This window comes from Promicromonospora panici (genome assembly GCF_900608595.1).
Classification (GTDB): domain Bacteria; phylum Actinomycetota; class Actinomycetes; order Actinomycetales; family Cellulomonadaceae; genus Promicromonospora; species Promicromonospora panici.
On the sequence record NZ_UWYY01000006.1, the window covers coordinates 171,278 to 227,167 of the forward strand.

Annotated in this window: 54 protein-coding genes (2 of these 54 only partly in view); 18 read left to right on the forward strand and 36 right to left on the reverse strand. The window is 72.0% G+C overall.

From position 1 onward, the window contains the following. Window positions 1–269, forward strand: partial view of a Gfo/Idh/MocA family protein gene (locus tag EW117_RS08655; protein ID WP_129785698.1) — the 3' portion only. Its footprint begins 769 nt before the window's first position; only the last 269 of its 1,038 coding nucleotides appear in the window; its start codon lies beyond the left edge, outside the window; the stop codon is at window positions 267–269. Window positions 270–324: 55 nt separating this feature from the next. Beyond that, on the forward strand, window positions 325–876 hold the full coding sequence (locus EW117_RS08660; RefSeq protein WP_129785700.1) for a DUF6912 family protein: 552 nt from the start codon (window positions 325–327) through the stop codon (window positions 874–876). 93 nt (window positions 877–969) lie between these two features. Here EW117_RS08660 and hisN read toward each other — a convergent pair whose 3' ends face one another. From hisN to EW117_RS08675, 3 genes are all read right to left on the reverse strand, one after another. After that, window positions 970–1,755: a histidinol-phosphatase gene (gene hisN / locus EW117_RS08665; protein ID WP_129785907.1), complete on the reverse strand. Its 786-nt coding sequence runs from the start codon at window positions 1,753–1,755 to the stop codon at window positions 970–972. 100 nt (window positions 1,756–1,855) lie between these two features. After that, entirely contained in the window at window positions 1,856–3,136 is a 1,281-nt protein-coding gene (locus EW117_RS08670) for a CpaE/TadZ family protein (protein WP_129785702.1), read from the reverse strand. After that, window positions 3,133–3,822: a CpaB family protein gene (locus tag EW117_RS08675; RefSeq protein ID WP_129785704.1), complete on the reverse strand. Its 690-nt coding sequence runs from the start codon at window positions 3,820–3,822 to the stop codon at window positions 3,133–3,135. The genes EW117_RS08670 and EW117_RS08675 overlap by 4 nt, the downstream gene beginning before the upstream one ends. A gap of 195 nt (window positions 3,823–4,017) precedes the next feature. On the opposite strand from EW117_RS08675, the gene EW117_RS08680 reads away from it, so the two are divergent. Beyond that, window positions 4,018–4,236 (forward strand): helix-turn-helix transcriptional regulator, encoded by a 219-nt coding sequence (locus EW117_RS08680; RefSeq protein ID WP_129785706.1) that lies wholly within the window; start codon window positions 4,018–4,020, stop codon window positions 4,234–4,236. 89 nt (window positions 4,237–4,325) lie between these two features. Here the strand turns inward: EW117_RS08680 and EW117_RS08685 are convergent, their stop codons facing one another. Further along, window positions 4,326–4,880, reverse strand: a complete 555-nt coding sequence (locus tag EW117_RS08685; RefSeq protein WP_242504168.1) for a hypothetical protein — start codon at window positions 4,878–4,880, stop codon at window positions 4,326–4,328. A 153-nt stretch (window positions 4,881–5,033) separates the two neighbouring features. Here EW117_RS08685 and EW117_RS08690 point away from each other — a divergent pair, with 153 nt between their 5' ends. Next, window positions 5,034–5,807, forward strand: a complete 774-nt coding sequence (locus EW117_RS08690) for a LysM peptidoglycan-binding domain-containing protein (protein ID WP_129785708.1) — start codon at window positions 5,034–5,036, stop codon at window positions 5,805–5,807. 57 nt (window positions 5,808–5,864) lie between these two features. After that, a complete protein-coding gene (locus EW117_RS08695; protein WP_242504169.1) occupies window positions 5,865–6,482 on the forward strand; it encodes an Rv3235 family protein in 618 nt (205 codons plus the stop codon). A gap of 90 nt (window positions 6,483–6,572) precedes the next feature. Here EW117_RS08695 and EW117_RS08700 read toward each other — a convergent pair whose 3' ends face one another. Both EW117_RS08700 and EW117_RS08705 read right to left on the reverse strand, forming a co-directional pair. Further along, window positions 6,573–7,205, reverse strand: a complete 633-nt coding sequence (locus EW117_RS08700) for a nucleoside/nucleotide kinase family protein (protein ID WP_479725110.1) — start codon at window positions 7,203–7,205, stop codon at window positions 6,573–6,575. Beyond that, window positions 7,202–8,086 (reverse strand): PfkB family carbohydrate kinase, encoded by an 885-nt coding sequence (locus EW117_RS08705; RefSeq protein ID WP_129785712.1) that lies wholly within the window; start codon window positions 8,084–8,086, stop codon window positions 7,202–7,204. Before EW117_RS08705 ends, EW117_RS08700 begins: the two co-directional genes overlap by 4 nt. Window positions 8,087–8,140: 54 nt before the next feature. On the opposite strand from EW117_RS08705, the gene EW117_RS08710 reads away from it, so the two are divergent. Next, window positions 8,141–8,743 carry a DinB family protein gene (locus tag EW117_RS08710; RefSeq protein ID WP_242504170.1) on the forward strand — a complete coding sequence of 201 codons (603 nt, stop codon included), beginning with the start codon at window positions 8,141–8,143 and terminating at the stop codon, window positions 8,741–8,743. Here the strand turns inward: EW117_RS08710 and EW117_RS08715 are convergent. Further along, a complete protein-coding gene (locus tag EW117_RS08715; RefSeq protein WP_129785714.1) occupies window positions 8,722–9,507 on the reverse strand; it encodes a MerR family transcriptional regulator in 786 nt (261 codons plus the stop codon). The two genes, EW117_RS08710 and EW117_RS08715, sit on opposite strands and share 22 nt — an antisense overlap. A gap of 162 nt (window positions 9,508–9,669) precedes the next feature. On the opposite strand from EW117_RS08715, the gene EW117_RS08720 reads away from it, so the two are divergent. Then, window positions 9,670–10,047, forward strand: coding sequence for a hypothetical protein (locus EW117_RS08720; RefSeq protein ID WP_129785716.1), 378 nt, complete (start codon window positions 9,670–9,672; stop codon window positions 10,045–10,047). A 19-nt stretch (window positions 10,048–10,066) separates the two neighbouring features. Here the strand turns inward: EW117_RS08720 and EW117_RS08725 are convergent, their stop codons facing one another. Together EW117_RS08725 and exaC are read right to left on the reverse strand one after the other, a co-directional pair. After that, window positions 10,067–10,498: a DUF779 domain-containing protein gene (locus EW117_RS08725; RefSeq protein ID WP_129785718.1), complete on the reverse strand. Its 432-nt coding sequence runs from the start codon at window positions 10,496–10,498 to the stop codon at window positions 10,067–10,069. A gap of 94 nt (window positions 10,499–10,592) precedes the next feature. After that, a complete protein-coding gene (exaC, locus tag EW117_RS08730) occupies window positions 10,593–12,116 on the reverse strand; it encodes an acetaldehyde dehydrogenase ExaC (protein ID WP_129785720.1) in 1,524 nt (507 codons plus the stop codon). Between the two features lie 255 nt (window positions 12,117–12,371). Here exaC and EW117_RS08735 point away from each other — a divergent pair, with 255 nt between their 5' ends. Continuing rightward, on the forward strand, window positions 12,372–14,060 hold the full coding sequence (locus EW117_RS08735; protein ID WP_129785722.1) for a vWA domain-containing protein: 1,689 nt from the start codon (window positions 12,372–12,374) through the stop codon (window positions 14,058–14,060). A gap of 88 nt (window positions 14,061–14,148) precedes the next feature. On the opposite strand, the gene EW117_RS08740 is transcribed toward EW117_RS08735, so the two are convergent. Continuing rightward, window positions 14,149–14,574: a hypothetical protein gene (locus tag EW117_RS08740; RefSeq protein ID WP_129785724.1), complete on the reverse strand. Its 426-nt coding sequence runs from the start codon at window positions 14,572–14,574 to the stop codon at window positions 14,149–14,151. A gap of 492 nt (window positions 14,575–15,066) precedes the next feature. Between EW117_RS08740 and EW117_RS08745 the strand changes: the two genes are divergently transcribed. Together EW117_RS08745 and EW117_RS08750 are read left to right on the forward strand one after the other, a co-directional pair. Continuing rightward, entirely contained in the window at window positions 15,067–16,368 is a 1,302-nt protein-coding gene (locus EW117_RS08745; RefSeq protein ID WP_129785726.1) for a sigma-54-dependent transcriptional regulator family protein, read from the forward strand. A gap of 69 nt (window positions 16,369–16,437) precedes the next feature. Next, window positions 16,438–17,331 (forward strand): sulfurtransferase, encoded by an 894-nt coding sequence (locus tag EW117_RS08750; RefSeq protein ID WP_129785728.1) that lies wholly within the window; start codon window positions 16,438–16,440, stop codon window positions 17,329–17,331. An 86-nt stretch (window positions 17,332–17,417) separates the two neighbouring features. Here EW117_RS08750 and EW117_RS08755 read toward each other — a convergent pair whose 3' ends face one another. Beyond that, window positions 17,418–17,717, reverse strand: coding sequence for a DUF3175 domain-containing protein (locus EW117_RS08755; protein ID WP_129785730.1), 300 nt, complete (start codon window positions 17,715–17,717; stop codon window positions 17,418–17,420). 65 nt (window positions 17,718–17,782) lie between these two features. Here EW117_RS08755 and EW117_RS08760 point away from each other — a divergent pair, with 65 nt between their 5' ends. Next, complete coding sequence (locus EW117_RS08760) at window positions 17,783–18,238, forward strand: SufE family protein (protein ID WP_129785732.1); 456 nt, start codon at window positions 17,783–17,785, stop codon at window positions 18,236–18,238. Window positions 18,239–18,252: 14 nt separating this feature from the next. Here the strand turns inward: EW117_RS08760 and EW117_RS08765 are convergent, their stop codons facing one another. Continuing rightward, on the reverse strand, window positions 18,253–19,218 hold the full coding sequence (locus tag EW117_RS08765) for a phosphotransferase family protein (RefSeq protein WP_129785734.1): 966 nt from the start codon (window positions 19,216–19,218) through the stop codon (window positions 18,253–18,255). Window positions 19,219–19,608: 390 nt separating this feature from the next. Here EW117_RS08765 and EW117_RS08770 point away from each other — a divergent pair, with 390 nt between their 5' ends. Further along, complete coding sequence (locus EW117_RS08770) at window positions 19,609–19,872, forward strand: hypothetical protein (protein WP_129785736.1); 264 nt, start codon at window positions 19,609–19,611, stop codon at window positions 19,870–19,872. A 207-nt stretch (window positions 19,873–20,079) separates the two neighbouring features. Here EW117_RS08770 and pdxR read toward each other — a convergent pair whose 3' ends face one another. Further along, on the reverse strand, window positions 20,080–21,582 hold the full coding sequence (pdxR, locus tag EW117_RS08775; protein ID WP_129785738.1) for a MocR-like pyridoxine biosynthesis transcription factor PdxR: 1,503 nt from the start codon (window positions 21,580–21,582) through the stop codon (window positions 20,080–20,082). 68 nt (window positions 21,583–21,650) lie between these two features. Between pdxR and EW117_RS08780 the strand changes: the two genes are divergently transcribed. Then, complete coding sequence (locus tag EW117_RS08780) at window positions 21,651–22,601, forward strand: DMT family transporter (protein WP_129785741.1); 951 nt, start codon at window positions 21,651–21,653, stop codon at window positions 22,599–22,601. 84 nt (window positions 22,602–22,685) lie between these two features. On the opposite strand, the gene EW117_RS08785 is transcribed toward EW117_RS08780, so the two are convergent. From EW117_RS08785 to EW117_RS08825, 10 genes are all read right to left on the reverse strand, one after another. Continuing rightward, window positions 22,686–23,408: a response regulator gene (locus EW117_RS08785; protein ID WP_242504171.1), complete on the reverse strand. Its 723-nt coding sequence runs from the start codon at window positions 23,406–23,408 to the stop codon at window positions 22,686–22,688. Next, window positions 23,405–25,954, reverse strand: a complete 2,550-nt coding sequence (locus EW117_RS08790; protein WP_129785743.1) for a DUF4118 domain-containing protein — start codon at window positions 25,952–25,954, stop codon at window positions 23,405–23,407. The genes EW117_RS08785 and EW117_RS08790 overlap by 4 nt, the downstream gene beginning before the upstream one ends. A gap of 4 nt (window positions 25,955–25,958) precedes the next feature. Next, entirely contained in the window at window positions 25,959–26,585 is a 627-nt protein-coding gene (kdpC, locus tag EW117_RS08795) for a K(+)-transporting ATPase subunit C (RefSeq protein ID WP_277986454.1), read from the reverse strand. Window positions 26,586–26,620: 35 nt separating this feature from the next. Next, window positions 26,621–28,816: a potassium-transporting ATPase subunit KdpB gene (gene kdpB / locus EW117_RS08800; protein ID WP_129785745.1), complete on the reverse strand. Its 2,196-nt coding sequence runs from the start codon at window positions 28,814–28,816 to the stop codon at window positions 26,621–26,623. Beyond that, complete coding sequence (gene kdpA, locus EW117_RS08805; protein ID WP_129785919.1) at window positions 28,813–30,462, reverse strand: potassium-transporting ATPase subunit KdpA; 1,650 nt, start codon at window positions 30,460–30,462, stop codon at window positions 28,813–28,815. The genes kdpB and kdpA overlap by 4 nt, the downstream gene beginning before the upstream one ends. A gap of 23 nt (window positions 30,463–30,485) precedes the next feature. Then, a complete protein-coding gene (locus EW117_RS08810; protein ID WP_129785747.1) occupies window positions 30,486–30,578 on the reverse strand; it encodes a potassium-transporting ATPase subunit F in 93 nt (30 codons plus the stop codon). Continuing rightward, window positions 30,575–30,706 carry a hypothetical protein gene (locus EW117_RS30490; RefSeq protein ID WP_277986455.1) on the reverse strand — a complete coding sequence of 44 codons (132 nt, stop codon included), beginning with the start codon at window positions 30,704–30,706 and terminating at the stop codon, window positions 30,575–30,577. The genes EW117_RS08810 and EW117_RS30490 overlap by 4 nt, the downstream gene beginning before the upstream one ends. 214 nt (window positions 30,707–30,920) lie before the next feature. Then, window positions 30,921–31,346, reverse strand: a complete 426-nt coding sequence (locus EW117_RS08815) for a TFIIB-type zinc ribbon-containing protein (RefSeq protein WP_129785749.1) — start codon at window positions 31,344–31,346, stop codon at window positions 30,921–30,923. 64 nt (window positions 31,347–31,410) lie between these two features. Further along, window positions 31,411–32,607, reverse strand: a complete 1,197-nt coding sequence (locus tag EW117_RS08820) for a TFIIB-type zinc ribbon-containing protein (protein ID WP_242504172.1) — start codon at window positions 32,605–32,607, stop codon at window positions 31,411–31,413. A 2-nt stretch (window positions 32,608–32,609) separates the two neighbouring features. Then, window positions 32,610–33,737 (reverse strand): SPFH domain-containing protein, encoded by a 1,128-nt coding sequence (locus tag EW117_RS08825; RefSeq protein WP_129785751.1) that lies wholly within the window; start codon window positions 33,735–33,737, stop codon window positions 32,610–32,612. 224 nt (window positions 33,738–33,961) lie between these two features. On the opposite strand from EW117_RS08825, the gene EW117_RS08830 reads away from it, so the two are divergent. Beyond that, complete coding sequence (locus EW117_RS08830) at window positions 33,962–34,345, forward strand: universal stress protein (protein WP_129785753.1); 384 nt, start codon at window positions 33,962–33,964, stop codon at window positions 34,343–34,345. 75 nt (window positions 34,346–34,420) lie between these two features. Here the strand turns inward: EW117_RS08830 and EW117_RS08835 are convergent, their stop codons facing one another. From EW117_RS08835 to EW117_RS08855, 5 genes are all read right to left on the reverse strand, one after another. Then, window positions 34,421–35,293, reverse strand: coding sequence for a carbohydrate ABC transporter permease (locus tag EW117_RS08835; RefSeq protein ID WP_242504173.1), 873 nt, complete (start codon window positions 35,291–35,293; stop codon window positions 34,421–34,423). Next, window positions 35,290–36,171 (reverse strand): carbohydrate ABC transporter permease, encoded by an 882-nt coding sequence (locus tag EW117_RS08840; RefSeq protein ID WP_129785755.1) that lies wholly within the window; start codon window positions 36,169–36,171, stop codon window positions 35,290–35,292. The genes EW117_RS08835 and EW117_RS08840 overlap by 4 nt, the downstream gene beginning before the upstream one ends. A gap of 4 nt (window positions 36,172–36,175) precedes the next feature. Beyond that, window positions 36,176–37,507: an ABC transporter substrate-binding protein gene (locus tag EW117_RS08845; protein ID WP_129785757.1), complete on the reverse strand. Its 1,332-nt coding sequence runs from the start codon at window positions 37,505–37,507 to the stop codon at window positions 36,176–36,178. Beyond that, window positions 37,504–39,627 (reverse strand): glycoside hydrolase family 36 protein, encoded by a 2,124-nt coding sequence (locus tag EW117_RS08850; RefSeq protein ID WP_129785759.1) that lies wholly within the window; start codon window positions 39,625–39,627, stop codon window positions 37,504–37,506. Before EW117_RS08850 ends, EW117_RS08845 begins: the two co-directional genes overlap by 4 nt. Before the next feature lie 135 nt (window positions 39,628–39,762). Beyond that, a complete protein-coding gene (locus EW117_RS08855; RefSeq protein ID WP_242504174.1) occupies window positions 39,763–40,800 on the reverse strand; it encodes a LacI family DNA-binding transcriptional regulator in 1,038 nt (345 codons plus the stop codon). A 217-nt stretch (window positions 40,801–41,017) separates the two neighbouring features. On the opposite strand from EW117_RS08855, the gene EW117_RS08860 reads away from it, so the two are divergent. Beyond that, window positions 41,018–43,681 carry a carbohydrate-binding protein gene (locus tag EW117_RS08860; protein ID WP_129785761.1) on the forward strand — a complete coding sequence of 888 codons (2,664 nt, stop codon included), beginning with the start codon at window positions 41,018–41,020 and terminating at the stop codon, window positions 43,679–43,681. 195 nt (window positions 43,682–43,876) lie between these two features. Here the strand turns inward: EW117_RS08860 and EW117_RS08865 are convergent, their stop codons facing one another. The 6 genes from EW117_RS08865 to EW117_RS08890 are packed head-to-tail and all read right to left on the reverse strand — an operon-like array spanning window position 43,877 to window position 48,953. After that, window positions 43,877–44,779 carry a ketopantoate reductase family protein gene (locus EW117_RS08865; RefSeq protein WP_129785763.1) on the reverse strand — a complete coding sequence of 301 codons (903 nt, stop codon included), beginning with the start codon at window positions 44,777–44,779 and terminating at the stop codon, window positions 43,877–43,879. Window positions 44,780–44,835: 56 nt separating this feature from the next. Next, the gene (locus EW117_RS08870; RefSeq protein WP_129785765.1) at window positions 44,836–45,759 is read right to left on the reverse strand and encodes an ABC transporter substrate-binding protein; all 924 of its coding nucleotides are present in this window, start codon (window positions 45,757–45,759) and stop codon (window positions 44,836–44,838) included. Beyond that, window positions 45,756–46,535 carry an ABC transporter permease gene (locus tag EW117_RS08875; RefSeq protein ID WP_207211808.1) on the reverse strand — a complete coding sequence of 260 codons (780 nt, stop codon included), beginning with the start codon at window positions 46,533–46,535 and terminating at the stop codon, window positions 45,756–45,758. Before EW117_RS08875 ends, EW117_RS08870 begins: the two co-directional genes overlap by 4 nt. Further along, complete coding sequence (locus tag EW117_RS08880; protein WP_129785767.1) at window positions 46,532–47,182, reverse strand: ABC transporter permease; 651 nt, start codon at window positions 47,180–47,182, stop codon at window positions 46,532–46,534. The genes EW117_RS08875 and EW117_RS08880 overlap by 4 nt, the downstream gene beginning before the upstream one ends. Next, window positions 47,179–48,276 (reverse strand): ABC transporter ATP-binding protein, encoded by a 1,098-nt coding sequence (locus tag EW117_RS08885; protein WP_129785769.1) that lies wholly within the window; start codon window positions 48,274–48,276, stop codon window positions 47,179–47,181. The genes EW117_RS08880 and EW117_RS08885 overlap by 4 nt, the downstream gene beginning before the upstream one ends. Next, window positions 48,273–48,953: an IclR family transcriptional regulator gene (locus tag EW117_RS08890; protein WP_129785771.1), complete on the reverse strand. Its 681-nt coding sequence runs from the start codon at window positions 48,951–48,953 to the stop codon at window positions 48,273–48,275. The genes EW117_RS08885 and EW117_RS08890 overlap by 4 nt, the downstream gene beginning before the upstream one ends. 178 nt (window positions 48,954–49,131) lie before the next feature. Between EW117_RS08890 and EW117_RS08895 the strand changes: the two genes are divergently transcribed. Next, complete coding sequence (locus EW117_RS08895) at window positions 49,132–50,565, forward strand: aromatic amino acid ammonia-lyase (protein ID WP_129785773.1); 1,434 nt, start codon at window positions 49,132–49,134, stop codon at window positions 50,563–50,565. A 16-nt stretch (window positions 50,566–50,581) separates the two neighbouring features. Here the strand turns inward: EW117_RS08895 and EW117_RS29705 are convergent, their stop codons facing one another. After that, window positions 50,582–52,693 carry a SigE family RNA polymerase sigma factor gene (locus EW117_RS29705; RefSeq protein ID WP_207211809.1) on the reverse strand — a complete coding sequence of 704 codons (2,112 nt, stop codon included), beginning with the start codon at window positions 52,691–52,693 and terminating at the stop codon, window positions 50,582–50,584. Between the two features lie 138 nt (window positions 52,694–52,831). Further along, the gene (locus EW117_RS08905; protein WP_165362599.1) at window positions 52,832–53,467 is read right to left on the reverse strand and encodes a discoidin domain-containing protein; all 636 of its coding nucleotides are present in this window, start codon (window positions 53,465–53,467) and stop codon (window positions 52,832–52,834) included. Between the two features lie 249 nt (window positions 53,468–53,716). Here EW117_RS08905 and EW117_RS08910 point away from each other — a divergent pair, with 249 nt between their 5' ends. Both EW117_RS08910 and EW117_RS08915 read left to right on the forward strand, forming a co-directional pair. Next, window positions 53,717–54,874: a GTP 3',8-cyclase MoaA gene (locus EW117_RS08910; protein ID WP_129785777.1), complete on the forward strand. Its 1,158-nt coding sequence runs from the start codon at window positions 53,717–53,719 to the stop codon at window positions 54,872–54,874. Window positions 54,875–54,989: 115 nt separating this feature from the next. After that, window positions 54,990–55,890: the 5' portion of a glycosyltransferase family 4 protein gene (locus EW117_RS08915; RefSeq protein ID WP_207211810.1), read on the forward strand. The gene runs 452 nt beyond the window's last position; only the first 901 of its 1,353 coding nucleotides appear in the window; its start codon is at window positions 54,990–54,992; its stop codon lies off the right edge, out of view.

The window sequence follows — 55,890 nt, forward strand, 5'->3', positions numbered from 1 at the left end:
GCCTGATCGACGTCGACCCGTTCGCCCCGAGCGTCTCGGGGTGGTCGGAGACCGCCGCCAACGAGCTCGCGCTCGGCTACGGCCCGAACCTCGACGAGTCCCTCCTGGCGACCTTCCTCTCCGCGGTACGCACCGGCGCGACGCCCCAGCCCGACGGTCACGTGGGGATCCGCACCACCGCGATCGTCGAGGCCGCCTACCGGTCCTGGCGCGAGCGGCGCGTGGTCGAGGTGAACCCGGCCGGCCGGCCGGCGGCCGCCACCGCGTGAGCGGCTCGGTGGTGTGGTTGCCGCGTCATCGGCCGATCGGCGGCAGACTGAGCACATGCGCATCTACGTGCCCGCGACGCTCGACGAGCTCGACGCCGTCACCCACACCACCGACGCCGCCCGCTGGACCGTCGCACCGCGCCGCGTGCACGCCGTCACGAAGGACCTCGAGGCAGCCCTGCCGGACGAGGACGCCGAGGGTCAGGAGTACGTCGCCGCCCTGAACGCCGCGGACGACTCCCTGGCCCTGATCGCGGCCCGCCCGAACGCCCCGCACCAGCGCGTGGTCATCACCCTGGAGGTCCCGGACACCGCGGTCACCCCGGCGTCCGCCGGCGAGGACGACGACGAGCCGGTCCCCTCGGAGGTCGACGTCACCACCACCGTCGAGGACGTGGCGATCGTCTGCGTACACGTCGACGAGCCGGCCGCGGCCACCGACATAGCGGACGTGCTCCAGGCCGCCGACGAGGAGAGCGATGCCGAGGAGACCGCGAAGGTAGGCGAGGAGTCGGAGACGGCACTGGACGAGGCGCTGCAGCGCGTCACCGACCGCGACCTGCTCTGGTACGACTGGACCGAGATCAGGAACGTCCCCCGCGCCTGACGCACGTCCCTTGGTTGTGGGCGTGACCGTTGCGACTACGTGCCCGTTTTAGGCGCAACGGTCACGCCCACAACCAAGCGAACCGGGAGTTGGTCAGGACAGGTAGTCGAGTACGGACTTGTGCAGCTTCGAGTTCGTCGCCACCGCGTTGCCGCCCCACGGGCCCGGCTTGCCGTCGAGCGAGGTGAACGTCCCGCCGGCCTCGGTGACGATCGGCACGAGCGCCGCCATGTCGTACACCTCAAGCTCGGGCTCGGCGGCGATGTCGACGCCGCCGTCGGCCACCAGCATGTACGACCAGAAGTCGCCGTACCCGCGCGTGCGCGCGCAGGCCCGCGTCAGGTCGAGGAACCCGTCGAGCTTGCCGCGCTCCTCCCAGCCGCCGAGGGACGCGTAGCTGAACGAGGCGTCGGCGATCCGCGACACTCCCGACACGGACATGCGGCTCGCGGCGGCCAGCGACTTGCCCGTCCACGCCCCCGAGCCCTTCGCGGCCCACCAGCGGCGGCCCAGCGCCGGGGCGCTGACCAGGCCCACGACGACCTCCTCGCCGTCGGCCAGGGCGATCAGCGTGGCCCACACGGGGACGCCGCGCACGAAGTTCTTGGTGCCGTCGATCGGGTCCACGATCCAGCGCCGGGCGCCGTTGCCGGCGGAGCCGTACTCCTCCCCGACTATCGCGTCGCGCGTGCGGGCGCGGGCAAGCTGGCCGCGGATGAAGTCCTCGGCGGCACGGTCGGCGTCGGACACCGGAGTCAGGTCAGGCTTGGTCTCGACCTTGAGGTCCAGCGCCTTGAACCGAGACATGGTGATGGAATCGACCTGGTCGGCGATCACGTGCGCCAGACGTAGGTCGTCGGCGTAGTTGTCCTTCGTCATGGCGGCCACGCGGACAACCTAGCGCCGGATGCCAGTTTTCCATCACTGAGCCGCGCCGGTCGGGCGGATTGTTACGCAGGAAGTCCCGGATCCGGCCCGGTCACACCCCCGTCGGCACCAGTTCCCGGACCCGGCCGGCCAGGTCGACGAACGCGGCCCGGGCCGGGGAGCCGGACGCGCACTCGGCGAGCACCCGGCCGGCCAGCAGCGCGGTGTCGAGGCCCGCCGGGTCGTCGGGCACGAGGTGCACGTTGTCGACCCCGGCGTACCGGGCGAGCGCGTCCCGCACCTGGGACTCGGCCCGCCGTCCGACGGCGGCGTCGCGCACCCGGTTCACCACCACGAGGCGCGCCGCGGGCACCGGAACGGCGGCGTCCCGCAGATCCTCCAGGCCCCGGACCAGCCGCTGCAGCCCCACCGGGTCCGCCCCGCCGACCACCACCACGATTTCGGCGGCCTGCAGCGCGCTCAGGGTGGCGCCGTTGCGCTGCGGCGCCCGCGTGTCGTACATGAGCACCTCGTCCGCCTCGAGGACCGGCCCGCAGTCGACCACGGTCCAGGACGCGAGCTCGCGGCACCGCTGGAACACCATGTCCAGCGACGTGGCGGGCAGCTCGGGCCAGCGCGACGCGCGCGTGATGCCCGTCAGCACCCGTACGCCCGGCAGCACCACCGGGCTGTGCCGGGCGAGCGTCACGACGTCGAGCACGCCCTGCCCGGCGGCACGAGCGGCGGCGGCCAGGCCTGGTGCGTCGTCGAGCAGTCCGAGGCGGGAGGTGACCGACGACGCGTAGGTGTCGGCATCGGCCAGGAGCACCGTGTCGGCGCGCGGCCGCGGTGCCGGGCGGTGCCGGCGCAGCAGGCCGGAACGGCGTGGCGCCGCGGCGCCGATACCCGCGAGGGCCGCGGCGAGCTCGATGGCGGTGGTGGTCCGCCCGGGCGAGCCTGCCGGCCCCCAGACGGCGATGATCGTGCCGGACCGGCCACCGAGGTCGGGCGCGGGTGCGGCAGGCTCGGCGGCGTCCGGCGCGTCGCCTCGGACCGCCGCCACGAGGTTCTCCGCGTCCCCGCCGGCGACCACGACGTCGCAGCCCAGCCCGGCGAGCCGTTCGGCGGGCGTTGCCGGGTCCTCGATCGCGACCACCCGCAGGCCCGCGCCGCGCAGCCGCGCGACCGCCTCTCGGTCCAGCCCGGGCAGGTCCCCCGAGACGACGGCGGCCGTCCCGGCCCCCGCCTCGGCCGCCGCCAGGAGCTCGGCGAGCTCAGCGCACCGCCGGGCCACGGTGACCTGCGGCTGCGCACCCAGCACCGTGACCGCCGCTGCCTCCTCGTCGGGTGCGTGCACCGCGACCAGGACCGTGACCGTCCGCTCCTCGCTCATCGGACACCGCCCGCCACCGGCACGACGGCCACCGTGCCCGCGCCCGAGAGCGCGCTCAGCACGGTGGGCAGGGACTCGGTCGGGACGAGCACGTGCAGCGTGACCGCGCCGTCCACGACGATCGCGCCGTCCTCGGCGTCGACCTGCTCGACCACCACGTCCGGCGCGAGCGTGCTCGGCTCCGGCCCGTCGGCCGACTCCCCCGGCGCGACCGGTGCGTCCGGGACGAACCACAGGTCCACCACCGTGCCCGACCGGATCCGGTCGGAGAGGCCGGACGCGACCGGTACGGCCACGGACCGGACGTCGGCATCGGCGCCGAGGGCGGTCAGCGGGACGAGCTCGCCGTCGTCCACGACGCGCAGCGCCACCAGGTCCGCGGGCAGCGGCTCGTCTGCCGCGAGATAGCGTCCCGTCCCGGCACCCAGCCGGACGTCGGCGACCCGGAGCGCGTCCGCCGTGACCGGCTCTCCGGGCGTCAGCGCGCCGTCGGCGACGAAGACCGGGACGGTACGGCTCGCCGAGGAGAACACCCACGAGCCGAGCGCCACCGACAGCGCGACGATGACGACGCCGATCAGCAGTCGCGGGTCGCGCCAACGGGGCCGGCGCAGCCGGGCGGCCACCGGCGCGGGCAGGCCCTGACCCTCGAGTGCGGGCGCCGGGGCAGCCGGGGCATACGTCATCTCGGTCCTTCCACGTACTTTGGTGGACTTTGGGTAGACCTTCGAGTACAAGTTGAAGTGTCGATCCGGACAGAATGGCGCGCAGCGTAGGCAGAGCGCCGGAACCATAGTGATCGAACGTCGCCGATCCGGCATCAGATAAACACTTCTTGTGGATAACCCCCTCATGTCGGTGTCTCGTGCCACACTGTTCCCATGGAAAAGCGCTTTCTCTCTCTGGCCGATGTGGTCGAGACCCTGAACATCTCGATGGCCCAGGGCTATGCACTGGTTCGGACCGGCGACCTTCCCGCCATCCAGGTGGGCCCCAAGAAGGTCTGGCGCGTCGAAGCAGCGGAGCTCGAGGCATACATCGAGCGCATGTATGCAAAGAGCCGCGAGCGGCTCAAGGACTCTGCGACCACGGACGCGTGAAAAGCCCCCATCCGCACACGACGGGACCGGCGCACTCCATCGGGAGTGGCACCGGTCCCGCTCTCCATTGACCGGCATTCTCGACGGTTTCAGGGGGCTTCGCTCACGGCCAGCAAGGCCGAGAACGGGACGAGCCGAGTTCCCCGGTCATCGAGCACATCGATGTCCAGGTGGTCCCGGCCGACCCGCGCGATCCGGCCGCCCACGGCGCCGCCCAGCGTGCGCACCGTGATCCGCGCCCGGTCCCGCTGAAGCGTCCGTAGCACCGGGCCGAGCCCGAGCCCGTCCCTGCGGGACGTCGCGGAAGCCGCCTGTCGGGCCAGCCCGTGCACGCCCGCAATCGCGGCCAGCGGCACGAGATGCTGGCTCGCCGGTTCGGGCCGCACGCCCTGCAGCAGGGTCCACTCGTCCGCGGCCTCCCGCACGACGCCGCGCAGCGGGGCGCCGTCGAGCAGCTCCAGCGTGACCACCGCCCCGACGACGGCGCGGAACCGGTCAGCCAGCGTCATCGTGGCGTGCTCGGCCCGCGTCAGCTCGGACACGAGGGCGTCGGCCTCGGCAGCGGACTGAGCGCGAGCCTGCGCCTCGAGGTCGCCGAAGAGCGCCTCCCAGCGCGTGGGACCAGCCGGGTACACAGATGCCATGGAGCCACCCTGCGCCATCCACAGGCATCTCGCCCTCCGGTGGACACCCCGAAGGCACCGATGTTGAATATCGAGCACCGGGCAGCACCAACCACTATCAAACTTGGCTGGCTGGTCCATCCCGTCCGGTAATCGACCATCGCAGGGGGAAACATGCCGAACAACACCCTCAGTCATGCCCGACGCGGGCTCGCCGGGCTGCTGACTCTCACGCTCGCGCTCGTCGCGGCCGCCGGCGCCCTGGGCATCCGCACGTGGCAGGTCGGCGCAGCGCTGGGTTCGGCGCTCTTCCCGGTCGAGGACATCGTCGAGCTGGCGGCGGTCGCCGTCGGCACGGTGGCGGCGGGCTGGACCGGTCTGCACGCGCTCATCGCGCTGGCCTGTGTTCTCGCCGGCCGCCGAGGCGTGCGCTGGGCGGCGGGCGAACGGGCGGTGGCCCGGAACGCGCCGGCGGTCGTACGCCGTTTCGCCCGGGCGGCCGCCGGCGCCGGGATCGGCCTGGCCCTCACCACCCCGACAGCGATGGCCCTGCCGGGCTGGGGCACCGGGGCTGCCGCCTCCGCCGACCGCCCCGTCGTCGCCGTCGAGCTGGGCTGGCAACCGACCGACGACGTGCCGGGTGACCGCGGAGCGGCAGGCGAGAGCGCACCCGGCCGGTCGACGTCGCCGCGCTCCGGCCCGGCGCCCGAGCGGTCGTCGCTGGTCAATCGGGGCGTGCGGGCGGGCACCGAGCGTGCGCCCCTCGTAGTGGTCGAGCCAGGCGACACGCTCTGGGCGATCGCCGCCGACCGGCTCACCGCCGAGCGCGCGGCCACGCACCCGTCCGACGTCGCCGCGGCCGTCAACCGGTGGCATCACACCAACCGGCAGGTGCTGGGTGGGAACCCCGACCTGATCCGCCCAGGCATGGTGCTGCGCCAGCCCTGACCGCTCCACCACGCCCCCTACACCGCTCCGTCCCGCCCAGTCCCCAGGAGATCCCGCATGACCACGCTCGACGTCCCGCCAGATGCCCCGCCCGACGACCCGCCACCAGCGAGGAAGACCCCCGCAGCGAAGTCAGCGGCCCCTGCGCTGCGCACCAGGGCCGCGACGCCACCCCGACGGCCCGTCACCCCGCAGGTCGGGCCGGTCACCGGACCCGGTATCGGCCGGCGGCTGCGACGGATGCGGATCGGCGGCACGCCGTACCCGGAGCTGCAGAACGCCGCGGCCGCCCTGGAAGCCGTGTCCGGGCGGCCCACCCCCGAACCCGACCCGGCCCTGCCCGACCCCACGGCGCAGGTCTGCCGCGTGGTCCGTGCCGCTGTGGAGGTACTCCGCGGCGAACGTCCCGCGGCCCAGCTCGCCCGGTGGGTGACACCTCAGGTGTATGACCAGCTGCTCGAGAGGGGGAGGCTCATGCGTGAGGCCCAGCAGAGCCGGCCGCCCCGGCCCAAGGCACACGCAGCCACGGTCCGGCGTGTGCGCATGGTCCGGCTGGGCGCCGCGTCGGCGGAAGCGACGGTGATCCTGCACGACGAGGGCCGGGTGCGGGCGGCGGCCGTGCGACTGGAGGGAGGCCGGGGCGTCTGGCGCGTGGCGGTCCTGGAGATCGGCTGAGCCGGAGGCGCAGCGCAGGGTGCGGGCCGAGGAACGAGGCACGCGCACGGAGCGGAACCGCAGGCTCAGCCGACACTCATAGAGCCTGAACTACACCCACTCGACGATCAGGTCCGCCGCGTCCCGGGTGGTCGCGATGAGCTCCGCGTTGCGCTGGTCCGTGCCGCCGGCCCACGCCTCGGCGTCGGGCAAGGGCTTGCCGAAGGCGCGGTGGCGGGCGACGAGGCGCCGCAGGCGCTCGGCGTCGGGCAGGTCGAGGTACCAGACCTCGGCCATCCGGGCACGGGCGGCGGGCCAGGCGCCGCCGGGGGCGAGGAGGTAGTTGCCCTCCGTGATCACCAGCGGCTCGTCGGCGACGGCGATGCCGGCGGCTATCGGTTCCTCGATCTCCCGGCGGAACTCCGGCGCGTAGACCGGGGGTTCGCCGGGACGCCGGTCCGCCAGGCGACCGATCAGGGCCGCGTACCCGGCGTCGTCGAACGTGTCGATGGCGCCCTTGCGGTCACGGCTGCCGCGGGCCTCCAGGACCGCGTTGGACAGGTGGAACCCGTCCATGCCGACGACGACGGCGGTGCCGGGCCCCAGTCCGTCGATCAGGGCAGTCGCCAGCGTGGACTTGCCCGCCCCGGGCGGGCCGGTGATGCCGAGGACTCGGGTCTCGCCCGCCAGAAAGGCTTCGGCGACGAGCCCCGTCGCCCGCTCGACGAGCTCGTTCGCGGTCAGGCGCACGACAGGTTCTCCAGCCAGGTGCGCGGGCCGATGTGCTGCACGCGGACGGACGCGACACGCACGGCCTCCTCGACCGCGGCTTCCAGGTCGGCGCCCCGCGCGAGCGCCACGACCAGGGCGCCGTGGAACGCGTCGCCCGCGCCGAGGGTGTCGCGCACCTCGACGTCGGGCACGTCCGTGGATCCGCGCCGACCGTCTTCGTCGCACCAGGTCACGGGCTCGGGACCGTGGGTGGCGACGGTGGCGCGGGAGCGCGCGACGTCGTCGGGCGCACGGAAGTCTGCGGACCTCGCGGTGACGTCGGCGGCCCCGAGGAGGTCGGCGAAGACCGGGCGCCACCGGCCGGCGTCGAGCACGATCAGGGGGCGCGGGTCCAGGGTTCGCGCGTACGCGAGCACGCTCCGGGCAAGGTCGGGGTGGTGTCCGTCGAGCAGGACGGCGTCGGGCCGGGGCAGGGCGTCGAGGTCCGGGGCCGTGACGTCGAAGCGGCCGGCAAGCGTGGCATCGGGAGAGACGACCGAGCGGTCGCCGGTCGCGTCGTCGACCAGCACGGCCGAGACGGCCAGCGGGATCTCGCGCTGTTCGGCGGCGTCGTGGATCTCGACGCCGTGCCGCATCAGGTCGCCGCGCGCCGCGGCGCCCACCGGCCCCGAACCCATCGCGCTGATCAGCAGGGCGCGGGCTCCGAGCGTCGCCGCGGTCACCGCCGCGTTGGCCGCGGGACCGCCCGCTGAGACGTCCTGCCGGATGGCGGTGATCTTCTGGTTCGGCCCCGGCCGGACGGCGCTGCGGTGGATCACATCGAGCGTCGTCAGACCAGCAAACCAGCAGGTCACGGGGGGTTTCCGGTCGGCTGCGGCGAGGTCTTCGGGCATGAGCAGAGGCTACCTGTGAAACTGCGTGTCAGTGACCGAGCGTACGGTCGCCCCATGACCGCTCCCGGACCGGCGACATCCCCGACCGCACCGTCGATGCCATGGCGTGACCTCCTGCTCGACCAGCTCGACTTCTACTGGAACTTTCATCTCTGGCCGCGCCTGGACGGCCTGACCGACACCGAGTACCTCTGGGAGCCGGCATCACCCGCCTGGAGCCTCCGCCCTGGACCCGACGGCGAGCCCCGGCTCGAGCACGAAGTACCCGAACCGGAGATTCCGCCAGTTACTACCATCGCATGGCGGATGGTCCATTTGGGGCGTGACGTGCTGGGACGGCGCGCCCGGGCCCTGTTCGGCCCTACTGACGCGCCGCCCGACGCCGACATGTTCGACCCGAGGCACTGGCCCGAGACGCCGGTCACCGCCGAGGGTGGCCTCGCCCTGCTCGACGAGGGCTACCGGTCATGGCGAGCCGGGATCGCCGCGCTGGACGACGAGTCCCTGATGCGCCCGATCGGCCCGCTGGGCGGACAGTTCGGTGAGTCGCCGATGGCCGCGCTGGTGACTCACCTCAGCCGCGAGACCATGGCACACGGCGCTGAGATCTGCCTCCTGCGTGACCTGTACCGGGATCAGGACTGGCCGTCCGGGTAGGCCCGGTCCGCGTAGACGCGCAGCACGTCGCGCACGAACGTCGCCCCCTCGTTACCGCCGTAGTTCGCGGCGAACCGATCGTCCGCCACGTACATGTCGGCCAGGCCGAGCAGGTAGCCCCGGTCGGGGCGGCCCTGTTCGTGACCTGGGGTCCCCGGGATGGACGAGAGCCACTCGGCATGCTGGGCGGCAACGGCCTGCGCCTCGTCGGAGGCCGGGTCGAGCCCCGCCTCGGCGGCGTCGATCCAGGCCTTGCCCAGGGCCTCGGCCCGGGCCTTCCACTGTCGCTGCCCCTCCTCGCCGAGCCCGCGCCACCACGCGTCGCTCTTCGCGTACGCGTCGCGACCCCAGCGCTCGGTCACCTCCTCCTCGTACTGGGTGTGGTCGAACCCGTCGAGCATGTCCTTCGCCATGATGTCCTCCTTCGCTTCGGGGTCCTTCTCGAGAGCGGCGACCGTTCGTTCGACCGACGCGATCTGCCGCGTCAGCCGGTGCTGCTCCGCCCGCAGCGAGACGAGGTGCCGGCGTAGCGCCTTCGCCTCGTCCTGGTCGCTGTCGAGCACCCCGGCGATGTCGCCGAGGCCGAGACCGAGGTCGCGCAGCAGCAGGATCCGCTGCAACCGCACCAGCGCGGTGCGGTCGTAGCGGCGCGGGCCGCTCGCCGTCGTCCGGACGGCGGGCAGCAGCCCGACCGCGTCGTAGTGCCGCAGCGTCCGGCTGGTCACGCCGGTCAGCCGCGCGATCTCTTGGATGGACCAGTGCATGTCGACCACGGTAGAGGTTGACGCCGCGTCAACTTCAAGCCCCGAGTCCCGGAAGTTTCGGGCGCAGCCGGAGCTGCCTGTGCATAACCCGGGCTGCTCCCATCCCGGGTGATCAATACTGAACCCATGACGACATCAAGCGATATCATTCCGGATCAACCGTTGGCCGACGACAGGTTGCTGCTCGCGTTCGCGAAGTTTCTGCACGATGGCGTCGCACCGCGTCGCCGAACCCTGTGGTTCGTGCTGCTGGACCGCGAGCGCCGCCCGCTGCCGGTGATCGTGCCGATCGATCATGTACCGGACGAACCTGACCCGCTCATGGTGGGCAATCTGGGCCAGGCCTGGCACCAGATCCTGCAGGACGAGCCGGGTTCGTCGGTGGTGCTGATGCTCGAGCGGCCGGGCCCGCCGGTCGCCTCGTTCGACGACCTCGCGTGGTGCGTGGCGCTCGGCGCGGCAGCGGCGGAGCACGGCATCACGCTCGCCGCGTTCTTCCTCGCGACGGCGCACGGCGTCCGCCCGCTCTCGCCCGACTGATGGGTGCGTGGGTCCCGGCTCAGCCCTGCAGCAGCTCCCACTCGTCGTCCGTGAACAGCCGCGACCGGATGAGGAACCGCACGCCCTCGGGCGCCTCCACGCTGAACCCGGCACCGCGGCCGGGCACCACGTCGATCGTGAGGTGCGTGTGCTTCCAGTACTCGAACTGGTTGCGGCTCATCCAGACCGGGACGGTGAACGCACCGCCGTCCTCGTCCAGGCCGGCCGCGATCGCGAGGTCGCCGAGGTGGACGTCGGCGTCGCCGGTGATGAAGTCGCCGTCGGGATAGCACATGGGCGACGAGCCGTCGCAGCACCCACCGGACTGGTGGAACATCAGCTCGCCGTGCTTGGCGCGCAGCCGCGCGAGCAGCGCGGCCGCCTCATCGGTCACGCCCACCCGAGCGGGTGGTGCGCCGACCGCCCGAGGCGAGCGAACGTCGTCCGACATAAAGCCTCCTCATCTCGGTTGTCAGACGTACAGGTCAGTTGTCAGACGTACAGGTCACGGGAGTGACCTGTACGTCTGACAGTCCGGGGCTGGGTCAGAAGAAGCCCATCCTCTGCGGGGCGTAGCTGACCAGGAGGTTCTTGGTCTGCTGGTAGTGGTCGAGCATCATCTTGTGGTTCTCGCGGCCCACGCCCGAGCCCTTGTATCCGCCGAACGCCGCGGCCGCCGGGTAGGCGTGGTAGCAGTTGGTCCACACGCGGCCGGCCTCGATCGAGCGTCCCGCCCGGTAGGCGTCCGCGCCGGACCGGGTCCACACACCCGCGCCCAGCCCGTACAGGGTGTCGTTGGCGACCTTGATGGCGTCGTCGAAGTCGGCGAACTCCGTCACCGCGACCACCGGCCCGAAGATCTCCTCCTGGAAGATTCGCATGGAGTTCTTGCCCTCGAAGATCGTCGGCGTCACGTAGTACCCGCCGGCGAGGTCACCCTCCATCTCGGCGCGGTACCCGCCGGTGAGCACCTTGGCGCCCTCCGCCTTGCCGATGTCGAAGTAGCTGAGGATCTTCTCCAGCTGGTCGTTGCTCGCCTGCGCCCCGATCATCGTCTCGGTGTCCAGCGGGTTGCCCTGCTTGATCGCCTCGGTACGCGCGACGGCGTCGGCCAGGAACGAGGAGTAGATGTCCGCCTGGATGAGCGCGCGGGACGGGCAGGTGCACACCTCACCCTGGTTGAGGGCGAACATCGTGAAGCCCTCCAGCGCCTTGTCGTAGAACTCGTCGTGCGCCGCGGCGACGTCGCTGAAGAAGATGTTCGGCGACTTGCCGCCGAGCTCCAGCGTCACGGGGATGATGTTCTGCGACGCGTACTGCATGATCAGGCGACCCGTCGTGGTCTCGCCCGTGAACGCGATCTTGCGGATCCGGGACGAGCTCGCGAGCGGCTTGCCCGCCTCCGCGCCGAACCCGTTCACGACGTTGACGACACCCGGCGGGAGCAGGTCCGCGATGAGCTCCATCAGTAACAGGATCGACGTCGGCGTCTGCTCGGCAGGCTTGAGCACGACGGCGTTACCCGCCGCGAGCGCCGGCGCCAGCTTCCACACGGCCATCAGGATCGGGAAGTTCCACGGGATAATCTGCCCGACCACGCCCAGCGGCTCGTGGAAGTGGTAGGCGATGGTGTCGCCGTCGATCTCGCTGATCGACCCCTCCTGCGCGCGGATGGCGCCCGCGAAGTAGCGGAAGTGGTCGACCGCGAGGGGCAGGTCGGCGGCGAGGGTCTCACGGACGGGCTTGCCGTTCTCCCAGGTCTCGGCGACGGCCAGCTCCTCGAGGTGCTCCTCGATGCGGTCGGCGATCCTGTTCAGGATCGTCGCGCGCTCGGTGACCGACGTCCGCCCCCACGCGGGCGCCGCACCGTGGGCGGCGTCGAGGGCCCGGTCGATGTCGTCGGCGTCACCCCGCGCGACCTCGGTGAACGTCCGCCCGTTCACAGGGCTGGGGTTCTCGAAGTACTGGCCGTTCGCGGGGGCCACGTAGTCGCCCCCGATCCAGTGGTCGTACCGGGGCCGGAAGTTGGCGATGGCGCCTTCGGTACCCGGGGCTGCGTACACGGTCATGGTCTGCCTCCTCGCAGGTTCTCGTGCCCGCCGTCGGCTGCCCGACGGCGGAGCGACACCCGGCTGCGGCGGTGCACCCGGGTAGGCCCGACGTTAGGCAGCGGGGAGTTGCATCGGGGTTGCAACCGGACCGTGACCTGGGCGGGGCAAGCCGCGCCCACCGCGGAACAAATGGACTTCAGAGGACAGAACGCCCGACGACACGAAGCCGCTCGGCCACACGAAGCCGACACCACACACGACGAGAGGCGCCCCATGACTTCCGCACCCCACCGGACCCGGCACACCGGAGGCACGGCAGCGCAGCGACCGCGGCCGCTGACCGCACGACCGACCGTGCTGGCAGCACTGCTGACCGCGGCGCTGGCGCTCGCGGGCTGCACCGCTCAGGGCGAACGGACGCAGACGTCCGCCGACTCGGCGGGCCTGTCGGCCCCGGCCCCGGCCACCGAAGGGCTGAGCGGTGCCGAGGTCGCGCCGCTCCCCGGCCCCGAGCCGGCGGTTCCCCCGGCGGACCAGCGCGCGTTGACCGACCAGGAGGAGTACGACGACTCCCCAGAGACGCCTTTCCAGGACGTCGCCACCAGCCCGTTGTCCACGTTCTCGGCCGACGTCGACACGGCGTCCTACTCGAACCTGCGCCGCCAGGTGAGCCAGGGGGTGGCGCCCGAGGGCGTGCGCATCGAGGAGCTGGTCAACTACTTCGACTACGACTACCCGGCGCCCACCGTCGGCGCCGAGCACCCGTTCTCGGTGACGACCGAGGTGGCGACGGCACCGTGGAACCCGGAGCACCAGCTCGCGATGGTCGGCGTGCAGGCGACGGAGGCCCTGCCGACGTCGGAGGGCAACAACATCGTGTTCCTGCTCGATGTGTCCGGGTCGATGGACGAGCCGAACAAGCTGCCGCTGCTCGCCGAGTCGTTCGCGCTGCTCGTGGAGCAGCTCGACGAGGACGACCGGGTGTCGATAGTGACCTACGCGGGCGACAACCAGGTGATCGCGGACTCCGTGCCGGGCTCCGAGCACGGCGTCCTGGTGGACCACCTGCGGTCCCTGCGGGCCGGCGGCTCCACGGGCGGAGCGGACGGCCTGCGGACGGCGTACGAGCTGGCCGAGAAAAACTTCGTGGCGGGCGGCAACAACCGGGTGATCCTGGCGACGGACGGCGACTTCAACGTCGGCCCGTCCACCCCGGAGGAGCTGACGGAGCTGATCGAGGCCGAGCGGGAGTCCGGCGTCTACGTGTCCGTGCTGGGCTTCGGTATGTACAACCTGAAGGACAACACGATGGAGGCCATCGCCGACCACGGGAACGGCAACTACGCCTACATCGACACGCTGGCCGAGGCCCGCAAGGTCCTGGTGGACGAGTTCGGCTCGACGATGTTCGTCGTGGCCCAGGACCTGAAGCTGCAGGTCGAGCTGAACCCGGCCGCCGTCGGGTCCTACCGGCTGATCGGGTACGACAACCGGCGCCTGGAGGACGAGGACTTCGACAACGACGCCAAGGACGCGGGCGACGTCGGGGCCGGGCACTCCGTGACCGCGTTCTACGAGCTGGTACCCGCCGGCGCCGGCGGCGGATCGGACGACCTGAAGTACTCGGACCAGGAGGTCGGCACGAGCGACGACTACATGACCGTGCACGTGCGGTACAAGGCGCCGGACGGCGGCCGGCCCGCGGCGAGCACCGAGGTCGAGTTCCCGGTCGGCGCCGACGCGTTCACGTCGACGCCGACGGCGGACTTCGCCTTCGCCTCCGCCGTCGCCGAGCTAGGGCTGATCGCCACGGAGTCGGAGTACCGGGCCGAGGCGAACGTCGACGCAGTCATCGAGCGGGCGGCTGCCGCGCTCGGAGAGGATCGGTACGGGTTGCGCGCGGAGTTCGTCGACCTGGTCGGCGCCTACCGAGAGGTGGCCCCGGGCGACGGGGCGCAATAAAGGCCGCCTGAGAATGCGCCGGAAAGAGATTTCTACGCGCAGAGACGCCTGGAATTTTTTAACGCCATCAAATGGCAGCGCAGATTTGTCAGGATCCTTCGCGCGACGTGAGGATCGTCCGGTTTCCTACCGGCTCACGGGAATCCAGAGCGCGCTGCGCCCCCTGCGACTGCTGCACCATGTCGACGGCGGCACGCAAGTCCTCCGTGGCCCAGTCGAGCGAGTTCTCGATGTGCGTGGCCTGCGCGAGCAGGGTGCTGGCCTGCGTCACGGACGACGGCGGAGTGTCGGTCACGCGCTGTTCCACGGCCGCGCGGGCGTCGACGAGGGCCTCGGCCAGGACGTCGCGCGTCGCCGGGTCGGCGACCCGGCCGTCGGAGCCCTCGTAGACCCGCTCGGCCATGTCCATCACGGCGGCGAGGTCGTGCGAGCGGGCCACAGTGGTGCTGACCTGGGTGTCGATCTTCGACGTCAGCGTCAGGATGCGGCTGGTCTCCTCGGCACGGGCCGACACGGCCCAGAGGCTGATCGCGACGGCGACACCGGTGACGATCGCGGCGCCGAAGGTCCAGCGCCTGCGCCCGCGGGCGCCCGCGAGGTCGAGCTCGGGCTCCGAGCTGAGAGGTGGTGGTTCCGGCGCGTGGAGTGCGGGTAGCCGGGTCGGGTCGAGTGCGGGCGATGAGGCCCGACTGTCCCCGGGGTCTTCGTCTGTTCCAGTTGCGGCTGCCGGCCTGACCAAAGCGGCGGTGTTCAACTCTTCCCCCAAAGAGAGTCCCATGAAAACAAGCTGTCGGGCTCGAGGCCCATTTAACGACCGATGCGAATGACGTTAGGACTACTTCTTGGGTCCCGCGCGGCGAGACCGTAATACACCTGTGATCTGTGGAAAACCGTCCCCGCGCGGTGGATAACTTTGGGGCCGCGGTGGACAACCTGTTGATGCCGGCGGTGCCCCGCATAGACTGGCCCGGTTCGACGACGGCGTCCGAACAAGGTCAGGGGCAGGATGACGCAGGTGCCACACCGGGACGCGCAGTGGGTGCGCGCGGCATACGAGAGCTTCGTCGGTTCTGCCGGCTCCCAGGAGCCCGAGGGCATCGACCCCGTCGTCGCGGCCTCGTGGCGACGGAGCCTGCGCAACGGGGTGGACCCGGACCGGCCGAGCGCGGTGGCCGTCGCGGCGTCGGACGACCTCGAGGACTACCGCCGCGACCATCCCCTCGCGGTCGCCATGCCGTTGGTGCGGGACCTGGTGGGCGGAGCGACCGGCGACGACCTGGTCGTGGCGGTGTCGGACGACGTCGGCCGGCTGCTCTGGGTGGAGGGCCGTGGGCCGGTGCGCTCCGCCGTGGACCACGTCGGTTTTGTCGAGGGTGCGGTGTGGCGCGAGGAGTCCGTCGGCACCAACGCGCCCGGCACGGCCCTGGCCACGCGCCGCCCGGTCCAGGTGCTCGGCGCGGAACACTTCGCCCGGCCGGTCCAGCGGCTGAGCTGCACCGCGGCGCCGGTGCACGACCCCGCGGGCGGGATCGTCGGCGTCCTCGACCTCACCGGCGGCAGCGCGGCCGGCTCCCATGTCGCCCTTGCGCTCGTGCGGGCCACGGTCGCGATGGTCGAACGCGAGCTGGCCGCCCGCGCCGCCGACCGCCTGCACGGGGCCGACGCCTGGGCGGGCGAGGCCGACCCGGACCCGGGCTTGGGCCCGGGGAGGGGCACGGGCGCGGCCGAACGCGCCCCGCACCTACGCCTGCTCGGCATGCCCACGCTGGGCGGGCGGCGCATCTCGCTGCGCCACGCCGAGATCCTGCTCCTGCTCGCCGAGCACCCGCGCGGCCTCGGCGCGGAGGAGCTCGCCGTGCTGCTGCACCCCGGCGACCTGTCGCTCGTCTCCGTACGCGCGGAGATCTCCCGGCTGCGCCGCGTGGCCGGTGCCGTGCTGGACGGCCCCCTGCTCGCCGGCTCCCGCCCGTACCGGCTGGCGCGAGTCCTGCGGTCCGACGTCGACACCGTGCGGTCCCGGCTCCGGCGCGGCGACGTGCGGGGTGCGCTCTCGGCGTATCCGGAGCCGCTGCTGCGCCGGTCGCTCGCGCCGGGCGTCGAGCGGCTGCGCGAGGAGCTCGAGGCCGAGGTGCGCGAGGCCGTGCACGCCTGCGCCGACGCGGCCGCCGTCGAGCAGTGGACCGCACGCGACGAAGGCGCGGACGACCATGCGGCCTGGACGCGCCTGGCCCAGCTGGCTCCGCAGGGCGGGCCGCAGGCGGCGCGGGCGTGGGCGCACCTGGGGGTGCTGGACCGCCGGCTGTCGTGAGCCGGGATCTTTTCGGCACGGCCGTGTGTTCATATTCTCGTCAGTGCACGTGCTCTACGAGGAGGACCCATGCCCGCGCCCATCGACCCGTCGGACAAGATCGCGCAGTACGCCCACCCGGAACGTCTCGTGAGCACCACGTGGCTGGCCGAGCACCTCAAGGACCCCGGCGTCGTCGTGGTGGAATCCGACGAGGACGTCCTGCTCTACGAGACCGGCCACATCCCCGGCGCCGTGAAGGTGGACTGGCACACCGACCTGCAACACCCCGAGATGCGCGACTACCTCGACGGCGCGGCGTTCGCCGCCCTGATGGGCAGCAAGGGCATCACGCGGGACACGACTGTCGTCCTGTACGGCGACAAGAACAACTGGTGGGCCGCGTACACGGCCTGGGTGTTCACGCTGTTCGGGCACTCGGACGTGCGCCTGCTCGACGGCGGCCGCGGGCTCTGGAGCGCGGAAGGCCGCGAGCTCACCACCGACGTCCCGGCGCCCGCTCCTGTCGAGTACCCGACCGTGGTGCGCGACGACAGCACGATCCGCGCCTTCCGCGACCAGGTCCTGGCGCACCTCGGCACCGGCCCGCTCGTCGACATCCGCTCCCCGCAGGAATACACGGGCGAGCGCATCGCCATCCCGGACTACCCGGAGGAGGGCGTGCTGCGCGGCGGCCACATCCCGACCGCGCGCAACGTCCCCTGGGCGACGGCGGTCGCCGAGGACGGCACCTACAGGACCCGGGAGGAGCTCGAGGCCATCTACACGGCCGGGCTGGGCATGAACCCGGACGACGCCGTCGTCACGTACTGCCGCATCGGCGAGCGCTCCAGCCACACGTGGTTCGCTCTCACCTACCTGCTCGGCTACAGAGGCGTGCGCAACTACGACGGCTCGTGGACCGAATGGGGCAACGCCGTGCGGGTGCCGATCGCCACGGGCACCGAGCCGGGCGCCGTCTGACCGCTCCTTGTTGTGAGCGCGACCGTTGCGACTGTGCGCCCGTTTTAGGCTGCACGATCGCGCTCACAACAAAAGGACGGGAGCGGTCAGGCGCGGCCGAACTCCTTGCGGAGCTCGTCCTTGGCGCGCTCCAGGACCTCGCGCTGTTCGGCGTCGAGCTCCTTGCCTGCACGGTTCACGTAGAACGTGAGCATCGACATCGCCGAACGGTACGGGGAGCTCTTGCGCCGGCCGCTCGACTCCGCGGAGTGCTTGAGCGACCGGGCGATCCGCTTGGGGTCCTTCCACGTGAAGACGCCCTCTTCGAGGTCCAGGGCGTCGCTGCCTTCGGTGACACCCTGGGACCAGCGTTCGCGGCCCTGGTCAGACCGTTTCTTCTCGGCCATACATCAACCGTACGACGCCGCCCGGTAGCTCGCCCGAGCCCCGAGCGCGGTGGGAGGATGAGCAGATGAGCACCAACGACGTCGACCTGCCCGAGGCCCTCGCCGAGCTGCGGGACGCCTTCCTGGAGACGCCCGAGCGGGACCGCCTCCAGCTGCTGCTGGAGGTGTCGCGCGAGCTTCCGCCGCTGCCGACTCGGTACGCGGACGCGCCCGAGCGGCTCGAACGGGTCCAGGAGTGCCAGTCCCCCGTCTACGCCTTCGCCGAGGTGGACGACGCCGGCGTGGTCACCTTCCACGCGAGCGCGCCGGAGGAGGCGCCCACCACGCGCGGTTTCGCGTCGATCCTCGCGCAGGGCCTCACCGGGCTGACGGCGCAGCAGGTGCTGGACGTCCCCGAGGACTACCCGCTCCAGCTCGGGCTCACGAAGGTGGTCAGCCTGCTGCGCCTCAACGGCATGGCGGGCATGCTCTCCCGCGCCAAGCGCCAGGTCCGGGAGCAGATGGCAGCGGCCCAGGTCTGAGCGCAGAGGTCCGCCTAGTGCTCCCGCAGCCGGGAGCGCAGCCACGGAATGCAGGCCTCCGCCTGGATCCGCTGGAACGCGCGCACGTGCGGGATGCCGGGCGGCGGGTCCTCCAGCGAGGTACGCACGAAGTAGGCGGTCAGGACCGCCACCCACACGGTGACCGCCTCGGGGTCGACGCGGGCCGGGAGCGGCGTCCGCTGCAGGACCTGCTCCGGGGCAGGCCCACCGGAGGCGTGCACGGCCGGGAGCATGCTGGCCTGGTCGATGAACGGCGCGCCGCGCACAGCGTGCGGCCAGTCCACCGCCACCGCTTCTTCCGCGCCGTCAGGCCGGCGGACGACGAGCGCGTTGTCCGCGCGCAGGTCGGCATGCACCAGGTGCGGGCCCGCCAACGCCTCGGCCTGGCGCTCGGGCGAGGCGATCTCGGCGAGGCGTTCGAGGTTCTCCGCCAGCCACGGGTCGTACGTCGCCAGGCCCGCGGGGCGCTCGTCGGTCAACAGGGCCGCCTCGCGCCAGGTGCGGTCGGCGAAGTCGGGGTACGCGCCGCCGTCGGGCACCTCGTGCTGGGCGATGCGGCGGGCCAGGTACTGCAGGCGGTCGAGGTCGTCCAGGTCCCACGGCTCGGTCCGGGGCGCCCGCCCGTCGACGACGTCGGACGCGATGACCACCCAGGCGGGCTCCGCTCCGCCCGGTTCGGGCAGCTCCATGATCCAGCGGAACGCGGGTGCGGGAACGCCGTCGGGCAGCGCCGCCGCGCGTACCGCCTCCCGGCGGTGCAGGCGCGCGGCGACGTCGTACTCGGTCGAGGCGACCTTCACGAAGGCGCTGCCACCCGCCGACTCCAGCGTGAGTGCCCACCCCGGCGAGTAGCCGCCGTCGTGCGACGTCCAGCCGGTGACCGGACCGCCTAGCTCCGCGGCGACGGCGTCGCGCACGTGCGTGGGCAGGTCGGGCCAGGTGGGCCGGATGCGGGTCATGCGGCGATCATGCCAACCGGCTGCGGGGCCTGACGAGGAGAAATCAGACGTGGGGCCGGAACTCCTGACCTGGACGATCGTCCACCGCCAGATTGGATATCACGGCTGTGATGTCTGAGTTACGGGCATTCCTGACGCTCTGCCGAAGAGTTCGATCCTGGAATGTCTTATTTCATTCCTCGCACCACTCGATACACTCCGATTGACAGGGTGAAAAGCGCGTCTGACAGTTCTTCGTGGTGAACACACATGAGTGCTCCACCACTGTTTCGACGGAGCTATTCGAGGGGAAATACAATGATCCGAGGATTCCGTGCAATCAGTCGCACTGTCGCAGCCGTAGCCGTCTCGGCCGGTCTGGTCTGCGCAGCCGCAACCGGTGCGAGTGCCATGGCGGTGACCGAGGGCGACGTGCCTGCGGCCACGATCACCGCGACGGACCCCGTGCCCGACGTGCCGGTCGAGGACGTGGCGGAGACGCCGGTCGAGAACCCCGTGCCGGACGTTCCCGTCCCGGACCTCCCGGTTCCGGAGCTTCCGGTGCCGGTCCCGACGGGCCTGCTGGACGGGCTGCTCGCCGCGGTCGGCAACCTGCTCAGCTCGCTCCTCGGCGGCCTCGGCACCTCCTTGCCTCTTCCCGTCCCCGGGGTCTGACGACCGACCCCTTCACAGCTCGCCGGACGTCGCCAGCACGGCCGGTTACCGAACCCCTTTTCCACCAGCCGTTCGTGAACGGTGGGGCTGGTGACAAAGGGCTCCCGGTGAGGCCCTTTCCCGGATATCCGGGAAAGGGCCTCACTGCTTTATGGACGGCGGTATCGCGCATTTCGACATGACGCCGCACGCAGCCTCGAACAATCCTCACCGAGTGCTCTCGACATGCCGTGCGATCCGCCGCACGGCCTCGTGCAGCCGGTCCGGTGTGTTCGCCGCGTACCCGATCACCAGCCCCGGCGGTCCGTCCCCCATCCGGTGCGCCGACAACGGCTGCACCCGCACACCGTCCTCGCCCGCCCGCCACGCGACGTCGCCGTCGTCGATGCCGGGCAGCGTCACCAGGAGATGCAGCCCGGCGGCCACACCGTGGGCCGTACCGCCGGGCAGGTACGCCGCGAGCGCCGCCAGCAGAGCGTCGCGGCGGGCGCGGTGGCGGCGTCGGACCTGGCGAAGGTGCCGCTCGAACCCGCCCGACGTGATGAAGTGCGCCAGCGCCAGCTGGGGCAGGGCGGCGCTGGCGAGGTCCGTCCAGTACCGGGCCTCGACGAGCTCGGACTGCACGGCTGCGGGTGCGAGCAGCCAGCCGATGCGGATGGCGGGAGCCAGCGACTTGGACACGCTCCCGAGGTGCACCACATGGTCGGGCGCGAGGGCACGCAGGGCCGGGACGGGCGGCCGGTCGTAGCGGTGCTCGGCGTCGTAGTCGTCCTCGATGACCAGGTGGCCGGGCATTCCTCCCGGGCCCGACGGCGGCGCGGCGCGCGCCCAGGCCACCAGGTCCCGGCGCCGGTCCGGGGCGAGGACGACGCCCGTGGGGAACTGGTGCGCGGGCGTGACCAGGACGGCGTCGACGGCTGTGCCTGCGAGCGCGGCCACGTCGAGCCCGTCCTGGTCCACCGGGACCGGGACGGGCTCCATGGCCCACCGACGCAGATGCTCGCGCGCCCCGTACGAGCCCGGGTCCTCGAAGCCGATCCGGTTCCTGCCCTGCGCGCCGAGCGCCCGGGCGAGCAGCGTGAGGCCCTGCGAGACCCCGTTGACGACGAGGATGTCGTCGGGGTGCGCGCGCAGGCCCCGGGTGCGCGCGAGCCAGCCCGCCAGCGCCTCGCGGAGCGCGGGCAGGCCGCGCGGGTCGCCGTAGCCGAGCTCGCTCGACGCGAGGCCCGCCAGCGCGGCCCGCTCGGCGCGGGCCCACGCCGCCCGCGGGAAGGCGGAGAGGTCGGGCAGGCCGGGCTGGAGGTCGATCAGGTCGGTTCTCGAGGTGACCTGGCCGGTCAGGTCCGGCGGCATCGCCCCGGCGAGGCCCGACGGCGAGGCGGGGTGCTCGTTGATGCCGGCGGGTCCTGCTCCTGCGCAGGCGGGCCGCGTTTCCGGCGTCGATGACGGAGCCCAGGCGGAGCGAACCGTCGTGCCGCCCCCGCGCCTGCCGGACAGCAGGCCCTCGTCGGTGAGCCGCCGGTACGCGTCGACCACCACCCCGCGCGAGCAGCCGAGCTGGTCCGCGAGGACGCGGGTCGCGGGCAGCCGGTCGCCCGGGGCGAGACGGCCGTCGGACACCGCCTCCCGCACCGCCTCGGCGAGCCACGCGGTCAGGTTCCCGGGCGGCGCCTGCGCGGGGTCGAGCTGGAGAAAGTCGGCCCCGGTCATCTTGGTCCCCTTGATCGTCGCTCTCTTGGCTCTGTCAGGTATACCAAGAAACGATCAGGCTCACGGGCATGACGACTTCTGCCCGGTCGGCGGTGCGCGCCGACCTCCGATCCGGCCGACCGCCGGCGTCCTGGTCCGGACCGCTGTTCGCCGCGCTCGGCATGGCCCTCGTGGGCAGCCAGGTGGCGGTGTCCGGCGTCCTCGCCGACGCGCCGCTCTTCGCGGTTCAGGCCCTCCGCTACACGCTCGCGGCCCTGGGGCTGCTGGTGGTCCTGCGAGTCACAGGCCGGGCGATTCCCGTACCACGCGGCCGGGAGTGGGCGTGGCTCGCCGGCGTGGCGCTGAGCGGGCTCGTGCTGTTCAACGTGGGGGTGGTGCGCGGTGTCGCGCATGCCGAGCCGGCGGTGATCGGCGTGGCGGTCGCCGCGGTGCCGGTGCTGCTCGCGCTCGGCGGGCCGCTCCTGGGGCGGACCCGGCCCGCCCCGGCGGTGGTGGCCGCCGCCGCGGTCGTGACCGTGGGCGCCGTTCTGGTGACCGGTGGTGGGCGCACGGACGCCGCCGGGCTGGGCTACGCGCTGCTCACACTGCTCTGCGAGGCCGGGTTCACGCTGCTCGCGGTCCCGGTGCTGCGCCGGCTCGGGCCGCACGGCGTGTCCCTCCATGCCGTGTGGATCGCGGCGGTGGCGCTCTGGGGCCTCAGCCTGCTCGCCGAGGGGCCGGGTGCCATCGGGACGCTGCGAGCCGAGCACGTACCCGCGATGCTGCACCTCGCGTTCGGTGTCACCGTCGTGGCGTTCCTGCTCTGGTACACGGCGGTCGGCCGGATCGGGCCAGGGCGCGCCGGGCTGTTCACCGGGGTGGTGCCCGTCGCGTCGGCCGTGGGCGGCGTGCTGCTCGGCGGCCCGGTGCCGGGACCGGCCGTATGGCTGGGCGTCGCGGTCGTTGTCGTCGGGGTCGTGCTGGGAATGCGTCCGAAGGCCGTGCGGGCTTCTCGGGAAGGAACTGTGCCAGCCGGGTAGGTAACGGAGTGCTAGCACTGCTACGTGCCCGTTACCTACCTGGCTGGCGCAGTTCCCTCCGGCGAGGGCCGGGGTAAGCCCCGGCTACACCTCGAACCGGTATCCCGCCCCCGGGTGCGTGAGGATGTGCCGCGGCTGCGACGGGTCCTTCTCCAGCTTGCGCCGCAGTTGTGCCGTGTAGACGCGCAGGTAGTTCGTCTCGGTCGAGTACGCGGGGCCCCAGACCTCCTGCAAGAGCAGCTTGCGGTCCACGAGCCGCCCGCGGTTGCGTACCAACACCTCCAGCAGCGCCCACTCGGTCGGGCTCAGCCGCACCTCGGCCCCGCTGCGCGAGACCTGCCGCCGCGCCAGGTCGATCCGCAGCTCGCCCGCCACGACCACAGGCTCCTCGGCCTGGGCCGGCTCCGCCCGGCGGGCGGCGGCGCGCAGCCGCGCGAGCAGCTCGTTCATCGCGAACGGCTTGGTCACGTAGTCGTCGGCCCCGGCGTCGAGGGCGTCCACCTTGTCGTCACCGAGCTGCCGCGCGGACAGCACCACTATCGGCACCCGCGTCCAGCCCCTGATGCCCTCGATGACGTCGAGCCCCGGCATGTCGGGCAGGCCGAGGTCCAGCAGCACCACGTCCGGCCGGGCCGACGCCACGGCGTCCAGCGCCGCCGCACCCGTCGGCGCGGCGGTCACGTCCCAGCCGTGCGCCCGCAGGTTGATGGCCAGGGCGCGAGCCAGCGCGACGTCGTCGTCCACGACGAGCACGCGGTTGCCCGACGCCGTCGCCCGCTCGCCCCCGCCGTCCAGCCCACTGGTCACGAGACCATCCCATCATCCGGCGGCGCCTGGCGCGGCACGGTGAGCACCATCGTCAGGCCGCCGCCGGGCGTGTCCTCGGCGGCGATCCGGGCGCCGACGGCGGCCGCGAGCCCCGACGCGACGGCCAGCCCGAGGCCCAGGCCGTCGACGCTCGTGTCGTCCAGCCGCTGGAACGGCTCGAACATGGTGGCCTTGCGGTCGTCGGGCACGCCCGGCCCGGCGTCGGCGACGCGCAGCTGCACCGCGTCCCGCGCGGCGGACGCCGTGACCAGCACCTTCGCACCGGGCGGGGAGTGCCGGACGGCGTTGGAGACCACGTTCGCCACCACCCGCTCGAACAGGCCCGGGTCGGTGTGCACGAGGGGAAGATCCTCCGGTACGTCCAGCGCCAGCTCCGACAACCACGGCTCGACGGCGATCGGCACGACCTCCTCCAGCGACGCGGCCCGCATCGCCGGCCGGACGGCACCGGTCTGCAGGCGGGACAGGTCCAGGAGGTTCCCGATGAGCCGCTCCAGCCGGTAGGTCGAGTCGGCGATCGTTGCCGTCAGGACATCGCGGTCCTCCCGGTCGAGCTCGACGTCGGGTGAGCCCAGGCCGTCCACGGCCGTGCGGATCACCGCGAGCGGGGTGCGCAGGTCGTGCGAGACGGCGGCCAGCAGCGCGGTGCGGGTGCTCTCGGTCTGCTCCAGCACCTCGGCCTGCGCGGCCTGCTCGCGCAGGCGCCGGTGCTCCAGCACTATGCGGGCCTGGGCGCCGAACGCCTCGACGACCTGGCGGTCGCTCGCCGGGAGCACCCGGCCGGCCAGGACCAGCCGGTGCCGGTCGTCGATCATGACCTCGGTGACCGTCTCCGCAGGCCCGGTACCGGCCGGCGGGGAGCCGGGCCCGACCTCCGTGTCCCTCGACTCGTGCGCCACCTTGGTCCACGGCGAGCGGTCGCCGTCACGTTCCTCGAGGCGGACGTCGGCCATTCCGAAGGTCTGCGCGAGCCGCTGCACTATCGCCTGCGCCGTGTCCTCCCCGGACAGCACGGAACGCGACAGCGCCGCGAGCGTGGACGCCTCGGCGCGCGACCGGTAGGCCTGCGTGGTGCGGCGCGCAGCCAGGTCGACCACGGACGCCACAGACCCCGCGACCAGCACGAACACGACGAGCGCGACGATGTCCTCCGGCTGGTCGATGATCAGTAGCCCCGTCGGCTCGGTGAAGAACCAGCTCAGCACCGCGAATGAGACCACCGACGTGGCCAGGGCGGGCCACAGCCCGCCCACCAGGGCAACCGCCACCACGCCCGCGAGATAGATCATCAGGTGGCTCGGCAGGTTCTGCTCGTCCCGGCCGAACAGCACCAGCACCAGGGTGAGCAGCACGGGGATCAGGACCGCCGTCAGCCAGCCCGCGATCCGGCGCTTCGGGGAGAGCGAGGAGTAGCGCGAACGCACCCCCGCGCCCGTGCCCGCCTGCTCGTGCGTCACCAGGTGCACGTCGATCGCGCCCGACAGCCGCGCGATCTCCGCGCTCGAGGACCCGAGCAGCGCCTGCCGCCACACGCTGTGCCGGGACACACCCACCACGATCATCGTCGCGTTCACCCCGCGCGCGAAGTCCACGACGGCGGACGGCACGTCCTCCCCCACCACCGTGTGGAACGTGCCGCCGAGCGACTCCGCCAGCGCCCGGTAGGCGCTGATCGTGGCCGACGGCGTCGACGGCAGCCCGTCGGTCGGCAACACGTGCACGGCCAGCAGCTCGGTGCCCGCCGCCCGCTGGGCGATACGCGCGCCCCGGCGCAGCAGCGTCTCCGTCTCCGGGCCGCCCGTCACGGCCACGACGATGCGCTCGCGAGCGGGCCAGGTGCCGTCGATCGAGTGGTCGGCGCGGTACCGGGTCAGGGCGTCGTCGACGCGGTCGGCGAGCCACAGCAGGGCGAGCTCGCGCAGCGCCGTGAGGTTGCCGACGCGGAAGAACGACGACATGGACGCGTCGATCTGCTCCGCCCGGTACACGTTGCCGTGGGCGAGGCGGCGGCGCAGCTGCTCGGGCGAGAGGTCCACGAGCTGGATCTGGTCGGCGTCGCGCACCACCTGGTCGGGCACCGTCTCGCGCTGGCGGACGCCGGTGATCGCCTCGACGTCGTCGGTGAGCGATGCGAGGTGCTGCACGTTGACGGTGGTGACGACGTCGATGCCGGCGTCGAGCAGTTCGTGCACGTCCTGCCAGCGCTTGGCGTGCTTCGACCCGGGCGCGTTGGTGTGCGCGAGCTCGTCGACGAGCGCGACCTTGGGCGCCCGCTCCAGCACCGCCGGGACGTCGAGCTCCGTGAGCGTGGTCCCGCGGTGCTCGACGAGCCGCCGCGGGACCATCTCCAGGTCCCGGATCCGCTCGACGGTCGCGGCGCGGCCGTGGGTCTCCACGAGGCCGACCACCACGTCCGTGCCGCGCGCACGGCGGCGGCACGCCTCGTCGAGCATGGCGTAGGTCTTGCCCACGCCCGGGGCCGCCCCGAGGTAGACGGTGAGGCGGCCCCGGCGTCCGGTGGTCATGGCTTCAGTCTGCGACATCGAGCGCGAGGTTGAGCTCGAGCACGTTCACGCGCGGCTCGCCGAGCACGCCCAGGTCACGCCCGGCGGTGTGCTCCGCCACGAGGCGCTCCACGTCGGCGTCGGACAGGCCGCGCGCCTGCGCGACGCGCGTCACCTGGATGGCGGCGTACGCCGGGCTGATGTGCGGGTCGAGGCCGGAGCTCGACGCCGTGACGGCGTCCGCGGGGACGTCGGCCGGGGCCACACCGTTCTCCTCCGCGACCGCCGCCTTGCGCTCCTCGATGGAGGCGACCAGGTCGGGGTTGAGCGGGCCCAGGTTGGACCCGCCGGACGCGAGGGTGTCGTAACCGTCGCCGGCCGCGGACGGCCGGGGGTGAAAGTACTCCTCCCCCGTGAAGCCCTGGGCGATGAGCGCGGAGCCCACGGCGTCGGAACGCGAGGTGGTGTGGGCGCCGTCGGACTGGACGAGCGAGCCGTTGGCCTGCCAGGGGAAGGCCACCTGCCCGACGGCGGTCATCGCGAGCGGGTAGGCCAGCCCGGTCACGAGGGTGAAGGCGAGCAGCATGCGCAGCCCTGCCATCGAGTGGCGGGTGAGCGTCGCGAGGTCGCTCGCCACCGTGGTTCGTGCCATGTGAGTTCCTTTCCAGGTCTGCCGCACGGTCCGCGTCACAGGCCCGGCAGCAGCGAGACGACGAGGTCGATGAGCTTGATCCCGATGAACGGCGCGACCAGGCCGCCGAGGCCGTAGACCAGCAGGTTGCGCCGCAGCAGGGACGATGCCGACGCCGGCCGGTACCGCACGCCGCGCAGCGACAGCGGGATCAGCGCGAGGATGATCAGCGCGTTGAAGATGACGGCCGACAGGATCGCCGAGCCGGGGCTCGCCAGCCGCATGACGTTCAGCACCTCGAGCTGCGGGAACACTTCTCTGAACATGGCGGGCAGGATCGCGAAGTACTTCGCGACGTCGTTCGCCACGGAGAACGTGGTCAGCGCGCCGCGTGTGATGAGGAGCTGCTTGCCGATCTCCACGATCTCGATGAGCTTGGTGGGGTCGGAGTCGAGGTCCACCATGTTGCCCGCCTCCTTGGCGGCGGACGTGCCGGTGTTCATCGCGACACCGACGTCCGACTGGGCGAGCGCCGGGGCGTCGTTCGTGCCGTCCCCGGCCATCGCGACCAGCTTGCCGCCCTCCTGCTCGCGTCTGATGAGGGCGAGCTTGTCCTCGGGTGTGGCCTCCGCCAGGACGTCGTCCACTCCCGCCTCCTCCGCGATCGCCCGGGCGGTCACGGCGTTGTCACCCGTGACCATGACGGACCGGATGCCCATGGCGCGCAGCTCGTCGAACCGCTCACGCATGCCCTCCTTGACCACGTCCTTCAGCCGGACGACGCCGAGCACCCGCGCCGGCGCATCGCCCACCTGCTCCGCGACCACGAGCGGCGTGCCGCCCGTCCGGGAGACGGCGTCGACGTGCGCGGCCAGCTCGGCGTCCTGTGCGGCGGAGACCTGCGCGCCCGTGCTGTGCACCCAGAGCTGCACGGCGCTGCCGGCGCCCTTGCGGATGCGGTGCAGCGTGGTGTGCCCGGCCCCGTCGATGAGCGGAAGGTCGACGCCCGACATCCGGGTCTGGGCGGTGAACGGCACCAGCTCGGCGTCCAGCGGCAGCTCGTCGCCCGCACCGTCTCCGTTGTTCGACAAGCGCAGCCCGTCAACGAGCTCGACGATGCTGCGCCCCTCCGGGGTCTCGTCCGCCAAAGACGCGAGACGCGCCGCGTCCGCCAGCTCGCGCGGCGTCACGTCGCCGACCGGCAGCACCTCGGTGGCACGGCGGTTGCCGTAGGTGATGGTGCCGGTCTTGTCGAGCAGCAGCACGTCGACGTCGCCCGCCGCCTCGACCGCACGGCCCGACATCGCCAGCACGTTGCGCTGCACCAGCCGGTCCATGCCCGCGATGCCGATGGCGCTGAGCAGCGCGCCGATGGTCGTCGGGATCAGGCAGACCAGCAGCGCAACCAGGACCAGCAGGGACTGCCGCGAGCCCGAGTACACGGCGAACGGCTGCAGCGTGGCGACCGCCAGCAGGAAGACGATGGTCAGCGACGTGAGCAGGATGTTCAGCGCCACCTCGTTCGGCGTCTTCTGCCGCTCGCTGCCCTCCACCAGGGCGATCATCCGGTCCACGAAGGTCGAGCCTGCGGGTGCCGTGATGCGCACGACTATCTGGTCGGACAGGACCACGGTGCCGCCGGTGACCGCGCTGCGGTCGCCGCCCGACTCCCGGATCACGGGCGCCGACTCGCCGGTGACCGCCGACTCGTCCACCGAGGCGACACCCTCGATGACGTCGCCGTCGCCCGGGAGGGTCTCGCCCGCCGCGACCACCACGACGTCCCCCACCTGCAACGTCGAGGACGGCACCTCGACCGTGGGCAGCAGGTCCAGGCGGGAGCCCGACTCCAGCGTGTCCTGCGGCACCGACACCTTGCGCGCAGTGGTCTGCTGCTGCGTGGCACGCAGGCTGGAGGCCTGAGCCTTTCCGCGCGACTCCGCAACCGACTCCGCGAGCGTCGCGAAGAACACGGTCGCCCACAGCCACACGGCGATCCACCAGGCGAAGACGCCCGGCTGCATGATCGCAAGGACCGTCGTGACGAGCGCGCCCACCTCGACGACGAACATCACCGGCGAGGTGCACAGCACGCGGGGGTCGAGCTTGCGCACCGCGCCGGGTAGCGCAGCCCGCAGCTGCGCCCAGATCAGTGCACGCGGAGTGGCGCGCTTCGAGTGGTGCCGCGTGCCGGCGTCCGGCGCTGGCTCCTGGGTGGGGACGGCCGGAGTGTTCCGGGTGTCGATGGTCATGACAGAGACTCCACAACGGGACCGAGGGAAAGAATGGGGATGAAGGTGAGCCCGACGACGACGATCGTCACCGCGGCCAGCAGGCCCGCGAACAGCGGGCGGTGCGTCGGCAGCGTGCCCGACGTCGCCGGGACCGTCGTCTGGCTCGCGAGCCGGCCGGCCAGAGCCAGCACCAACGCGATCGGGACGAACCGCCCGGCGAGCATCGCCAAGCCCTGGGCCACCTCGTAGAACGGTGTGCCCGTCGCCAGGCCGGCGAACGCCGACCCGTTGTTGTTCGCCGCCGACGCGAACGCGTACAGCACCTCGGACAGGCCGTGCGGGCCCGGGTCCTGGATACCCGACAGCCCTGGCTCCACGACCACGGCGACCGCCGTGCCGACCAGCACCAGCGCCGGCACCGTCAGCACGTACAGCGCGACGATGGTCATCTCCGGGCGGCCGATCTTCTTGCCCAGATACTCCGGGGTCCGGCCCACCATCAGGCCAGCCACGAACACCGCGACCACGGCCAGCATGAGCATCCCGTACAGGCCGGCGCCCACGCCGCCCGGCGCCACCTCGCCCAGCAGGATGTTGAACAGGAGCATCCCGCCGCCCGGCGCCGTGAACGAGTCGTGCATCGAGTTCACCGAACCCGTCGACGTCGCCGTCGTCGACACCGCGAACAGGGCGCTCGCGGCGAGCCCGAACCGGGACTCCTTGCCCTCCATGGCGGCGCCCGCCGCCTGGGGCGCGGCGCCCGGGCCCGCCAGCTCGGCCCAGGTGGTCAGCGCCAGCGACGCCGCCCACAGCCCAGCCATGACGCCGAGGATCGCCCAGCCCTGGCGCTTGTCGCCGACCAGGATGCCGAACGCGCGCGGCAGCGTGAACGGGATGACCAGGAGCAGGAAGATCTCGACGATGTTCGTGAACGGCGTCGGGTTCTCGAACGGATGCGACGAGTTGGCGTTGAAGAAGCCGCCGCCGTTGGTGCCGAGGTCCTTGATCGCCTCCTGCGAGGCGATCGGGCCGCCCAGCACGTGCTGCGTGGCGCCCTCGACCGTGCTGATGGCGGTGTGCGGGTCCAGGTTCTGGATCGCGCCCGCGGCCATGAGGACGATCGCCGCGACGACGGAGAGCGGCAGCAGGACGCGGACGACGCCGCGGGTCAGGTCGGACCAGAAGTTGCCGATCCGGGCGTCGGTACCGGACCGGGCGAAGCCCCGGACGAGGGCGATCGCGACGGCCATACCGACCGACGCCGAGACGAAGTTCTGGACGGCGAACCCGGCCATCTGCAGCAGGTGTCCCGCCGCGGCCTCGCCCGAGTACCACTGCCAGTTGGTGTTGGTCGTGAAGCTGACGGCGCTGTTCCAGGCGCCGGCCGGGTCGAACCCGGTGAAGCCCAGGTTCCACGGCAGGTAGCCCTGCAGGCGCTCCAGCCCGTACAGGAAGAGCACGGAGACGAGCGAGAAGCCCAGCAGCGACATCAGGTAGGTGGTCCAGCGCTGTTCGGCGTCCGGGTCCACGCGCACCGCGCGGTACCAGAGGCGCTCGACCCGCAGGTGGTTCGGGCTGGAGTAGGTGCGCGCCAGGTACGCGCCCAGGGGCACGTGCACGGCGGCGAGGGCGGCGACCAGGACGAGGATCTGGGCCATAGCCATGAGGACTGCGGTGTTCACAGGGATCACCGCGTCCGGTCGGCGCGGACCAGCGCCACGAAGAGGTACACGAGGCCGGCGAGGGTGAGCACGAGGCCCACGACGTCGAACGGGTTCACTTCCGCTTCCCCGAGGGGTTGACGGAGGAGTCACGCGGGGCGGACTCGTGCGTTGCGGCGCGACGCGCCACCACGGCGACCGCGGCGAAGAACACCACGGTCAGGAGGATGAAGGCCAGATCGGTCATGCCACCGGTCTATGCCCGACGGCGACCGGTAGAGCGGGTCTTTGACGGAACGTTGACACGCAGCGCGACGACCCTGACGCCCTCCTGACGCCGAGGTCACCCGCGCGAGGTACTTCGATCTGGCCACCGAGCTAGCGACAAGCGACCCCAACACGATGCACGCGACCGTCGGCGTGTCGCATGCATTGTGTTGGGGTCGTTCGGCCCGGAAGGGTCAGAAGTCGAAGAGGTCCTCCAGGAAGGACTCCTTGCGCTTCTTCTTGTACCGCGGGTCGTGCCGGCGGTCGCCGTAGGAGTCGTACCGGCGGTCGTCGTCGTACCGGCGGTCGCGGTCGTAGCGGCGGTCGTCGTCGCGCCGCCGGTCGTCGTACCGCGGGTCGTAGGCGGGCTGCGGGGAACCGTAGGCAGGGCCGGCCTGCACGGGGTTCGGCACCGGCGGCATCGGCGGGGCGGGAGCCGAGGGAGCGGCGGGCGTCGTCGGCCGGTTCTCCGCGGCTATCTCGTTCTCGACCGAGCGGTCGATGACCTTGTCGAGCTCACCACGGTCGAGCCACACGCCACGGCACGTGGGGCAGTAGTCGATCTCGATCCCCTTGCGCTCGGACATGACGAGCGTGGTCTGGTCGATGGGGCACAGCATCGTGTGGTCTCCTTGCGGTCGTCGTCTGCCGGTGAACCAACGGACGGGCCGGACGTGCGGTTCCTCAGCCTCGAGATCCCGCGTAGAGGTCCACGCTCTCACGCGCCACCGGATCACCCAAGAGCGAGAGCCCCGAGTAGACGCCGCTCGCCGTACCGCCGTCCTGCGACGCGACCACCGCCCACACGATCGCGCCCACCAGGACGAGCGCGGCGAGCACCGCGAAGGTGATCTTCCAGGCCGACCACGGGCGCTGCCCCACCACCTCGGCCGTGCGCGCGTTGACCAGCACCTGGAACGGCTTGCCGCCGTACAGGTACGTCGCGATCCACACCGGCAGCAGCAAGAGCTTGTATGTCACCTCGGAGTAGCTCGTGGCCACGTGGTGCACCCGCTGGACGTCGCCGCCGATGTCCCGCTCGCAGTCGTTCTCGATGACCGGCGCCATCTCCTGCTTGGCCACGTCCAGCCCGGCCTCGGGCTCGACGTCGTACCGCAGGGTCTCGTAGCCGGCGAGGTAGTCCGGCTGGTACGACGCGGCCTGCTCCAGCGGCCACGGGCTGAGCTTGGCCAGGTGCTCGGGCATGACCCGCCGCGTCCCCGCGACGAGCACGTCGTCGAAGGCCCGCGCCACGGTGCCCGACGCCGGGTACCAGCGCGTCTTCTGCACCTGCCGCGTCTGGGTCTGGCTCCGGCCCTCGGAGTCGGTGGTCGTGTACGTCTCGGTGACCCAGTAGTGCTCGCCCCGCTGCCCGGTGTAGTCGGACCGCGTCTGCGCGTCGAACGTCCAGTGCGGCAGGTAGACGCCGTGGGCCTGCTCGGCGGACACCACCTTCTTCAGGGCCGACGGCGCGAACCACCGCGAGCGCACCCACTTCTGCAGCGCGCCCTGCATCGACGCCCGGTCGACGCCGAACGGGAGCACCGCCTCCGGCTCCACGAGCCCGAGCGCCTCCACCTCCGCGACCATCGGCGACCCGCAGAACCCGCACTTCTGGGACAGGTGGTCGCTGGTGGTGATCGCGCCGCACGTACCGCACCGGTACTCCTGCGTGGCCGGTGGGGCGGGGCGCTGCCGCGCGGCCAGGGCCGCGAAGTCGTGCTCGCGCACCGCTTCGCCAACGGGGGTGACGTCCTGCGCGTGCCCGCAGTACGGGCAGGTCAGGGTCCCGGTCCCGGCCGCGAACTCGACGTTGGCCCCGCACTGCTCGCACGGGTAGGAGTGATGGGCGGCCGGGCCGCCGTCGGTCAGCTCCGCCATGTTCAGGCCTGCGGCGGGAGGGGCGGCGGCGGCGCGCCGAGGTGCTTCGCGACGTCGGGCACGGACGACGCCGGCTCCCAGGCCGCCATGCCGGCGCGCCAGATGAGCGTGCCCGGCGTCAGCGTGCCGGCGGCGGCCTGGGCGGCCAGCGCCGCGTCGTCGAACGGGCCGGCCTGCGCGCCGCCGTTGCCGAGGTACCAGCCGGGCAGGGGCGGCGGGCCCGACGCCGGTGCGGCCGCGGGCTGAGCGGGCGCGGGCGCCGTCGGCTGTGCGGGCGGCACTATCGCGTTGCCCACCGACTGCCCCAGCCCCATGCCGATCACGGCGCCGGCGCTGCCCCCGCCGTCGGCTGCCGCCTCCATCGCCTGGCCCGCCTGGAACTGCTGGAAGGCGGCCATGCTGCCCACGGTGCCGGACGAGACGATGCCCATGGACGTGCGCTTGTCCAGCGCCTCCTCGACCTCGGGCGGCAGGGAGATGTTCTCGATGACGAAGTTCGGCACGGAGATGCCCAGGTCCGCGAGCTCCTCGGTGAGCTTGGCCGCGAGCTGGTCGCCGAGCTGCTCGTGGTGCGCGGCGAGGTCGATCACCGGGATGCCCGCGGACGCGAGCGCGCTCGCGAGGTGGCTCACGACGTTCTGGCGCAGGTACTCGTGCACCTCGTCGGTGCGGAACTGCGGGTCGGTGCCGACCAGCTCGCGCAGCAGCTTCTGCGGGTCGACCACGCGGGCGGCGAACGCGCCGAAGGCGCGCAGGCGCACCATGCCGAGCTCCGGGTCCCGCATCATGACGGGGTTCTTGGTGCCCCACTTCAGGTCGGTGAACTGGCGCGTGCTGACGAAGTACACCTCGGCCTTGAACGGCGAGTGGAAGCCGTGCTTCCAGCCCTTCAGGGTCGACAGCACCGGCAGGTTCTGGGTCTCGAGCGTGTAGGTGCCGGGCTCGAACACGTCGGCGATCAGGCCCTCGTTGACGAAGACAGCGGTCTGCGACTCGCGGACGACGAGCCGGGCGCCCATCTTGATCTCGTTCTCGTACCGGGGGAACCGCCACACGATGGTGTCGCGCGTGTCGTCGAGCCATTCGACGATGTCGACCAGCTCGCCCTTGATCTTGTCCAGCAGGCCCATGACGTGCTCCCTCGTTCTCTCCCACCCGGGACGCTCGCCCGGACGCTGCAAGCATCTGGACCCTACAAGTCCGGGAGTGCCGAGGAAACAAAAGAGGAGACGAGAACGGCCCACGCCGGCGCCGTATCACGTGGCATCCGACGACTGCCGGAGCCCCTGACATGTGAGAGAGTTTCACCAGCAGGGGTGACACCCGGCGAACCTGTCCGGAGGTGCAAGGACCGATGACCGTCCTCGTGGCGTACAACGAGTCACCCCAGGGTGAGGCCGCCATGCGCGCTGCCGTCAGCGAGGCCGTTCGGCGCCGGCAGGAGCTGGCGGTGCTCGTGCTGACGCCGCAGGTGGGCACCACGGTCCCCGCGGCCCTGGCGCACCTGCTCGACTCGGTCCCCAACACCGTCCCGCTCGCCCCGATCAGCTTCCGCGCCGAGCAGTCCGAGGTCGCCGACGCGATTGTCGACCGGGCCGAGGCCGTGGCCGCGGAGCTCGTGGTCATCGGCTCGCGCAAGCACTCCACGGTCGGCACGTTCCTCGTCGGGTCGACGACGCAGCAGGTGCTGCTGGACTCCCCGGCCCCGGTCCTGGTGGTCAAGGCCAGCTACGCCTGACCACCGTTGGTTGTGGGCGCGATCGTTGCGCCTAGAACGGGCGCGTAGTCGCAACGATCGCACCCACAACCAACGTCACTTAACGGCGCCCGAGGTGATGCCCGAGATGATCTTGCGTTGAGCGACGATGAAGACGACGAGCAGCGGCAGGCTCATCAGCACCACGTACGCGAAGATCAGGTGCCAGTTGTCGAGGTACAGCCCGGCGCTGGCGACCTGGAACAGGTTCAGCGGGAGGGTGTCCAGCCGCCCGCCGACCACGAAGAACGCGTAGAAGACGTCGTTCCACACGTACAGGCAGATCAGGATCGTCGCCGTGGACAGCACCGGCGCCAGCAACGGCAGGATGATCCGGCCGAACACGCGCAGCGGCCCCGCCCCGTCCACGCGTGCCGCCTCCTCCAGCTCGACGGGGATCGTCCGGATGAACCCGGTGACGAAGAAGATGACCGTCGACATGTACATGCCCATGTAGACGCCGATCATCCCGATGGCCGTGCCCGCGAGGCCGAGCTGACGCAGCAGGAGCACCACCGTCACGACGGCGGGCGGCAGCACGATCCCGCTGATGGCCAGCGCGTAGAGCACCGCCATGAGCCGCGAGCCGCGACGCGCCAGCACCCACGACGCGAGCGACCCGAGCGCGAGCACCCCGACCACGGCCGGGACCATGACCAGCAGGCTCCCGAAGAACGCGGCGGGCACCCGGCCCTGCTCCCAGACGGCCGCGAAGTTCTCGGCGTACTGCCAGGTCGTGGGCAGGGACAGGTCCGGGTTGAGAGCCTCGCCCTGGGTCTTGCCCGCTGTGACCACCACTATCCACAGCGGCATCCCGATGAGCAGGACGACGGCGAGGATCGCCACGAACGGCTGGACGCGTCGCCAGACGCCGTGCCTGCTGTCCACGTGCCTGCCGCGCCTGCTGTTCACGTACCTCGTGGAGCTCACAGGACTTCCTCCCTCTTGCGCAGGGTCCGGATGACGGGGAACGCGAGCGCCACCACGACGACGAAGAGCACGAGGCTCATCGTCGTGGCCTGAGCGAACAGACCCTGGCCGAATGTTCGGAAGATAAAGATGTTCAGCAGCTCGGTGGTGCGCGCCGGCCCGCCGCCCGTGGTGGCCTGCACGATGTCGAACCCGTTCATCGAGCCGAGCAGCGCGGTGGCGACGTTGAACGTGAGTGCAGGCGCGAGCAGCGGGAACCGGATGTCGCGGAACGTGGTCCATGCCGAGGCGCCGTCGAGCCTGGCGGCCTCCAGCACGTCCTCGCTGATGGTCTTCAGGCCCGCGAGGTAGATGAGCATCGACAGGCCCATCCACTTCCACGAGTGGACCAGCGCGACGACCACCAGCGTCCACGTCGTGTCACCCAGCCACGGGATGGTGACCGGGTGACCGACGAGGGCGCCGAGGACCGCGTTCGCGGCGCCGTCCGGCTTGAGGATCGCCTGGAACACGTACCCGGCGGCGAGCGCCGACATGACCACCGGGATGAAGAACATGACCCGGGCGAACCGGTTGATCCGGGTGTCCCGCTCCAGGAGCAGCGCGAGCAGCAGCCCGAACAGGTTCTGGAAGAGCGCTACCAGCACGGCGTAGACCAGCGTGATCCGCAGGGACGACAGCAGGGTGCCGCTCGCGATGAGGTCCTGGAAGTTCTGCAGCCCGACGAAGGCGATCTCGCTCTTGAAGCTCGACCAGTCGGTGAGCGAGTAGACGAAGTTGAAGACCGTCGGCAGGAAGAAGAACACCCCGAGGACCACGAACGCGGGGACGAGGTACCGGGCCGGGTGGGCGGCCCGGTGTCGGACGTTGTCGCGCACCGGGTCAGAAGCCTTCGATGCCCTGGGCTCGGGCGAGCTGGGCGAACTGGTCCTGGGTCTGCTGCGCGACCTCGTCGGGCGTGGTGGTGCCCTGGATCATGTCGGCCAGGTAGAGGTACAGGTCGGGGTTCGCCACGGCGAGCGCCTGCATGGACCCGACGGAGTCGCCGAGCGACGCGTGCACGTCGAGCAGGGCCTGCGGCACCGAGTCCGGCGTCGGGACGTCGTCCCGCAACGAGATGGTGTCGCGGTCCGCCACGAAGTCGGCGTAACCGTCGCCGAGCCAGTAGGCGAGCAGCTGCCGGGCCGCCGCTTCCCGGTCGGCGTCGCCGGTCTTGAACGCGACCAGGGCGTTCGACTGGTCGGGGATGAAGGTGCCGACGTTGCCGGTGGGCGAGATCGGGAAGAAGCCGATCTTCTCGTTGAGCTCCTCCGTGTCGGCCTTGGCCTGGAGCTGGCCGAAGAACGAGTTCACCTGGACGGCCATGGCGGCGTCCCCGGACAGCAGGGCGTCGGCCTGGTCCTCGAAGGTCGCCGTCTTGATGTCCTCGTTGAACAGGCCTTCTTCGATCAGGCCCTGGTAGGTCTCGATAGCGCCGAGGATGGTCGGGTCGGTGAACTTCTCCTCGCCGGTGTTCACGCGGTCCCAGAGGCCGTCCGCCGCGGCGTCGGCGAGCTGGACCTGCACCCACCACTGCGTGGCCCACCGGTCGCCGCCCATCTCGAAAAACGGCGTCTCGCCGTCGGACTTCAGGGTGCGGGCGGTCTCCAGGAAGCTGTCCCAGTCGGTGGGGGTCTCGGTGATCCCGTGCTCGGAGAAGACCTCCTTGTTGTAGTAGACGCCCTCGACCGCCGGGCTGGTGATCAGGGCCGCGTAGCGGGTGTCGTCGAGGATCCCGGTCATGTCCGCGAGGTCGCCGCTGTAGGAGTCGACCCACGGCGCGCCGTCGAGCGGCTGCAGGTTGGTCGGGGCGTTGAGCGCGGTCAGCATCGAGCCGGTCGGCTGCCAGAACGCGAGGTCGGGCTTGTCGCCCGTGGCGACCTTGGTCTGCACGCCCTGCTCGTACGGGTCGGGGATCGTGACGACCTCGACCTCGGCCCCGGTGAGCTCCTCGAAGCCCTCGACGACGGCGTCGGGCGCGGTGTTCGAGTTCTGGGCGGCCCAGATGGTGAGCGTGGTGCCGGTGAGGTCCGTGTCCTGCGCGGGCCAGTCCGCGGAGCCGGTGCCGGGCTCTGCGCCCGGCTCGGCGCCGCCGCCCGCGGTCGGGTCGCTGCATCCGGCGGCGAGGAGGCCGACGGCGATGACGGCGGTCGGGATGGTCAGATACTTCTTCATATCGACTCCTTGGATGTGTGCCGGACACGCAGGACGCGAGCCTGCGGGCCGGCGGGAATGCGGACGCGGACGGGACCGTCCCCGTTGCGCGTGACGTGCCACCCGTCGTCGGGCGGCCCATAGGCGATGTCGACCTCGCCCGCCGGGAGGTCGAGGTTGGTCTCAGTGGCCTCGGTGCCGCGCCACCAGACGACGACGAGCGACTCGTCGGCACCGCGCAGGCCGGAGGCCACGAGCGGTTCGGTCCAGGTCGGCAGCCCCAGCGGCCAGAACGGGACGGACTCCACGAGCCGCGACGTCCACCGCTTGGCCAGGCCGACGCCGTCCGCGACGAGCGCCGCCTGCTCCGGCGTCATGTCGTGCAGCTTCCCGGAGAGGTAGAGCCGGCCGGCGAGGCCCGTGCACAGCGTGAAGACGATCTCCTCGTCGGTCATGCCGGGCTGCGGGTACGCCCAGTTGGCCGCCTGCTCGGGCACGATCCCGGCCAGCGCGCCGGCGGCGATCGGCGGGTAGAGCAAGGGGTTCTGCTGGTCTGACGTCGACTGCAGGTCGAGCCGGGACAGCAGCGCGTAGTCGGCACGCATGGCGCCCGACGCGCAGTTCTCGATCACCAGACCGGGGTGGCGCGCGAGCACACCGTCGATCCAGTCGAGGTGCGCGCGGTTCTGCTGGAGCAGGCCGTCGCCGGGGCTGTCGGCGTCGCGGTCGGTGCCCGCGCCGGGCGTGACGTTGTAGTCGAGCTTGAAGTAGCCGACGCCGAAGTCCTCGACCAGCCGGTCGACCACCTCGTCCAGGTGCTTGACGACGTCGCGGTGCCGCAGGTCGAGCAGGTGCCGGCCGTGCTCGGTGATCCGCACGCCGTGGCGCTGGAGGAAGGCGGCGTCCGGCAGCGCCTGGGCCAGCGGGCTGCGCACGCCCACGACCTCGGGCTCGAGCCAGAGTCCCGGCACCATGCCGGCGGCGCGGATCGCGTCGACGACGCGCCGCAGGCCGCCGTCGGGGAACCGGGAGACGGACGGTTCCCAGAGGCCCACGGAGTCCCACCAGTCCCCGCCGTCGTCGTACCAGCCGGCGTCGATGCAGAAGTACTCCGCGCCGGCCCGGCCCGCGGCGTCGACCAGCGGCAGGAGCTTGGCGGTGGTCGGGTCGCCCATGAGGGTGTTCATGTAGTCGTTGAAGACGATGACGGGCGGGCGCGGGTCGCGGCGCAGCGCCCGGCGGTGCCGGGTCAGCTCGGCCAGCGCCTCCTGCCACCCGTCCGACGCCGCGACCGACACCGGGACCGTCTCGAACGACTCGCCGACCCCGAGCACCCGGGTCCAGGCGTGGTCGTCGTCGGTGGGGCCGAACAGGCCCAGCACGAGTACATCGGAGTCGCTGCTGTCGAGGCGGACGCCGAGCTCGGCGCGCCAGGCACCGTTGTGCTCGACCTGCCAGGCGAGCGCGGGACCGACCTCGGCCAGGATCACGCCGGACGGGTTGTACCGCCCCGACGACCACGAGCCCGTGCTGACCAGGGTGCGCGCCCCGCGGGCGTCCTGGTGCTGGTGCGCGGGCAGGTCGAGCGTGACGAGGCCGTCCTGGCCCGCCAGCCCGCTGAAGGTCCAGCGGTTCTCGCCGACCCACTCGCTGTGACCTTCCAGCGACAGCGTCTCGTCGACCCGGGCCATGCCCACCGGGCGGCCGATCACCAGGGACGACACCGCCTGCAGCACCAGCGGCGCCGGGCCGTCGTTGCGGACCGACGTCCACGCCTGGAGCGAGCGCGCGCCCTCGCGGACCCGGAGGTGAGAGGTCACGTGCAGCCCGCTGACGGCGTCGCTCTGGAACACCCGGACGGTGGTCCAGCCGTCGGACGACGTCACGTCGTGGCCCAGCACCCGCAGCCGCGCGCCGATCGCCGTCGCGGTGTTGCGGGTGTTGGCGTTCGCGCGCCCGTGACCGACCGCGAGGATCTCCACGAGGGGCTGGGCCGGGGTCCCGGCGGCGCCCGTCGTGGACAGGGCGGCCGGGGCGTCGTCGGGCAGCACGAGCGCGAGCTCGTTCTCGCCTCGGGTCCAGAGAGCTACTCGCGTCGCTGCTGAGCGGTGGTTCGCCGTCGTCGGCTGGCTTCCTTGCACGACGTCATGAAAGCGCATATCAGAACGAAGCGCAAGACTCCAGTGGGCTGCTGGTTTTTGGCGCGGTACAGCGACGCAACCGCTTTCAGGTCCGCGGCCTGAGCTGGCAGACGGCCGACGGAGAAGGGGGCGCGCTCAGCCGGCGTCGAGCACCCGGCGGGCCAGCGGCGCCGCCGACGACCGCAGGATCAGGTCGGGCACGAAGCGCACCGACGCGGGGACGGTCCCGCTGTCGATCTGCATGTTGAGCAGCTGGAACGCCTTCTGGCCCAGCCGGACGAAGTCCTGGCGCACCGTGGTCAGGGGCGGCGTCCACAGGTGGCTGAGCGGATGGTCGTCGAAGCCGATGACGCTGACCGCCTCGGGGACCCTCCTGCCGGCGTCGGCCAGTCCCTTGGTCAGACCCATGGCGAGCTCGTCGTTGCCGCACAGCACCGCTGTCACGTCGGGATCGCGCGCGAGCCGGGTGCCGGCGTCGTAGCCGGAGTCCGGGGCCCAGTCCGCGTAAAGCACCGGCGGCTCGGGCGCGCCCGCCTCGGTGAGCGCGTCGCGCCAGCCCAGCAGGCGCGCGCTCGGGCGGCCGGGCGACGGGATCGCCACGTGGTGCACGGTGTGGTGGCCGATCTCCAGCAGGTGCTTGGTCGCCCGGGCGGCGGCGAAGCGGTCGTCCATGAACGCGTGCGCCACCTCCTCGTCGGACGGCCTGCCGGACGCCGCCGCGACCACGGGCAGCCACGGCGGGATCGCGGCGAGCGCCGCGACGCCCGGCGGGTCGTACTCGAGCACGATGGCGCCGGCCATCGGCTGGCCGAGCGCATGGTCGATCGCGGCGTCGACGGTGCGCCTGTCGTCGGTCTCGACCACGGAGATGACGACCATGTAGCCCGCCTGCCGTGCGGCCTCCTCGATGCCCTGCAGCGTCGAGGCGTAGCCGTACCGCGTGGTGTCGCCGGCGAACACGGCGATCATGGGCTGCCCGCCGGTCGCCAGGGCACGAGCCGCCCCGTTGGGCCGGAAGCCGAGCTCCTTGATGGCGGCCATCACGCGGGCGCGGCGCTCGGGGCCAACCGGGACCGAGCCGCTGAGCACGCGCGACACGGTTGGGACGGAGACGCCGGCGACGCGCGCGACGTCAGCGATGACAGGCGGCTTCATCGGGCGGTCAGCTTCCACGGGGCCAGGTTACGTCCAAACCTGGCCGATCCCCGTAGCGCTCTTGCCAAACCTGGATGATTAACGCTTTCATAGCCTCGGCACGGTCCCGATCCACGAAGGAGTGGAGCACAAGGTGAGCATTCCTGATAGCGCAGATCAGGCTCGATCCGGGCGACAGGCCCGTCGGCGATCCTGGCAGTGGTCCCGACAGCGACGAGGATGGAGCGGCATCGCGGTGACAGCTCTGGTAGCGGCAACACTCACGGTCGCGCAGCCGGCGGCCGCCGAGCCCGAGAGTCTCATGGTGGACTTCGGTGCGACGACCGGGGCCTTCCGGGGCGGCGCCACCGGCACGCTCTACGGGTTCGGCGACGAGGGCGCGCCCACGCAGGCCCTCATCAACGGCGCACACATCACCAACTCCTCGCAGAAGCCGCCGTTCGGGACGCAGCATCCGAGCGGCGACATCCTCCAGGTGGAGGACGGCTTCTTCGCCAAGCACGGCCAGGAGCTGGCGATCTACATCCAGGACCACTACCCCGACTGGCCGTACCACCGCGGCGTGCGGGTGGGTGACGTGCGCACCTACGACCAGGCCACCGGGGAGTACACCGAGGAGCCCAACGGCGTCTGGGACTACCTCGAGGTCGTCGAGCTCATGGTGGAGGTGGTCGCCACGCAGTCCGACCACCCGGAGGAGTACCTCTTCATCCCGTTCAACGAGCCGGACGGCATCTGGTACCAGAACTGGCCGACGATGCGGGACACCTTCCTCGCCGACTGGAAGGCGGTCCACGACAAGATCCAGGAGGTGTACGCCCGCCACGGGCTGGCGCCCGCGCGGATCGGCGGCCCCGGCGACGCGCGCTGGCAGCCCGAGCGGTCCCGGGACTTCCTCACCTTCGCGAAGCAGCACGACGTGCTTCCCGACGTCTTCATCTGGCACGAGCTCGGCATCGAGAACCTCGCGACGTTCCGGTCGCACTTCGCCGACTACCGCGCGCTCGAGCGCGAGCTGGGCGTCCCGCCGATCCACGTCAACATCACCGAGTACGGCATGCTGCGCGACATGGGGGTGCCCGGGCAGCTGATCCAGTGGTTCTCCATGTTCGAGGACACCAAGGTCGACTCGCAGACGGCGTACTGGAACTACGCCGGCAACTTCTCCGACAACAGCGCCCGGCCCAACGGCGCCAACGGCGGCTGGTGGATGTTCAAGTGGTACGGCGACCTGGCCGGGTCGCAGACCGTCAAGGTGACGCCGCCCGAGCTGAACGTCGCCGACACCCTGCAGGGCATCGGGGCGATCGACGCGGCCAACCGCCGGGCGACCGTCCTGTACGGCGGCACCGACTCCGACGTCCGACTCGACTTGCGCGGCCTCTCGCGGGGCGTGTTCGGCCGCTCGGTCGACGTCGAGGTCCGCGAGGTCACGCTGACCGGCGCGGAGGGCCTGGCCGCGACGCCGCGCGTCGTCCACGCCATCGACGGGGCGCGCGTCGCGGACAACGGCACCCTGAACCTCACCGTGCCGACCTACGACCGGTTCGCCGCCTACCAGGTGGTCGTCACGCCGGCCCAGGACCGGGCGGTGCAGGTCGACCCCGTCTGGACCACGAGCATCGAGGCGGAGGACACCGAGCTCACCGCCGCCCAAACCTACTTCCAGGACCCGCGGGCGAACGGCGGCTGGAAGTTCTTGGCCTCGGGCAGCCACGACGTCGGGTCGTTCAACCAGCCGAGCTCGAGAGCCGACTGGACGGTCAGCGTCCCCAGGACGGGGACCTACCGGTTCCAGGTCATCGGCGCCACGCCGGGCAAGCCCGGCCGGCACGCCCTGTTCGTCGACGGGTCACACCGCACCGACGTCCAGTACACGGCCGACCTGGCGCTCACCGACACGTCCCGGTGGCAGTACCGCGGCAGCACGGAGGTGGCGGTCGAGCTCACGGCGGGCACCCACGTCCTGTCCGTCCGAGCGAGCCGGGACGGCACCCAGGTGCTGCCGAACTCGGACATCACGCTGGACAAGTTCGTCCTGACCGACGTCACCGACGGGGAGCCGACCAGCTACCCCGCCAGCACCTTGCGCTACTACGGCGGGGCGGGCCTCGGCTGGCAGTCGGGCACACGCGGCTTCGGCGCGATCGCCGGCCAGGGGCAGCGGGCCGACGCCTACCTCAACGCGATGGAGGCCGGCTACTACGACGTCGCCGTCGAGTACCACACCGCCGGCGCGTCCGACCTGCGCCTCGACCTCGGGGGCCGCAAGGCCGCCGAGGTCCGGGTCTCGGACGGAGGGCACCGGCGCACCACGGTCCGGGCCCACCTCGCCGAGGGGATCAACGAGCTCGAGCTGCGGTCGAGCCGCGGCGCCCGGATCAAGTCGGTGACCGTCACCCGCGCGCCGGACGGCGATGCCGCGGCGTCGACGTTCGAGGCGGAGGAGCTGACGCTGCGCGGGGACGCGGCGGCGGTGAGCGTCGACCCGTCGTCGGGCTCGAACGCCTCCGGTGGCCGGTACGTGGGGTGGGTCGGCCAGGGCAGCGGCAACCACGTGGCGATCCCACGCGGTGCCGGGTTCGACAAGCCGGGTGACTACGACCTCGTAGTCCACTACGCGAACGCCGAGACGGCCGGTCAGCACGACTACAACCCGCAGGTCGTCGACCGGCAGGTCGTGGTGACCGAGGGCGACGACGCGGCACGGGTCGGCTCGGCCTACTTCCGGTACACGTACTCGTGGCACAGCTTCTGGCAGCGCACGGTGCCGGTCACGCTGACCACGGGCACGGGCGAGCTCCGGCTCGGCAACCCGACGGCCTGGGCCCCGGACATCGACAAGGTGACGGTCGCGCCGCTGGTGATCGGCCTCCCGTTGACAACCCGAGTCCGCTGACCAGGCAAAACCTTCTTCCCCGCCCGGCCGAGCGCTCCGCGAGGTAGGACCACAGCGAGGTAGAACCCTGGCGAGGTAGAACTAGGGCGAGGTAGGACTCTGGCGAGGTAGGACCGCAGCCTGCGCTGCAGTCCTACCTCGCCAGGGTTCTACCTCGCCAGAGTCCTACCTCGCCAAGGTTCTACCTCGGCAGGGTCAGGACGGGGCGTTCGCTACTCTCGCCGAGATTCTGGCGATGACGTCGTCCAGGATCGGGGTGGCGATGTCGTGCGCCGCCGCCCGACGGCGGACCGCACCGCCGATCGCGTCGAGCTCGCCCTCGTGACCGGCCTCGATGTCCGCCTGCAGCGAGGATCTCATCGGCGCCGGGAAGCTGCCCAGGATGCCGGCCAGGTCCGCGCCGGTGGTCGGCACGCCCTCGGCCGTGGCGGCCGCGGCGATCTCGGCCAGCAGGCCGGCAGTCAGTTCGGGGTCGCTGGTCAGGGCGTCGCCGATGCCGGTCGCCCAGGCCGAGGTCAGCAGCGCGAGCGGCGCCAGGAAGCGCAGCTTCTTCCACAGCACCTCGGCCTCGGTCCCGCCGGTGAGGACGTCGATCGGGGTGTCCCGCAGCGCGTCGACCAGGCCGAACTGCGCGGCGTCGTCGGGCACCACCACGCGCAGCAGCGTTCCGCGGTGCCGGACCAGGGCCGGCCCGAAGCCGCCGGCACGGGTGCGCAGCGTCTCGCCCGCGATGGTGGCCCCGACGACGCGCCCGCCGGGCAGGGCCGCGCTCAGGACGTCGACGTGGTCCAGGCCGTTGAGCAGGGACAGCACCTCGATCGGCGCGGTGCCGGCGAGCAGCCGGGCGGCGTCGTCGACGCCCTCCGCCTTGACCGCCACGACGACCCGCGCACCGTGCGGGACCTCCGTCGCCGCCACGAGCGGGGCGTGCCACGTGCCGAACTCGTCGGTCTGGACGTCCAGCCCGTGCTCGGTGACCTGCCGGGCGGTCTTCTCCCGGGCGACCACGACGACGTCGTGCCCTGCCTGCTGGAGCATGGCGGCGACCAGGCCACCGATCGCGCCGGGACCGATGACGGCGATGAGGTTGTCAGTCATGGGCCTCATCGTAGGCAGCGGTCCCGACGGCTCGAGGCCTGGTCCGGCGGCCGGGCTCAGCGCAGGCCGGCGTCGGTCAACCAGTCCTCGGCGATGTCGGCGAGGGCCTCGCCCGTGCCGGCACGACCGTTCATCTCGATCAGGTCCTCCGTGGTCAGCGCGGCGGACACCTCGTTCAGCGTCGTGGTGATGGTGTCGTCCACCGTGTCCGTGCGGACGATCGGCAGGATGTTCTCCGCGGCGAACAGCGACTTGTCGTCCTCCAGCGACACGAGGTCGTTCTCGGCGATACCGGGATCCGTGCTGAAGATGTCGCCCGCCTGCACCTGGCCGGAGGTCAGCGCCGTCATCGTGAGCGGGCCCCCGGCGTCCAGGCTGACGAACTCCTTGAACTCCAGGCCGTAGACCTCCTTCAGGCCGACGACACCGTTCACGCGCGTCTTCCACTCCGGCGGCCCGCCGAGCGAGATCTCGCCGGCCACCGGCTCGAGGTCGGAGATCGTCTCCAGGTCGTACTTCGCCGCCGTCTCCTGCGTCACGGCGAGCACGTCCTTGTCCTGCGCGTCCGAGGCCTCGAGCATCGTGAGGTCCTCGGGCAGCGTCTCCTCGAGCTCCGCGATCACGTCCTCGGTGCTGCTCGCGGTGGACTCGGTGTCGAGGTACTTGAGCAGAGCGCCCGAGTAGTCCGGGACGAGGTCGATCGAGCCGTCCTGGACTGCCGCGATGTAGACCTCGCGGCTACCGATGTTGAACTTCTCCTCGACCTCGACCCCGGCGTCCTGCAGTGCCAGGGAGTAGATGGTGGCGAGCAGCTGGCTCTCGGAGAAGTCCGCGGAGCCGATGACGACGGCGGAACCCGAGTCCGCGCCACCGGCGTCGGCCTCCTCGCTGAGCGGGTCACCGCCGGCGCACGCGGTGAGGGCGAGCAGGGCGATGCCGGTGAGGCCGGCCAAGCCGGCGCGGGCGGGAGATCGCTTCATGGTGTTGCCTCTCTGGGGCTGCTGGTCGAGCTGGGAGGAATGGGGGTGATGCGGGGAACCGGGCCCTGACGGCCGGCCCGTGCCCGCCGGAGGCTGGGGGCCGAGGCCCGGGTCAGCCCCGGCGAGACGACGGCGCGACCCAGGGCGAGGAACGCGAGCTCCAGCGCGAGGGCGACGATCGCGACGAGGACGGCGCCGGCGGCCATCTGCTCGTAGTCCGAGGAGGCGCGGCCGTCGATGATGTACCGGCCGAGTCCCTTGAGGGAGACGTAGGCGGCGACGGTAGCGGTGGAGACGATCTGCAGCGTCGCGTTGCGGACCCCGGACAGGAAGAGCGGCAGCGCGCACGGGACCTGCACGTGCAGCAGGATCTGCGGGCGCGTGTACCCGGTGGCCCGGGCCGCACCGACGGCGCCCGGGTCCGCGCCCTGGATGCCCGCGACGGTCCCCGCCAGGATGGGCGGCACCGCGAGCAGCACGAGGACCACGATCGTCGGCCCGACGAACGCGAGCTGGGAGCCGATGTGCGGCGCGACCAGCATGACCACGAGGACGAGCAGGCCGAACGTCGGTAGCGCCCGCAGGGCGTTGGCGACGCCGGATACGAAGAGCTCGCCGCGCCCCGTGTAGCCGATGTAGACGCCGAGCGGGACGGCGATCGCGAGCGCGATGAGCAGCGCAATGCCCGAGTACAGGAGGTGGTACCCGACCTGGACCGGGATCGAGTCGGGGCCCGTCCACTGGGCGGGGTCGAGGAACCAGCCGACGATGTTCATGCCGTCTCCGCCTTCTGCTGCCACGGGGTGAGCGCACGGGTGCCCGCGTGCACCAGCACGTCGAGGACGACCGACAGCACCAGGCACAGCACGATCCCCACGACGATCGGCAGCGTGAGCCGCAGCGAGAAGCCCTCGGTGAAGAGCGAACCCAGCTGCGGGATGCCGAGCAGGGCCGCCATGGTCACGATGCTCACGTTCGAGACGACGGCCACGCGCAGGCCGCCGCCGATCGCCGGGACGGCCACGGGCAGCTCCACGTGCAGGAGCCGCTGCCAGGGGCGGTAGCCCATCGCCGTCGCGGCCTGGACCGTGTCGTGCGGGACCGAGGCCAGCCCGTCCGCGATGACCCGGACCAGCAGCGCGACGCTGTAGACCGTCAGCGCGACGACGACGTTGAGGGGGTCGAGGATCTTGGTGCCGAGCAGCTGGGGCAGGAGGACGAACAGCGCGATCGACGGGACCGTGTAGAGCAGGCCCGAGGCGCCCACGATCAGCGGGTAGAAACGGGCCGAGCGCGACGCCCACCACGCCAGCGGAATGGCGATGAGCAGGCCGAGGACCGTGGGGATGACGCTGAGCACGGCGTGCCACGCGGTGAGCTCACCGATGCGGGCGGCGTTGTCGGCGATCCAGTCGACGATCACGATGCGACCCCGGCTTCGCGCTCGCGGGCAATGTGCCGGAGCACCTCGTCCGCGGTGACGCTCCCCCGCAGCCGGCCGCCGGGTCCCGCCACGAGGCCTCGCCCGGTCGGGCTCGAGAGGGCGGCGTCGAGCAGGTCGCGCAAGCTGCCGTCGGCGCGGGCGACCGTCCCCGAGAAGTCGATCTGGCGCTCCTCGACGACGTCGCGCGCGGCCCGCAGGTCCACCCATCCGAGCGGCGCGTCGGCGTCGTCGACGACGACGCACCAGGCGTCGCCGACGACGTCGGCCGGCCGGGCGCCGACCCGGACCGTCACCTCGTCGGCGAGCTCGACGGTCGCCGTCGCCTCGACGAAGCCGAGGGCGCGGTAGCCGCGGGAGGCGCCGACGAAGTCCGCGACGAAGGCGTCGGCCGGGTGGGCGAGCAGCTCGGCGGGCGTGGCGACCTGGGCCAGCGTGCCGCCCTCCCGGAAGACGGCGACCTGGTCGCCCAGCTTGAGCGCCTCGTCGATGTCGTGGGTGACCATCACGATCGTCTTGCCGATGTCGCGCTGGAGCTGGAGGAAGGAGTCCTGGAGCTGGGTGCGGACCACCGGGTCGACGGCGCTGAAGGGCTCGTCCATCAGCAGGAAGGGCGGGTCCGTGGCGAGCGCCCGGGCGACGCCCACGCGCTGCTGCTGCCCGCCGGAGAGCTGGTAGGGGTAGCGCCGGGCGTAGCGCTCGTCGAGTCCGACCTTCGCCAGCAGCTCCAGCGCGCGGGAGCGCGCCTCCTTCTTGCCGGCGCCGAGCAGGCGGGGCAGCGCCGCGACGTTGTCGACGACGGTGCGGTGCGGGAACAGACCGGCGCTCTGGATGACGTAGCCGATCTTGCGCCGCAGGTCGATGGCGTCGACCGACCGGGTGTCCTGGCCGTCGAGGCTCACGACACCCTCGGTCGGGTCGATCAGGCGGTTGATCATCCGCATCGACGTCGTCTTGCCGCAGCCCGAGGGGCCGACGAGCACCGTCAGGCGGCCGTTCGGGGCGTCGAACGTGAGGTCGTGCACCGCGTGCGTGCCGTCGGGGTACACCTTGGAGACGTGCTCGAACGTGATCATGCCGTGGCTCCTTCGAGATTCTGGCCCGCCGGGCCGCCGAGCTCCGACGAGATGGTGGCGACCTCGGCGGCGAGGAGCCGCCCGTAGCGGGAGGCGTCGTCCTCGCTCAGCCGGTAGCTCGGGACGACGAGGCTCAGGGCGGCGACCACGCGCCGGCCCACCTGGATCGGTGCGGCGATCCCCGTGACGTCGCTCTCGACGCCGCTCCGCACCAGCGCCCAGGACCCGGGCGGGACAGCGCCGGTGAGGGCCTGCCCCGCGGCCGTGCCGTCGAGCGGGATGGTGCCGCCCACCCAGCTCCGGTGCCGGATCGAGTGCGAGCCCTCGACGATGGCGATGTAGAGCGCCGTCTCGTGATGGCCGATCGTGCTGAGGTACACCGACTCGCCGGTCGCCTCCGCGAGCGTCTTCATCGCGGGGCGCGTGAGGTCGATGAGGGACTCGTTGCTCAGGGCCTGCGCGCCGAGCTGGATGATCCGCCCGCCCGGCGTGAACGAGGCGTCGTCGTCCCGGCGGACGAAGCCAGCGCCCTCCAGCGTGCGCAGCAGCCGCAAGGCGGTGCTGGGCGCGAGCCCGGTGGCGCGGGCCGCCTCGGAGAGGTTGGTCCGGCCCTCCTCGCAGACGACGGCGAGGAGCGCGAGCACCCGCTCGGCTGTCCTGGTCCCGGCCTCTGCCATGTCTGGGTCCCTCCACGCGTCGCGTTCCTGGTCTCTTCCTCCAGCGAAAGTAGGGGCCGGGGGTTTTCGGCACATCGCCACTGCATTGCCACTGTGTAAAACCCGCTTGCCACTGAGCGGCACTACCCTGACCGGCACAATGGCAGGAGAGCAGGAGACGAGAGAAGAGGATGCGCCGATGATCGAGCTTGGCGGGAGCGCAGGACTGGCGGACGTGGTCGCCGTCGCCGACGGCGGGCGGGTCAACGTGCCCGACGCCGCGGTCGAGGCGGTGCGGCGGGCGCACGAGGTCACGCGCCGGCTCAGCGCGGACGTGCCGACCTACGGCCGGACGACGGGAGTGGGCGCGAACAAGTCCGCCGCCGTCGTCGACGACGATGCCGCCCACGGGCTCCGGCTCCTGCGCAGCCACGCGGTCGACGCCGGCGCCGAGCTGCCCGAACGGGCGGTGCGGGCGATGCTCGCCGTGCGGCTCAACCAGCTCTGCGTGCCCGGATCGGGCGTGGACCCGGCGGTGCTCGGCGCGCTGGAGGGGATGCTGAACGGGAACGCCCTGCCCACCGTCCGTGCGCACGCCTCGATCGGCACCGGTGACCTCGGGGCCCTGGCCGGCACCGCCCTGACTCTCATGGGCGAGCGCCCGGCCACGGAGCCGCTCGAGCCCATGGGGCCGTGGAGCAGCGACAGCGCGCTGCCGTTCATCAGCTCGAACGCCCTCACGATCGGCCGCACCTGCCTCGTGGTCGACACCCTTTCCCGGCTCGACCGCGCCGCCACTGCCGTCTACGCGTTCAGCTTCCGCGGGCTCGACGGCAACCCGTCGGTCCTCTCCCCCGCGGCGGTGCGGGCCTCCGCGGCGCCGGGGGTCGACGTGGTGGCCGAGCGCGTGCGGCGACTGCTGGAGGCCGGGACCGCCGGGCGGTCCGTGGAGCCACCGGCTCGGATCCAGGACGCCTTCGGGCTGCGGGCGTTCCCGATCAGCCAGGGCGCCTTCACGCACGCGCTCGGGGCGCTGGCCGAACAGGCGGGCCGGGTCCTCGGCGTCGCCCAGGAGAACCCGCTGTTCGACCTGGCCGGCGAGGCCGTGGTGCACCACGGCGCCTTCCACCAGGCCGCGCTCGGGCTGGCTCTGGACGGGTGCAACCTCGCCCTCGCCCAGACCGGGCCGCTCGTGATGTCGCGGATCGGGATGATCAACGAGCCGGCCCTCACCGGGCTCCGGCCGTTCCTCGCGACGGGCCAGGAGGGCGCCTCCGGCCTGATGATGGTCGAGTACGTCGCCGCGAGCGCGCTCGGCGAGCTGCGCGCGGCAGCGCAGCCCGCGTCGCTCGGCTCCGTCGCGCTCTCCCGCGGCACCGAGGAGGACGCGAGCTTCGCGTCGCAGGCCGTCGTCCAGGCCGAGCGGGCGGCCTCCGCCTACCGGACGCTGCTCGCCTGCGAGCTGGTCGGGGCCGTGCGGCTGCTCCGCCAGCGCGGTGTCGTGCTACCCGAGGGACCGCTGGGCGACGCGTTCGAGCTGGCCGCGGCGCTGCCTGCCGAGGACGCCGACCGGGACCTGCGAGACGACCTCGAGGTCGCCGAGAAGCTGCTCGACGCGCTCGCGTGGGTGTAGGCCGCGGCTATTGCCGTCACCACGACGTCCTGACGTACACCACCGTCTGGTGCAGCTCGCCGTAGCTCCACGAGTCCTGGTTCTGGAGACCTTCCATCTCCGCGCGGGCGTGCTCGGTCCAGACGACCCGGTTCGCAGCGCCGGCGACGTCCAGCCACGAGGTCCCGTCCTCGTCCGGCCCGAGCATGGTCAGGGCGGGCACGGCAACGCCGTCCTGCGGTTCGAGCCGCAGGAAGTAGATGTCCTCGCCGTCGGCCCAGAGGATGCCGTCGTCGAACGCGCTGACCGTCCACGCGGCATCCTCACGGACGACCGTGGCCTCGCGCGAGTCCGTGTCGAGCGCCACGATCCACTGCCCCGACTCGAACAGCAGAGTGTCTCCAGACAGGTAGGCGTAGTGGTTCCACGCCGTGCCCTGGTCGAGCCGTACGAGGTCGCGCAGTCCGGCGCCTGCCGCGAGCAGTCCGATCGCGCTGGGCCCGTCAGCAGGATTGCGTGACACGACGACACCGTCGTCGCTGTCCGAGATGGCGCAGACGTCAGTGACCGCGTCGCGGACGACGTCGGTACCGGGCGCGGCCAGGTCGACCAGATCGATGCGCCCGTTGCACCGGTCCCGGTCGGCGAGGGTCCCGTCCGTGAGGTGCAAGATCGCCAGGGTTCGCCCTCCTGTTGCGATCTTCCAGACGGACCGGCTGGGATCCGGTTCGTAGCTCGTGACGGTACGAACCTCCCCGTCCGGTCCCTGCGCCTTGACCACGACCGGCTCGCTCTCGGAGAACCCTTCGGTCCAGGCGACATGCGTGTCGGTGAGGACCGGGCTGCTGACCCCGCGGTACCCGCGATGCTCGCTGCTGGAGTCGGGGTCGGAATGGGGATCGGGCGAACCGGTGGTGAGCTGCCACTGCTCCAAGGTGGACTCTCCGGCCGACCCGGTGGCCGCGGGCCGCGCCAGCGCGGTGACCGGCTCGGAGCCGGGTCCGACGTCGGGCCGGGCCAGCGCGGCGATCAGCGTCCCGTCGCGACGGACCGCGAACGGAACGTTGGGGTCCGCCCCGATCGCGGATCCGACGATGACGTCCGGAGGGCTGCCAAGGTCCACCCTGTGCTCGGTGACGTAGTCGACGCACTCGATCGCCGGGCGAGCGTCTTCGGCGTCGAGCGCCTGGACGACCGTGTAGTCGCCGGTCGGGGCGTCTCCGGGAACCGGGATGGTCCTGGTCGCGCCGGGCGCGGGGAGGTCCTGCCCGGCACATGCGGCGGCGGAGGCCGCCATCTCCGGGATGTCCAGGTCGCCCAGCCCGACGGCGTCGTCCTGCCCGGCCACCGCGTCGTCGTCCTGGACCGGGTCGTCATCATCACGACTGGTGTCGACCGTGGGCAGGTGGAAGGTCTCCACCAGCCAGCGGTGTGCCGGAGCGGTGACGGTGTCCACCACTGGTACACCGACCGGACCGTGCACGACCAGAGCGATGAACGTGCACACCGCAACCGCGGCGACGCTCAGCGCACCGTTGCGACGAACCCGACGTGCCGCCGCGGCCTTGCTGCGGGTCAACGTCTCGCGACCGTCGAAGACCGGCTCGTCCGCGGCCTCCGGAGCGGCGTCGGTCAGGAGCGAGCGAAGCCGTTCGAGGCCCCGAGAGCTTGCGGCCTTGACGGTGCCGACCGACCGTCCGATCTCGCGGGCAACCTGTGCCTCCGGTAGATCAAGCACGTGCCGCAGCACCACGACCCGTCGCTGCTGCGGCGAGAGACTCCTCAGCGCCCGGGCGAGCTCGTCCCGGAGCGCGACCTGTGCGGCGTGGTCGTCCACGTGAGCGACCGGAAGGTTGTCGTCCCCCGGGACGTCGGTCAGCCGCGTCCGACGCCACGCATCGGTCCTGAGATTGACCAGTACCTTTCGCGCGTACGCACGCGGGTTCCCGCTCCGAGCCTTGTCCCAGCGTCGATAAACACGCTCGAAGGTGCCCTGGACCAGGTCCTCGGCCAGGGCACGCTCGCCGACCAGGAAGAAGGCCGTCCGAAACAGGTACGGGCCGTCCGCCTCCACGAACGCGACGAACTCCTCGTCACGCGACCGGCCGCCCACCCGGACCTCGACCCGTTCTGCCGAAAGTGTCTCCATGCTCCTACCCACGCGCCGGAACGGCCCCAGGTTGAGACGGTACCCGCAGCTTCTATGAGCACTCGCGTGGGGTAGGTCAGTCGGCTCCGCGTTGCAGGCGCCGCGCCAGCCAGATCCCCAGGGCGACCAGCCCCGCCATCACACCGACCGCGTACAGGATCGGGACGATCGGGCCGACGGCGGCCGCCGCCTCCGCGCCCTGCGGCTCGGCGCCGGCGAGGGCCGGGTCGACGGCGTCGGAGCGGTCGTGGCCGGCGCCGTCGGTGGCGAGCTCGTCGCCGGTGCCGGCGGCAGGGTCGGTGTCGACTTCGGGCTCGGGTTCGACGGCTTCGGCGAGACGCCCGGTGCCGGAACCGGTATCCCCGTCTCGACCGGCTCCTCGTTCTCCCGCCAGCCGTACACCCGAGTCTCCCGGATCGCGATGCCCGCCGAGCCGCCGCGGGTCACCGAGCGCATCCGCACGTAGCGGCCGCGACCGTCACCGGAGACGGTGATCACGTCCTTGCCGCCGTCGCCCCCGTCCGTGAACCACGACGTCGACCAGGCCGCGCCGTCGTCCGAGATCTGGATCGAGTACGCCGTCGAGTACGCGGCTCCCCAGTCGATCTCCACGCGTTGGACGTCGGCGGCCTGCTCCAGGTCCACACGGAGCCACTGCGGGTCCTCGGGACGACTGGTCCACCGAGTCTCGTGGTTGCCGTCCACCGCATGGCGCGCGAGGAACGCGTCCGACTTGCGCGTCAGCGCCAGGGCGGGCCTCCCCTCGGACAGCAACGCGGCATCGGCCCGCGCCGAGGGCCGGCTAGATCGGAAGGTACGCGAGCGGGCTCTTCGATCGGCTAGGCGGACCGGATGTCTTGCCTGATGCCCGCACGGCACGCGACGCCGAGCCGACGAAGATCGCCCGCCGCGGGCTGATTGCTGACGAAGCCGTAATACGTCGAGTTCGCTCGTCACGAAATGCGCCCGGTTGCTACCCCGGACCCGTCGGTGCCGTGCCAACGAAGCGTCTACTCTCGGTGCATGGCAGCAGTCACGCTCGGGATCCCGTCGGTGCGGGGCGTGCCCCGCCGCGCTGCCGCACCAGCCGGCAAACCACGCCCCGAGACCCCGCTGCTCGTCGACCGGTACGGGCGCGTGGCGCGCGACCTGCGCGTCTCCATCACCACCGCGTGCTCGCTGCGCTGCACCTACTGCATGCCGGCCGAGGGTCTGCCGCTGGTGCCCCGCGACGAGCTGATGACGCCGGAGGAGATCGGCCGGCTCGTCGGCATCGGCGTGCGGGACCTCGGCATCCGCGACATTCGGTTCACCGGGGGCGAGCCGCTCATGCGGCGCGACCTGGAGCAGATCATCAGCGCGGCGCGGACGGCTGCCGACGACGGGATGGCCGCGGTCCGCGGCTCCCGGGCGACCCTGCCGCCGTCGGGCAGCCAGGCGACAGCCGAACGCGTCCGCATCGCCATGACCTCCAACGCGCTCGGCCTGGACAAGCGCGTGGACGCGCTCGTCGCGGCCGGCCTCGACCGGGTCAACGTCTCCCTCGACACCGTCGACCGGGAGGCGTTCGCGACCCTGACGCGGCGCGACCGCCTGGACGACGTGCTCAGGGGCATCCGCGCGGCGCTGGCCGCGGGGCTGGCCCCGGTCAAGATCAACGCGGTGCTCCTGCCCGAGACCCTCGAGGGCGCCGCCGACCTGCTGGCCTGGGCCGTCGAGCACGGCTGCAACCTGCGGTTCATCGAGGAGATGCCGCTCGACGCCGACGGGCAGTGGACGCGCGACGACGTCGTGAGCGCCGCCGACCTGCTGGGCGTGCTGGAGTCCCGCTTCACGCTCACCCCGGCGGGCCGCGAGGATCCGTCGGCCCCGGCCGAGGAGTGGCTGGTGGACGAGGGCCCGGCGACGGTCGGCATCATCGCGTCGGTGACCCGCTCGTTCTGCGGAGCCTGCGACCGCACCCGGCTGACCGCCGAGGGCACCGTCCGGTCCTGCCTGTTCGGCAACGAGGAGACGGATCTCAAGGCGCTGCTCCGCGCCGGCGCCACCGACGACGAGGTCGGCGACGCCTGGCGCGCCGCCATGTGGGCCAAGCCCCGCGCCCACGGCAGCGACGCCGTCGAGCTGGCTGCCGACGCGTTCGCCGAGACCGAGCGCAGCATGGGCGCCATCGGCGGCTGACCCCTCCCTGGCTGTGGGCGTGATCGTTGCTGCTGCCTGCCCGCTTTAGGCGCAACGATCGCGCTCACAGCCAACGATGGTCAGGGTTTTCCTCAGGGCGTGGTTGAATTCCCGCGTGATTACAGCGACCGAGCGGCCGCAGCGCATCATGATCGTCACCGACGCCTGGGAACCGCAGGTGAACGGCGTCGCCACGGCGCTGTCCCGGACGGTCACCGAGCTGCGGCGGATGGGCTGCGCGGTCGAGGTGGTCACGCCGTGGGACGGCTACCGCACCATCCCCCTGATCACGTACTCCGAGATCCGCGTGCCCATCATGGCCCGCGACGACGTGGAGCGACGGTTCCTGGAGTTCGCGCCAGACGCCGTGCACATCGCCACCGAGGGCCCGCTCGGCTGGTACGCGCGCGCCGTCTGCGACCACTTCGGCTTCCCGTTCACCACCAGCTACCACACCCAGTTCCCTGAGTACCTGAGCGCGCGCTGGTCGTGGATCCCGCTCTGGGCCGGGTACCGGTACATGCGCAGGTTCCACGACAAGTCAGGCGCCGTGCTGGTGGCGACGCCCACCATGCGCGAGCAGCTCACCCAGTGGCGCATCCGCAACGTGACGCCGTGGAGCCTCGGCGTCGACACCGAGCAGTTCCACCCCCGCCGTCGGGCAGCGGCGCCTGGCTCGGCGACACCCGACGGCGTGTATCGCGGCCTCGCCGGCCCCGTCTTCCTGTACGTCGGGCGGCTGGCCGTGGAGAAGAACGTCGAGGCGTTCCTCGCCCTGGACCTGCCCGGCTCGAAGGTCGTGGTGGGCGACGGCCCCGCTCGCGCCGAGCTCGAGGCCGCCCACCCCGGCGCGCACTTTCGCGGACGACGCTCGGGCGACGAGCTGGCTCAGCACTTCGCCGACGCCGACGTGCTCGTCTTCCCGAGCCGCACCGACACGTTCGGCCTGGTCATCCTGGAGGCGATGGCGTCAGGGACCCCGGTGGCCGGCTTCGACGCCCCGGGCCCACGCGACC

Excerpts from the sequence above, each read along its gene's own strand:
- EW117_RS08660 (WP_129785700.1), top strand. The coding sequence starts at position 325 with ATGCGCATCTACGTGCCCGCGACGCTCGACGAGCTCGACGCCGTCACC.
- hisN (WP_129785907.1), bottom strand. The coding sequence starts at position 1,755 with ATGACGAAGGACAACTACGCCGACGACCTACGTCTGGCGCACGTGATC.
- EW117_RS08670 (WP_129785702.1), bottom strand. The coding sequence starts at position 3,136 with ATGAGCGAGGAGCGGACGGTCACGGTCCTGGTCGCGGTGCACGCACCC.
- EW117_RS08675 (WP_129785704.1), bottom strand. The coding sequence starts at position 3,822 with ATGACGTATGCCCCGGCTGCCCCGGCGCCCGCACTCGAGGGTCAGGGC.
- EW117_RS08680 (WP_129785706.1), top strand. The coding sequence starts at position 4,018 with ATGGAAAAGCGCTTTCTCTCTCTGGCCGATGTGGTCGAGACCCTGAAC.
- EW117_RS08685 (WP_242504168.1), bottom strand. The coding sequence starts at position 4,880 with ATGGCATCTGTGTACCCGGCTGGTCCCACGCGCTGGGAGGCGCTCTTC.
- EW117_RS08690 (WP_129785708.1), top strand. The coding sequence starts at position 5,034 with ATGCCGAACAACACCCTCAGTCATGCCCGACGCGGGCTCGCCGGGCTG.
- EW117_RS08695 (WP_242504169.1), top strand. The coding sequence starts at position 5,865 with ATGACCACGCTCGACGTCCCGCCAGATGCCCCGCCCGACGACCCGCCA.
- EW117_RS08705 (WP_129785712.1), bottom strand. The coding sequence starts at position 8,086 with ATGCCCGAAGACCTCGCCGCAGCCGACCGGAAACCCCCCGTGACCTGC.
- EW117_RS08710 (WP_242504170.1), top strand. The coding sequence starts at position 8,141 with ATGACCGCTCCCGGACCGGCGACATCCCCGACCGCACCGTCGATGCCA.
- EW117_RS08715 (WP_129785714.1), bottom strand. The coding sequence starts at position 9,507 with ATGCACTGGTCCATCCAAGAGATCGCGCGGCTGACCGGCGTGACCAGC.
- EW117_RS08725 (WP_129785718.1), bottom strand. The coding sequence starts at position 10,498 with ATGTCGGACGACGTTCGCTCGCCTCGGGCGGTCGGCGCACCACCCGCT.
- exaC (WP_129785720.1), bottom strand. The coding sequence starts at position 12,116 with ATGACCGTGTACGCAGCCCCGGGTACCGAAGGCGCCATCGCCAACTTC.
- EW117_RS08735 (WP_129785722.1), top strand. The coding sequence starts at position 12,372 with ATGACTTCCGCACCCCACCGGACCCGGCACACCGGAGGCACGGCAGCG.
- EW117_RS08745 (WP_129785726.1), top strand. The coding sequence starts at position 15,067 with ATGACGCAGGTGCCACACCGGGACGCGCAGTGGGTGCGCGCGGCATAC.
- EW117_RS08750 (WP_129785728.1), top strand. The coding sequence starts at position 16,438 with ATGCCCGCGCCCATCGACCCGTCGGACAAGATCGCGCAGTACGCCCAC.
- EW117_RS08755 (WP_129785730.1), bottom strand. The coding sequence starts at position 17,717 with ATGGCCGAGAAGAAACGGTCTGACCAGGGCCGCGAACGCTGGTCCCAG.
- EW117_RS08760 (WP_129785732.1), top strand. The coding sequence starts at position 17,783 with ATGAGCACCAACGACGTCGACCTGCCCGAGGCCCTCGCCGAGCTGCGG.
- EW117_RS08765 (WP_129785734.1), bottom strand. The coding sequence starts at position 19,218 with ATGACCCGCATCCGGCCCACCTGGCCCGACCTGCCCACGCACGTGCGC.
- EW117_RS08770 (WP_129785736.1), top strand. The coding sequence starts at position 19,609 with ATGGCGGTGACCGAGGGCGACGTGCCTGCGGCCACGATCACCGCGACG.
- pdxR (WP_129785738.1), bottom strand. The coding sequence starts at position 21,582 with ATGACCGGGGCCGACTTTCTCCAGCTCGACCCCGCGCAGGCGCCGCCC.
- EW117_RS08780 (WP_129785741.1), top strand. The coding sequence starts at position 21,651 with ATGACGACTTCTGCCCGGTCGGCGGTGCGCGCCGACCTCCGATCCGGC.
- EW117_RS08790 (WP_129785743.1), bottom strand. The coding sequence starts at position 25,954 with ATGACCACCGGACGCCGGGGCCGCCTCACCGTCTACCTCGGGGCGGCC.
- kdpC (WP_277986454.1), bottom strand. The coding sequence starts at position 26,585 with ATGGCACGAACCACGGTGGCGAGCGACCTCGCGACGCTCACCCGCCAC.
- kdpB (WP_129785745.1), bottom strand. The coding sequence starts at position 28,816 with ATGACCATCGACACCCGGAACACTCCGGCCGTCCCCACCCAGGAGCCA.
- kdpA (WP_129785919.1), bottom strand. The coding sequence starts at position 30,462 with ATGGCTATGGCCCAGATCCTCGTCCTGGTCGCCGCCCTCGCCGCCGTG.
- EW117_RS30490 (WP_277986455.1), bottom strand. The coding sequence starts at position 30,706 with ATGACCGATCTGGCCTTCATCCTCCTGACCGTGGTGTTCTTCGCCGCG.
- EW117_RS08815 (WP_129785749.1), bottom strand. The coding sequence starts at position 31,346 with ATGCTGTGCCCCATCGACCAGACCACGCTCGTCATGTCCGAGCGCAAG.
- EW117_RS08820 (WP_242504172.1), bottom strand. The coding sequence starts at position 32,607 with ATGGCGGAGCTGACCGACGGCGGCCCGGCCGCCCATCACTCCTACCCG.
- EW117_RS08825 (WP_129785751.1), bottom strand. The coding sequence starts at position 33,737 with ATGGGCCTGCTGGACAAGATCAAGGGCGAGCTGGTCGACATCGTCGAA.
- EW117_RS08830 (WP_129785753.1), top strand. The coding sequence starts at position 33,962 with ATGACCGTCCTCGTGGCGTACAACGAGTCACCCCAGGGTGAGGCCGCC.
- EW117_RS08845 (WP_129785757.1), bottom strand. The coding sequence starts at position 37,507 with ATGAAGAAGTATCTGACCATCCCGACCGCCGTCATCGCCGTCGGCCTC.
- EW117_RS08865 (WP_129785763.1), bottom strand. The coding sequence starts at position 44,779 with ATGACTGACAACCTCATCGCCGTCATCGGTCCCGGCGCGATCGGTGGC.
- EW117_RS08870 (WP_129785765.1), bottom strand. The coding sequence starts at position 45,759 with ATGAAGCGATCTCCCGCCCGCGCCGGCTTGGCCGGCCTCACCGGCATC.
- EW117_RS08875 (WP_207211808.1), bottom strand. The coding sequence starts at position 46,535 with ATGAACATCGTCGGCTGGTTCCTCGACCCCGCCCAGTGGACGGGCCCC.
- EW117_RS08885 (WP_129785769.1), bottom strand. The coding sequence starts at position 48,276 with ATGATCACGTTCGAGCACGTCTCCAAGGTGTACCCCGACGGCACGCAC.
- EW117_RS08890 (WP_129785771.1), bottom strand. The coding sequence starts at position 48,953 with ATGGCAGAGGCCGGGACCAGGACAGCCGAGCGGGTGCTCGCGCTCCTC.
- EW117_RS08895 (WP_129785773.1), top strand. The coding sequence starts at position 49,132 with ATGATCGAGCTTGGCGGGAGCGCAGGACTGGCGGACGTGGTCGCCGTC.
- EW117_RS29705 (WP_207211809.1), bottom strand. The coding sequence starts at position 52,693 with ATGGAGACACTTTCGGCAGAACGGGTCGAGGTCCGGGTGGGCGGCCGG.
- EW117_RS08910 (WP_129785777.1), top strand. The coding sequence starts at position 53,717 with ATGGCAGCAGTCACGCTCGGGATCCCGTCGGTGCGGGGCGTGCCCCGC.